This window comes from Nitrospiraceae bacterium (assembly GCA_020632595.1).
Lineage (GTDB): Bacteria > Nitrospirota > Nitrospiria > Nitrospirales > UBA8639 > Nitrospira_E.
On record JACKFF010000010.1, the window covers coordinates 57672 to 115342 of the forward strand.

The window sequence follows — 57671 nt, forward strand, 5'->3', positions numbered from 1 at the left end:
ATCAGCGGCCTCCTGTTCGATCTGCAAGTGAAAGGGCAGGTTCTGCGATTTTTCCACGGTCTGCACAAGGGTGCGCATCTCTTCGACCCATTGCCGTCCATTCATGCATTCCGGTTCAAGACCGCTGATATGCCTGCGCAGGTCTTGAATCACGAATGTGAGTTCCATCAAGACATCGCTGATGCCGGCGAGGGCTTCTTGAGGATTCTGGGGAATGAGCCGCTGGCATCGCTCTAAATTCAGCTTTAAGGCAAAGGTCGATTGAATGACACCGTCATGAAGATCCTGGGCCATCCGCTCCCGGGCTTCCAAGACTGTCCGAAGCTGTTGTTCACTCTGCCGACTGGCTTGTTCAGCCTGTCGGGTTTGGATCAATGATGACCGCAACTCCGAGACGGCAGCCAAATACCCTCGCCCGACATACCCCAGAACGAAGAAATAGGCCACCAACCGGAGCAAATGCCAGAACCACCATCGACTGCCCCAGATCACGGAATAGGTAAACATCAATTCCGCAAATCCGAACATGAAAGCCAATGAGGCAAACAGGACATCTTCCGATCGACCCGAGGTACGATAATCCAAAAAGAAGCGAAGCGATCCGGCAAAAAACAGCATGCTCGCAAAACTTTTGGGGGCAACCGCAGTTGGCGTGAATACCCCTTCACGAACCATCACCGGTACATCTTGCGGAAATCCAATCGTCCATAAGCCAAGGGCAAGGGCTCCACCGGTCATTACCCACGGCATCCATTTCATCGTTGTAGGATGTTTTCCCGTTGCCGAGAGCCACATCAGCCCGAACCCCAAGCCTCCCAACAAGCTGGCAAGGCTCCGCAATAGCACGAATCCATTCCCTGGTACCGATACCGCGTGAACGATTTCAAGGATACCCATCCCGAGAAACCCACCGGCGAGGGGAAGGAATTTCTGCCTGGTAGGGTCAGCGGTTCTTTGAAGTAGCACTATTCCCATGGAAATGGCGGCCAAGCCACCGACAGTTTCCAATGTGGAATGGAGGGGCTCATGGGCCCAACGCCATCCCGGCAACACCTCCGGAAGGACGACGCCCATCATCAACGCGGCCATACCGCATCCACCAATGACCAGATAAATCGAGTATGGCTTCATATGTCCGGTTTCCGCATGTATCTTCCCAGCCACCATGAAGCTTTGTCTAGCCGAGATGGCGCAGGACAATCATGGTCTGTTCAATGAACGGTCACAGGCATGACACGCGTCCCCACATCTCAAATGTGAAGATTGAGCATCGATGTGTGGTAGTGGAATTTTACGATCCTGATGCGTTGGACAGGTCCAAGACGCGTGTCTATTCCAGAAAATAACAGCGCCTGGGGTAAAACATGCCGTTCCCGCCGAATTTCTTGTGCTCCCGGTGGGCCCAGTGAAGTCTAATCATGATGTGAGGGGTAAGGCGTGGTCATTACGCAGAACGACACTCCGACGTTCACCTTGCGTGTTCACCTTCCCTTTACAATCCCCATTTTTTTGATGCGGGCAACCAACGTCGTGGGTTTAATACCAAGTCGTTCGGCCGCGCCGCCTTTTCCATAAATTCTCCATTCCGCCTGTTCAAGGGCCGCCAAGGTATTTTCCCGTTCTCGAAAACGAATTTCTCGTTCCGTCATCACACTCCGTGCCATGAGGGAAGCATGGGACTCCTGAGCCTGCGAAGAAGCTCGTCCTCCTCCCGGCTGAGGGATATCGAATGCCAATCCCTGGCGTTCGGAAAGAATCAGACCCCGCTCGATAACGTTTTGCAACTCCCGAACATTTCCCGGCCAGTTATAACGTTGCAATTGCCCCAGGAGAGCTTTCGTCAGCTTCGGTTGCGCACAGTGGAGCTTCTTTGATGTGACCCCGAGAAGATACTCGGCTAAGAGGGGAATATCTTCCTTCCGTTCGCGAAGCGGGGACATTTCAAGCGGGAAAACATTGAGGCGATAATACAGATCCTGCCGGAAGCGACCGTTTTCCACTTCCTGTTTTAAGTCCTTGTTGGTCGCAGCGATCACTCTGACGTCCACATGACGAGTGCGTTCCTCGCCCACGCGTTCAAATTGCTGCTCCTGCAAGACCCGCAAAAATTTGCTTTGGAGGTCCAGGGGAATTTCGCCGACCTCATCCAGAAACAAAGTTCCCCCATCCGCCGCGCCAAATCGCCCCGCCCGATCTTTGACCGCACCGGTAAAGGCCCCCTTCACGTGGCCGAAAAACTCACTTTCAAACAGGTCCCGCGGTATGGAGGCACAATTCACGCGGATTAACGGCCGGTCTTTCCGTTGACTGCGTTTATGAATTTCCCTGGCAACTAATTCTTTCCCCGTTCCGGATTCACCGAGAATCAGCACGGTAGCCTCCGTGGGTGCCACGAGAGCGATTTGACGGATCACGTTGTGCAGGGCCGGGCTTTGCCCCACGAGATCCCCGAAGGCCCCGGCTTCGAGGACTTCTTCCTGTAAGTACCGGTTTTCCGCTTGCAAGCGGTTTTGCCGTTCCAGGAGGGCTTCTGTCTGTTTTCGTCCGCTAATATCAACCAGAAATCCTTGATACCACTGCACGGCTCCTTCCGCGTTGCGGATTACCCGCGCATTTTCTGAAATCCATATTGGTGTGCCGTCCGCCCGATAAACCTGCGATTCAAAATCCGTGATGACATCCTGGTGCTCCAGCAACCGGCAAAACTCCTCCCGCTTCGTTGGCTCGACATAGAGTTGAGAACCGATATCTTTGACGGTTTCCATCAGGGCTTGGGGGGAGTCGTATCCCAGCAAATGACTCAGGGCCGCATTGGCATTGAGGAAGGCTCCGGCAGGTGTCGCCTGATAGATCCCCTCCACCGCTTGATTAAAAATGGCCCGATATTTTTCTTCCGATCGCTGAAGGGCTTCTTCGGCTTCTTTTCGCTGAGAAATATCTCGAATGATTCCGCTGAAAAAGAGCCGCTCTTCTTCTTTCCAGGCCGAAAGCGTGAGTTCGAGGGGGAATTCTTCTCCGGTTCTTCGCAAACCACTCAGTTCAACGGTCTCTCCCAGAATTCGCGTTTCTCCCCTGGTGCTGTATCGCTCAAGCCCGGCTTGATGCGCCTGTCGGTAGCGATCCGGCATCAGCATGGTGAGGGGCCGACCGACGGTCTCCTCGCTATCATAACCAAAGATGTCTTTGGCCCCCTTATTCCAAAACAGGATGGTCCCTGATTGATCCGCGATAATGATGGCATCGTGCGACGACTGGGCTACAGCCCGAAACCGCATCTCTGCCAGATAACTGTCCTTAGTATTGCTCATCGGCTCGATTATCCCTATGGGGGTGTTGAAAAATTGAAAAACATACAGAATTTTGCGCTCCTCTCACATTAAACAATATTTTGTTGCAATACAGCAAAATATTATTGAAAAACAAAATATTGCTGAAAGCATCTTGAACTAAATTCAATTAGTTATATAAAAATCAATAACTTATACATTGATTATATTTGGCACACTATCTGCTAATAAGGTTGAGCAGGATATGTTGCATCTGTCGGCAAACATAGCCAGGCATCACTCGCATTAATCACATTTATGTTCGTTGGAAAGGATGGAAGAATGAAGAATCGACAATCAGGCCGGATAGGGTTGGGAATTGCGCTGATGGCCATGACCGGAAGTCTTCTCACATTTGCCTCACAAGTCGAGGCTAAAAAGGTGAAGGTGGAACTCACCGCCGTGGAAACGGAAGTCGTCATTGACGGTAAAGGCACCACTTATAAAGCATGGACCTTTAACGGACAGATTCCGGGTCCCGTCGTTCGCGTGACCGAGGGTGACCAGGTGCATTTCATCCTCAAAAACCATGAGAGCAATGGTCGCCCACATTCCATGGACTTCCATGCCGCGGAAACGGATTTCCTCGCCAATTACCGTGACGTGAACCCTGGGGAGTCTTTGGAATACGTCTGGGAAGCGAAACGGCCAGGCGTCTTTGCCTACCACTGCGGCGCGTTTCCCATGATTCAACATATTGCCCGCGGCATGTTCGGGGCCGTGATTGTGGACCCCAAGGATCCCCTGACAATGCCCAAGGCCGACAGGGAATATGTGCTGGTACAATCGGAATTATTCACCTCAGATCCGGACGACGTCTCAGCGATGATGGCAGGGAAAAACGATCATGTGGTGTTTAACGGCGGAATATTTAAATATGACCCTGTTCATGCTTCAAAGGGCGGAGAGTTCCTCACGGCCAAACCAGGGGATCGGGTACGGTTTTATTTTGTCAACATCGGGCCAAATAATTTCTCCTCCCTCCATCCGATTGCCGAAATTTGGGACGAGGTCTGGCCAAGTGGCAATCCCGCCAACCGTTTGCAGGGCATACAAACACAGGTCGTCGGTGTGGCAGATGGTGCCATTCTGGATGTCGTGGTGGAACAAAAAGGCGTCTATCCGATCGTGACCCACTCACTGAAAGATGCCCTCACGGGAGCCATTGCTCTTCTTGAAGTGAGCGATGAAGCCAAGAAGCTTTCTCTGATGCCCTCGGTAGGCCCCAAAGCCATCGATACAGCCAGCAAATAGTCAAGGAGAGCATAACCTCAAATCTCTACTACGACCTCATGCTCCTCTCTTCGTGGGAGGCAGATTCGTCGCCTCCCACGAAGAACCGGGTTCGACCCCACCCCCATTCGCGCTCGTTGAAATTTTCTGACAAAATGGCCGTGGCCTTTATGGTAGCCCTTGAGAACGCTAGTACTCGCCTTTTGGCTCTAGACCAGGACAAGAGAGCACTTGTTACCCTTCTCAGTTCTCCATCATCTCCAGCCTGGTATCAAACTCATGACCGCATTGGATACATCGGATACAATCAGATTCCACCAACGGTTCGTCATCTCGGATCCCCATTCCCCCACAATCAGGGCATCTGGCTAAATGGACTTTTTGATCATGGACGGTTTCGAATTGCGTTCCATGGAGGCAAAACACCGGTTGTCCATCAAGAGCCCATGGCTTTCCGGCCTTGTCAACGACGGGCAGGACTACATAATGCTGTGCCGCATAGGCCTCCTGCTCGGCTCGTGTCGGGAGACCGTCCTGAACCAGCTTTCCGGTTTTGACTTCGTAAAGTGCACCTTCTTTCGGAATGACTTTTGTGGGTCCCATCTTCACCTCCTTTACGTGTGATCATGCCGTTTGGAAATCAGGTTGCCTTTCGTGACGACAACTCGTGTTGTGGTCGTACAGTGCACAGCAAAGTCCTCATTGACAGACCATCAGGCTCATCCCAAATGCCCCTTTCAATTTTTTCCTGAATAAGGCCGATACCATTCACAAGGAATCATAAAAAATTTCGCCAGTCATGACTCATCCCCATTGGGGTTCATAAGCATGTCAGCCTTTCCCGTGCGATTTATTATGCTGCTCATAGGGTGGGTCAGCCTTGCTCTCGGGATTTTGGGGATATTTTTTCCACTCCTGCCCACCATGCCATTTGTCCTGCTTGCCGCCTCATGCTTCTCCAAAAGTTCTCCGCGCCTTCATTCATGGCTGCTCCATCAACCCCTGTTGGGCCCGATGATACAGAATTGGCAGCATGAAGGCAGTATTAATCAGAACACGAAAGTCACGGCAACGGCCTTCATGATTGGACTTTTCGGGTGCTCCTTCCTGTTTTTTCCTTTTTCGGCTCTCCGCACAATTTTTCTTGTCTGCATCAGCACCGGATTTTTACTCTTTATCTGGACTCGTCCCCTGCCGTCAGGCCATCTTAATCAATTCGGCAATCGCCCCACTGACACCGGCAAAAATCTGGTGGGGCCTGGCTGATCCATACATATAGGCGGGCGTGGTGATGACTTTATTGCTGTGATCCACGACATATCGTTCCACCGCGCAATTCTGATGTTTGGCGCCGGTTTTTTCTAATTCAGATGCGGTTCCGGCGTCTTCTCCAATGGTCACATTGACGCCTTTTTTTCCCAAAGCCAAGGCCATGATAGCCGGAGCAATACAAATCGCGGCAATGGGCTTTTGACTGTCAGCAAATTCCTTCACGACCCTGGCCACTTGCGGATCAATTTGGCCACCACTCCCCTTTTCTGCAAAGTTACAAAGGTGCAACGCGGCTCCAAAACCTCCAGGAAAGGCCAGGGCATCGAAATCCTTGGCCTTGAGTTGTTCTAATGGCTGAATCTCACCACGAGCTATCCGGGCCGCCTCCTGTAAGACATTTCGTTTCTGTCCGGTGGGCTTTTGAGTGAGGTGATTGGTTTCCTCAACATCTTTATTCGGGGCAAACACCTCATAGGCAGCTCCGTTTTGGCCAATAGCAATGAGCGTGCTAATGGCTTCGGTAATTTCAGCACCATCTAAAAATCCACAACCTGAAAGAATCACGGCTACTTTTTTCATAATGTCCTCCTTTTTCCTGAAGACCGAAGAAAGGACAGCCGTTCCAACCCGGACTGTCCCGGTATTTCGTCATAAGTGGTACGCTAGTATGACTCCGGGAAGAAGGTCAATCTCTAGATATCCTGAAATTCTCTTCGGATTCCGCTCGCTCCACTTCTTGGGATGCTCTCACAGAGCACATAACGCTTCCCCTCAGCTCTCAACCCACCGGCAGAAAAATCTTATGTGGGAGTGTTGAAAAATGCCGCCACCGGCGTTCTCGCCCCTTGGCCGTGCTCACGTACTCCTTCGTACGCTCCGCTCGCCCAAGCGGCTGCGGCCTTGCTGGACGAGCCTTTTTGAACACTCCACTATTTTTCTCTGGTGAGCCTCGTTGCCTCCTAAGCTGATGAAGCGGCGAAATTTTTACAATATTCAGCAGTCCCTATGTATTTATTTATTCACCAACAAGTCTTCCCATGGTAGGCTGTGGAGAATTCTCCACATTTTTCGTATGAGGGAACTCATGAATCATCAGCGTTTTGATTTTCGCGGAACAGGGTTCAGTTGTTTATGGTTATTTATCTGGACGTGGGTGTTGACCGTGATCACCTTTGGCCTATTTTTTCCGTGGGCCTATTCCGCTCAACAGCGGTGGATTTCAGAACACACCTTCATCGGGAATCGCCAACTCGTCTTTCACGGAACGGGATTAGGATTTTTTGGGACCTGGCTCCTGATCATGGTGCTCACGATCATCACCTTCGGACTCTATATGCCATGGGGCTTTTGCCGGTTGAAACGATGGCAGACAAACAATCTCGCCTTCGCAGACGAGGAATTCCAAGGGTAACTCAGGTCAACTTCAATGACGATTCTTATCCTGGCCGTGGGGAGTTACGGGGATGTCCTGCCCCTGGTGGGAATGGCCAGAGAACTCCAGCAACGCGGGCATAGGGTCACAATCTTCACCAGTGCCCATTTCCAAGAACTGGTTCAGAAAGCGGGAGTCGGGTTTACGCCGTTGGGAACGGCCGATGACTATGACGCGATAGCCAACAACCCTGCTTTGTGGCATCCCCACAAAGGCTGGCGGCTCCTCATGAAACAGATCGTCTCGAGCGCCTTGGGGGAAACCTATACGCTCCTCAAGTCAAAGATCATCCCGGGAAACACCCTGCTGATCAGCTCCACCCTGGGGTTTGCCGCCCGCCTGCTTCAAGAAACCCACCACATTCCTCACGCCACGGTCCATTTTTCCCCAGGTGTCTTCCACTCGGCTCACCAGGCTCCCAAAATTCCCGGCCTGACTCTTCCGGATTGGCTGCCCGTTACAGTCAAGGACGGCATGTGGAAATTTCTGGATCACACCTTTATCGATCCTATCGTGAAACCCCAACTCAATGATTTTCGCCGTCAGCTCGGCCTGCCACCAGTCTCACGGATCTTCCACAACTGGCTGCATTCACCCGATCTGGTTTTGGGTCTGTTTCCTGAGTGGTTTGCCGCTCCCCAACCTGACTGGCCACCGGCAACGCATGTCACCGGCTTTCCCCTCTATGATGAAGCTCCCGACAGTGTGCTTCCCGCAACCGTACAGAATTTTTTGGATGCACACCCCGAACCCCTCATCTATACCCCGGGCTCGGCCAATAAACATGGGCGATCATTTTTCAAGGAGGCAGCCGAAGCCAGCCAGGTACTGGGACGGCCGGCGATTTTTCTGACGCGATACCCGGAACAACTTCCTCCGTTTCTCCCGAAGGGGATCACGCACTTTTCCTATGTGCCCCTCAGCCGGCTCCTTCCGCATGCGGCGGCCCTCATTCACCATGGCGGCATCGGCACCTGTTCCCAGGCCTTTCGAGCAGGCACCCCGCAAGTGATTCAACCCCTGGCGTTTGACCAATTTGATAATGCCGCCCGGGTTGAAAAATTAGGGGTGGGCAGGATCATTCGGAAACGAAGGTTCAAAGCCTCCACCATTGCCACGAGACTCCAGACCCTGCTCCGCTCTTCTGATGTGAACAGGCAGTGCCGGAGCCTCCAGCACGATTTCCTGGGAGAAGATCACCTGAAAAAAAGTTGTCATCTGCTCGAAACGACATTCCGAATGACGTGACGTTTTCACAGCCATACCATGCATGAAGTGCACACATTTTCTCCTGTCAACACATATTTCTGTGTTGCTTCTCCACTCAAATGACCGTGATGCTTGATGAACTTTGCAATCCCTTGGTAAAGTGCCAGAATCGTGACGACACCATCTCCCTTACAATTCAAAAAGAAAAATCCCAAAGCCATTATCTCTACCAAATTCGGGGATATAGAAATCCGATTTTTTACGGACGACGCGCCCCGACATGTGGAAAGCTTTCTCAATCTCGTCAGGCTGAAATTTTATGATGGCACGACATTTCACCGTGTCGTGCCGAAATTTCTGATCCAGGGTGGCGACCCATTGAGCAAACATCCTGACCGGGAACTCCATGGCACCGGGGGACCGGGGTTTAGCCTCCCGACCGAACCGAGTGATCGACCTCACCGTCGCGGGACGGTTGCCATGGCGAAAGTTCCCCGAAATCCGGATGCCACCCGTGATATCTCCGATAGCGGCTCGCAGTTCTATATCATCGTGGAAGACACCAGCAGTCTTGATCGCATGTATACGGTGTTCGGCAGAGTGGTGAAAGGTATGGAAGTGGTGGATCAGATCGCCGCCGTGGCACGCGACAGCCGGGACAATCCGCTGGAACCCGTACCGATGAAGATTAGAGCAGAAGAATAGCCCTTAAGGGGAGTATTGAATAATACTGATCTCCGAGGGCAAAACGTCGCACAGTCATACGGCTTCTTGGAAGATTCGGGTCGGTTCCCAAAAGCATGCACTGAGTCTTCCCGAAGGGTCCGTCCAGTCCTGCCCTGAGTCATGTCGAAGGGAAGGGCACAGCCACTTTTTCGCGTAGAGCGTATGTGTAATGCGTGAGCACGGAAAAATGGGGAGAACGCCGCTGGCGGCTTTTTTTCAACAGACCCGTTAGACAAACACGATACTGGCGTACGTCACCGTTGAATTAAACTGATCGGTAATACCCCGATCATAGCGCAGCACCTGCCCTTTGAAATCCTCCCCATCACGCTTGAGCATCTTCATGAGGGAAAAAATGACCCCAAATCCTAATATGCGCCGCTGGTTCCCCTCTTTTAAGATAAACTCTGCAAACCCTTCCGGGTCCGCTTCTTCCACTTTCTTCAACATTTCCAGATCAATCTGCATACATCGGTGAAATGAAAAATCAGTGGGAGGCGTTTTGTCTCCATAGCGAATCCCGATATGCGCCAAATTGGCGCTGCCAATCACACACACCTGTTGCCCGCTGGCCTGGATCGCACGTTTTGTAATCGTGAGAAATTGATCAATGCGGTGAAAAAGCTGTTGATACTCCCCACCCGTCAATGTCTCAGGAGGAAAATCCACGAGAATCGGTACAATGGAAATCTCCCGCCCTTCACCCAGCGCATGCTTGAGAAACGGCAGTTGCAATTCCAAACTATGTTCTCGAAGATGGGCAATATCTTCCACAAAAAAAGTTTCACCGGTTTCTTTGCGGATTAAGTCGATAATCGCGCGATTGACCGGCACGGTCCCGAACGGCGTTTCAAAATCCTTATCCGTAAAGGCGATGCCTCCTTCGAGACCGGCATGGCACGTGCCGATCAACACCAACACATCCGGGACCTGGCCTTCCCGTAATTCCTGATAGCCCCACGCGTAAATGGGCCCGGCATCTTTTAATTGAAAATTCGGGGCGACAAGACCTTTAATCGTCTGACCGGCACATTCCGCTTTTCCTTTTTCCGGACCCTCTTTGGAGGAATAAAACCCATCAATCTGTGCTCGCAATTTAGCCGGATCGGATTCATATTGCTGTCCGGCGAACGCCATCGGTCTTGAGTCAAGCTTTCGATAGGCCTCACAGGCTTGCGCTTGCACCTGCTTTAATCGATCTCCCTCCAAAAACAATTTCTCATCGAGATCGCTCACCAATTTTGTGAGGCGATCCGGCATCATAAATTCACCATATTTCTTGAGATACTCGGCACCAACCTGTTCCAGGGAATGTTCTCCATCAAAAAACTGAAACAGATAGAAAAAATTCAGCGGCAATACCAGCTTTTCAGAAGACAGACCGGAAGGGTCCCACAACACAATGTATTGCTCCTCCCCCTGCTTCAGGGGGGAATATTGCAAATTCCGGAGAATCGGGTAGTTTTTGGAATTTTTTTCGACGGTCTCGGTACTCATATGGAAGGTCCTATCCTGGCTGAAAAGAAAAGATTGTCTCAAACCTGCATATTATACGGGCGCATGAATCAAGCCCGCAACCAATCAGGACAAGGGTTTTTGATGTGTATCGTGAAAGGGAAAAATGAAAGGGGTTTACAGAGAATTGTGAGATGAGAGCCCCCATGAGCTACGTGCAAAGGTAGCTAAGGGATAACCAGGGATTCCATAGGCTTCATTTGGTGGGAAAATTATAATAGCAAGGCCTAGCACACCCGAGTGGCCCGAAGAAGCTACCATTATGCGATGATCGATAGCTGACAGCAGCCATGTCTCTTGATATCCTTTTTTATATTGTGAGGTATTTACATGAGTAAGGTTGAATCGATTGAACAACAGATAAGGGCTCTCTCGCCCGAGGAACTGGCCAAATTTCGTGCATGGTATGCCTCATTTGATGCCCAGGCCTGGGATGCTCAGTTTACCGCTGATGTCGAGGCGGGAAAACTTGATTCCATCGCTGAACGAAATATTCTCGCCCACAAAGCTGGACAATCGACCAAGTTTTGAATCACTACGCCTCTCCTGAATTTTGTTCTTGCTATCGGTCTCTTCCTTCTCCCATTCAGGTTCTTGCTGATAAGGCCTTTGAGTAGCTAAAGACTAACCCACGTCATCCCTCTCTGCATTTCAAAAAAGTCACTCGTTATTGGTCAGATCGAGTAGGTTTACACTATCGCGCAATTGGCGTTGACGTTTCGGATGGGGTCCTGTGGTTTTGGATCGGAATTCACGCCGACTACGACAAACTCCTTCGTTAGCCCTACAATACTTCAACTTTGAACAAATATATCTCCAATCTCCTCGGAGAGGGCCAGGGTGAGGGAGCATGAACAGTCGAACGTTAAACGACTCGTCAGTGCGTCTTGTAGGGAAACGGTTTGGCGCTCTGATCTTGAGAGGCAGAACATGGCACCCAGCTTGAGTCCCGAAATCAGCTCCGACCACGAACCAAGCCGAATTCTTTTAAAAAATTTTTCTTAGTGCGGCGCTCATAGCAGATCACACCTAAGAATGAATCTCAGATCTTTTGTCCTGCCATCCGTTTGGCCAATCGCTGGGCAACGCGCTTCATGGCGGTGGATCGGTCACGAGGATCAAGCAGGACATTCAGCACATGTACCTGTTTCGGATCATCAACCGCAGCACTCAAAGCGTGAACTAACTCTCCGAACGTGCCCACTCGATGTCCCACGCCTCCGCCCAATACATCACAAATCTTCTCGTACTGCCATTCATGGATGTCATTGAACGGACCTTCGAGAATTTCCCGTTCCGTCCCATAGCCGCGGTTATTCAGCACCACCACAATGGGGGCCTGCCCATTGCGAATGCAGGTGGACAACTCAGTGCCGGTCATTTGGAATGCGCCGTCACCTACTAACACAAGTGGCCTCAGGCCGGGATCAGCAAACCCCGCCCCGAGAGCGGCGGGGACACTAAATCCCATGGAGGTGTAATAGGCCGGCGACAGGAACTCCGCACTTTTTCGTACACGCAGATCTGCAGCAGCAAACAGCGACTCCCCGACATCGGCAATCACCACCGTCTTCTCGTTGAGCAAACCATCCAAATATCCGAACACATTGCGAAGGCTCACTGCCGCTTCCGGACCGGGTGGATCAAACCGGACGCTATCGCGTGGCGGGAGCGCTCGTGACGGAAACGACGGCAAGGGGGACGCCGCCAACGCTCGAACAAAATCTTCAAAGCGGACACCGTCATAGGTGTGATGCTTGATAGCAATGGAGTCCGCCGTCGCATGAATGGTCCGGCCTGCTGCCAGGAGCGTGGCATGCGCTTTGACGTCTTCAACATCAGTAAGCAATGTTCCTAGGGTCAGCAGACAGTCGGCATTTTCCACGAACTCCAGAATTTCTTCCCGCCCCACCAGTCCGCCATACACCCCGATATTCAATGGATGGTCTTCGCGAAGGACGGACTTCCCCAGCAAGGTGGTGGCGATGGGCACATTCATATGTTCGACCAGTTCGGTCAATTGGTCCTGAAGGCCGAATCGATGGATTTCGGCGCCGGCCAGAATAAGCGGACGTTCGGAACCGGACAAAATGCCGCGAACTTCGGCGACGGCTTCTTTGAGTGCCGCTGGATCACTCTGGCAGTCCGTGACTGTCGGTGGTGTTGTTGAGGCCACCTGCACGGGAGTCATCACGAGGTCTCGAGGAATTTCCAAATAGATCGGCCGCTTAAATTGCATTAACGCCTTCAAGGCCCTGTCAATCTCCCGTTCGGCAGTATGAGGGTCGTCCAACACGACGGAAGCCACCGTAATCTTTTCAAAGACATCGCGCTGGGTCGAGAAATCACGGACCATGTGATGCAGGAAGGGATTATTGACTCGTTCCTTCAGCCCGGGTGAGCCGGAGATCAACACCACCGGCGACCGCTCGGCATACGCACAGGCAACGGCATTGACCATATTCAAACCACCCACGCAATAGGTCACACATGCACCGCCAATCCCATGTATACGCGCATAGGCATCCGCCGCAAAGCCCGCGCAATCTTCCCGGGTGGTTCCGATGTGCCGGATAGGTGATTCTTCAATGAGCTTAAAGAGCGTCAGCACATAATCGCCGGGAATGCCAAAAATATGATGCAGACCCAATTTATACAGACGGTCCAGGAGAAGTGTGCCAATGGTGTAAGAGTCATTCATTATTTATCAAACCTCATGGTCATTATATCGGATTAAATCCTAATAAAAAGAAGCGCCCCATTCAATTGAATCCACTTGGACAGATCTCAACGACAAGAAATTCAAGAGGGTACTTGGAAAAAGTAGATTTCCCCTCTCAGGAATCCGACAAAGATTGTCATCCTGAGCTAATAGCGAAGGATCTAGGCCCAGGTGAAATATCCAGGCCTCAGCAAACCTTCTCCTGTCATTCAGAGGCAGTCGAATAATTCAAATATTTTGCATTGTAAAAATGAATGGCCACCCGCTTTCTTTTCCGTGGAAATCCAGATTGATCATCCTCGGTTCTGAGATTGTACCCTGACCCATTCGACAAGGCTCAGGACAAGGCTCCCAGCGAAAGATCTGTGACCAGGAAGAGAAGCCAGGTCTTAACAAGACTCAACATTTAGTATGAGGCATTGCTATCAACGGTTTGCTCACTCCCTTGGGCAGCCTACCCACTGTCACCTTCTGCATCATCTAGACGCTTACAATCATCAGATAAAAGCCGGCACCGCCTCAGTCATTTTCTGGCATACATCGACGGCTAGAAAAATTCAATGGTGAGGAAAAATAATGTTGATTTTATTCACGCAAAGAGCAAAGATTCCTCAACAGCAAAGGTTTCACATTTTTCGGCAAGGAGGCCGCGCACAGTGGAATAAGACGTTCCCACTCGGGAGATCACATGGTGCGGGCACAGAAAACACAGAGGAGCGTGATAGGCGGACACATTCCGTTTATCACGCTTTTTTTGTTCTGGTGAAAAGAAAGGTTGGGCAATGCCAGAGCGTAAGGAAGAAATATAAAACACATCAAAAAACGAGAGTGATATCGCGGCTTCTTACCAACTCGCTTCCACGATGAGCCTTAATAAGGGTAGGGAAAAAGGAGAGCAGCTGATGAACACATTCCAGAACAGTCCCGAGAGGAAGGCCCCGCTCGTGGTTCTAATCTGTGGGCTCATGCTTCTGCTGGGGCCCTGGCTGCCGCCAGAAGCGGATGCGCAAACCACCACACGGGTAAGCGTGAATTCGAATGGTAAAGAAGGTAATGATTCTAGCGGTCTTTTGGATACCTTTTATGCGGTTATCAGTGGGGACGGACGATTTGTAGCCTTTCCATCGAAGGCTACCAATTTGGTGGCAAATGATTCCAATGGTTTCCAGGATATATTTCTTCACGATCGCAATACTGGAGAAACCATTCGTGTAAGTGTTGACTCGAATGGCAATGAAAGCAATGGTAACAGTTCAAATCCTGAGTTAAGTGCTGATGGGCGATTCGTAGGCTTTGAATCAGAGGCCTCAAATTTAGTTCCAGGAGACTCCAATGGAGTGAGTGACACCTTCCTGTATGACCGGCTGACCAAGGAAACCACCCGAATCAGTGTGAACTCCAATGGTGTACAGGGTGATTTAAAGAGTTATACGGGCTATCCAACCCCCGATGGGCGTTTTATTTTGTTCAATTCAGAAGCAACAAATCTGGTAGATGGGGATACCAATGGTGTGTTCGATGTGTTTGTAAGGGATCGGCAAACGGGACAAACCACGCGCGTTAGTGTGAGTTCCACTGGAACACAAGGCAATTCTTTCAGTGGCGCTGGACTTTTCAGCGATGACGGGCGGTTCGTGGCTTTCACTTCCGATGCCGACAATCTGGTCCCAGGCGATACCAACGGATTTTGGGATGCGTTTGTGCATGACCGGCAAACGGGACAAACCACGCGCGTTAGCTTGAATGCCAGTGGAATCCAGGGGAATAATCACACTCTTGCCTCCTTTATTAGCCCGGATGGGCGTTTTGTACCCTTTCTTTCACAAGCCAGTAACCTTGTTCCCGGAGACACCAACGGAGGGCCTTTTGGTTCGAATGTGGACATTTTTGTACATGACCGCCAGACAGGGCAAACGACTCGCGTAAGTGTAGATTCCAACGGCGTACAAGCTGATGGCTCAAGTGGAGGGATTAACATAAGTTCAGACGGCCGATATGTAACGTTTTATTCGGAAGCCACCAACTTAGTGCCCGGGGATACCAACGGCGCCTGGGATGTGTTTGTGCACGACCGCCAGATAAAACAAACCAGCCGAGTGAGTATTAATACGAACGGTGGAGAAGCCAATGGAGATAGTCAATTTGGCGCAGCCAGCAGAGATGGGCGCATCATCGCTTTTGTGTCCGATGCCCCTAATTTAGTATCGGGAGATACAAATAACGTAGAAGACATTTTTGTACATGAACGTGGTTCTTCGATTACAAACACAAAAAAGACGGGCCAGACCGATCTGGATGGCAATGGCACCAGCGATCTGCTGTGGCGAAATACCAGGACTGGCAGCACCGCGATCTGGTTGCTGAATGGAGCCATTATTGGATCGGCCGGCTTCCCGGGCGGCGTGCCGCTAGCCTGGCAGATTGCGGGGATCGGCGATGTGGATGGGGATGGCAAAGCAGATGTCATCTGGCGTCATAGCACGAGCGCCACCGTGGCTATCTGGCTGATGAATGGGGTGACCATTACCTCCGTGGGCTTCCCCGCCAGTGTGCCGACAGCATGGAGCCTGCAAGCCGTGGGAGATTTGAATGGAGATGACAAGGCCGACCTCGTCTGGCGTAATTCCAACGATGGCAACACGGCGATCTGGTTGATGAACGGGACCAGGATTGCCGCCTCGGGATTTTTGGGGAAGGTGTCGCTCGCCTGGCAGCTCGCGGGAGTGGGTGATGTGAACGGCGATGGCAAGGCGGACCTCATCTGGCGCAATGGCACAAGCAACGCGGTGGCCATCTGGGTGATGAACGGATTAACCATGACGTCCTCAGGCTTCCCCGGCAACGTCTCACCGGATTTGCAGATCGCGGGGGTGGGCGATGTCAACGGCGATGGCAAGGCCGACCTCATCTGGCGCAACACCAATAGCGGCGACGTGGCGGTGTGGCTGTTGAACGGCACCTCTATAGCCTCATCAGGCATCGTGGATAGATTGCCGTCGCAATGGCAGATTGCGCAGGTGGGCGATGCCGATGGCGATGGCAAGGCCGATGTGATTTGGTACAACACCACGTCCGGCGCCGTGGTTTGTTGGCTGCTGAATGGTTTGACGATCGCGTCCGAGGCATTCCCGGGAACAGTCTCCACAGATTGGATCATTGCCGGACGGCCGGTATCTTCGCCGCTTCGTATCACCACCGCATCGACCTTGCCCGCAGGAACGGTGAACAAATCCTATAGCATCACGCTCGCAAAATCCGGGGGAACGCCCTCGTTTTCATGGACGGTGTTTTCGGGGTCCTTACCACCAGGACTTACACTCAATCCATCCACCGGACAGATCAGCGGCACCCCAACCACAGCAGGAAAATTCCTCGCGACAATCCGAGTGCAGGATAGTGGAAACCCTTCGCAGTCGGCGCAGGAATTATTCAGCCTAACGATCAATTCACCTTCCCCTCCTCCCACAGGCGGGAATGGAGGAGGGACCTTGACGATTTCCGGTGGGCCCGCTTCCATTGGTGGCACCTTTGTGGCGCGTTCCCCATTTGTCTCAAAGGATACTTCACTCCTTATGGGCGTAGTATCCTGGATTGAAAATGTAACCAAAAACTTTCATCTTGAGGCGCTTACGATAAGTTTCAATTATATAACGGGAGAAATTTTTTCCACTGGTATTCTATTTGTGGCTGGTGATTCCAGTAGTGCAACCGACTGGAGTTGCAGCGGGTCATTTGTGGGACAGGGATTACCCACGGCCCCCGGGACTTGCAGGGGGGTAACCGTAAACCAAGCAGCGGGAACAGTAAGCTTCTCCAATACGGTATTAGACCTTTCGAGCACATCTGCTCCACCAATTACGTTAAACGGGACGCTGACATTTCCCCCGTTTTAGGGTAGGGGCGACACCAGAGTTTTCCGCCACAAAGACTCATATATTTTGTTGATTTTATTACATGCAAAAAATATAGTTGGCCATTGACTTGAGTATCATACGCTCATAACAAATTTTAGTCTAAGGACATCTCATGGAAAAGAGTGGGCCCAGGGAGGGGTGAGAAAAGTTTCTCACCCTTTTTTTTATTGGGTCACAGATTTACAGCAAGCTTTTATTACCAAAGGCATTGACGGTTGAATTTAATTTCCTTGCAATGCGCGGGAAGGTGCCAAAGTCAGCAAGTCTCAGAATTCTGATCACTCTGAAAACGTAAAATACAATAATTCAGTTTGAGATTATTCATCAAACCTGATATTTGAATCCTTCAGGAACAAAATTTGGAATAGGAACTATCAATTTAGGGTTCTCCAAGAACCATCAAATTGGATCGCACAACAACACGATGGGCCTAACAAACAGAGGAGAAATTATGCTTATGACAAAGGCAATCAAACTGCAAATGACCGTTCTTGGGATTTTACTCGTCATGACTGGTTGTGCATCACAAAAACCAATGGGTCAAGAAGCCGAAGGACTGGGAAGAGTGGACACGCCGATTCAAAATGTCGAGGGCTTACCAGAGTGGGTGAGTCAAAAAGGGGCGGCCTTTAGTGGAGAACGCAAAGTCCTTTATGGAGTGGGAAGTGCTTCTGGGGTTCGTAACCCTACCCTAAGACGCCGCGCCGCCGAAGGACAGGCCCGCAATGATTTAGCCGCAACCCTCAACGTGTATGTGGCGGGCCTACAAAAACAATATCTTGCAGAAACAACAGCGGGAGATCTCTCCCAAACCAGTGTCGAACAGCATATACAGGACACAATGAAACAGGTAACAGAAGCCAGTCTCGTTGGTGCTGAGATCGTTGAGTATTGGGAACACCCTCTGCGCAATGAAGCCTATGCGTTGTGCAGACTGGATATCGAAAAAGTCATAGAAGCCATGGATTCCTATGCGGCAGCCGACAGCAAATTCAAGGAATTGGATGCCAAAATGCGGGATTTTGTCCGAAAAAATGCGGATAATGCTCACAAGGAATTGAATGAAGAACTTCAAACGAAAAAATAGTTTGAAAATTGGAAGGCAGGCATTAGAAATCAAAAATGACATCTTTGGGCCCTCTGGATTTTAGCCGGTTGTGTCACAGGGGAATGGAGGGGCTGCCGGTTTCCCCAGTGATGTCATCTTGGAAAATACGCAAGTCCGTGACGAATGGGCTCACACTGGCGACAATAAGCACTATGGGTAGAAAGGCACGGTTTACACGTTAATGTACATGCCTCTTAAGCTTTAAGGGAAAATCTTCGAAGAAGGAGACCTGCCCATGCGGAATTCAATATTCCAAAAGTCCAAGTTTTTTCCCTTCCTCCTGCTCATCATCATGGTGCCCTCCCCCAACAATACTCTGGCAAAAATAGAAATCGATCAGAACGGATGGCTGATAACACCCGAAGAAGCCGCCATGGCCCCGTTACCAGAAGTTTCGGGAGATTCGCCATCCCAAATAGAAGGCGATGAGTTACATTTAGGCCCTCTCATCGAGGTGATTACACCCAAAGAAGGGGATCAGGCAGAAGCACCTATAGAGGTTAATATCAAATTTTCTCCCCAAAACGAGCCTGTGGACATCACCACTTTGAAAGTAAGCGTCGTAAAATTTATTTCGATTGATATCACGGATCGGGTCAGGGACTATAGCTCCCCGCAAGGCATTCACGTAAAGGAAGCGAAGATCCCCAAGGGCAAACACCGAGTCCGTATCAGCATTGCCGATACAGGTGGGATGTACAGTAAAAAGGAAATCACATTCGAAGTAGTCTGAATCATGTCACATCCTTTCTACCCTCTAGCAATGTAAGGTGTAAGCAGAGGAGGCGCGATGAACCTTCATAGGAAATTAAATTCCCGGACTCTGTTGACATGGAAGCAAGCCTTTTTAATATGCGTGGGGGCCATTTTTTGGGGGCCATATATAAATGTGTCCGCCACCGAGCTATCAACTGCTCAGATCTATCAGGCAGCCTCTCCTGCAACGGTACTGGTGATTGCCTTAACGAAAGACTCAGGTGGAACGGGGACGGGGTCCATCATCGATTCCACGGGACACGTCTTAACCAATAATCATGTTATTTTTAACGAAGAGGCCAAGTCTCCCCATCAAATCATCCTGGTCGTCCTTAAACCCGAGAAAGTCGTTGGGGCCATGGATAATAAAAAAAACCTGTCCAATCAGTACAAAGCAAAGATCGTGGCATCCAGCGAAGCCTATGATTTAGCCCTCTTAAAAATCGTTGACCCTCCCTCATCCCTTTCCGTTTTAGCACTCGGTGATCCGGATCACATCACCATTGGGTCTCGGGTAGTGGCCATTGGGCATCCCGAAAGAGGAGGATTATGGAGCCTCACCACCGGAGTCATCAGCGCTGAATGGCAAGATTATGGGGGAATGCCTGGCTGGGACATTTTTCAAACGGAAACGAGCCTTAACCGGGGGAATTCCGGGGGACCGCTTATCGACATGCTGGGAAATCAGATTGGCATTAATAGTTTTATTCAACGAAAGTCTAAAGACGGGTTAGCGATTACCAGCATCAATTTTGCCATAAAATCAAATGTAGCCAAGGATTGGCTTTCAAGGCAGGGGGTTCAGTTGACTTACGCAGGGCAAACCGATCACCCCGGTACGCCCCCTATCACAAATCCAAAAAACCAGGAACCCCCTCCCCCACCAGATGCTCAGAGCCATAAGGTCACAAAATCACAACCCGATCAGATTTTGGTCAACCAACCGGAAGCCCAACCTGAATCAGGACCTGGCCTTCCTCCCTTGCGGCCATTCAGCCTAGACCGGTTAGTCAAAGGATTCGAACGGGTCGAAGAGGATCTGGAATCGCAAATGGAAGACATGGAGGCAGAAATCCGAAAAAGACGAAGATAAACAGACTTTTGCGACATCGATGAGTGTTCCTACTTCAAGCATTCCTTAGTTGGGTGATTCACACAAATAAGGCTAAACCCCTTCTTTAGCAAGTAATTCTTTTACGAGTTTTTCTCCGGCGGATATTCCAGCTTCCCTCAGGGCATTGAGACCGGCTTGAGGACGATCCTGATGGTATCCCTGACTATCAATGGGAATCGTAATGAGTATTTCACCCGTTTGAGTGCTAAAGACTGAAAGCATGCCTTGCGCCTTGTAGAAATGTTTGTTCATCGCAGTACTGCTGAAAATGGTATGCGCCTGGCTTACGATCAAAAACCGGACACCTTGTGCATTGAGTGCCTCAAGCACTTTTTTATCTCGGACCAATGGTTCAGCATCCAGAGTGGAATGCGGAATGGGCTGATCAACCACAGAAAATTCATGTTTGGTGAGAATTGCTTGAAGACTTGCCCCTAAAATCGAGGGGGAATGGACCTGATCCAGATTGGTTTCCTGAACCCACACCACGACACGCCGAAGATTCGCAATTGCATTACGCTCTTCACTTTTGAGCAGACTGGCCAGTTCCCGCGTATTATCCACTTCAGGCTGATCAAGGGAAACGACCGTAGGAATTTGACTGAGGATATCCATCCCCTCATGAAAAAACTGACGCGCTTGACGATAATTGCCCTGAGATTCCTGGACTTTTCCGGATTGATATAAATTAAAGGCCGCCTGTGCTTTATTGCGGGTTTCAGTTTCCCGCCGGACCAATTCTTTTTGGGCTTCTTCCCTAGGATATTTCAACAACAGATACACATCAAACATTTCCTTCTTAAAGTCATGAGTCGTTCGGATAGTTTTTTCATGATAAGAATCCACAATGGTTGCTTGAGATATCAGGGCGTCGGTCTTGGTCTTCAGTTGCTCTTTCACGGATTGATCAGTCTCCGTCATGGTCATATCCAGTTGCGCATTAATATCAATCCCAAGATACTCGGCGACTTTGACCAAGGCGTCTTTTCTGGCCGCACTTTCTCCATCCGCTAAGGTTTTCGCACCTGTATTGGAACCGATGTAGTAAAAAAACGCATCATCCCTGGGCAATTGAGAAAGCCAATCAGGCCTGGTCGGCTGTGAGGTTTCTTTAAGAATTTGCACATTGGTACAGCCTGTTAACACCAGGGAGATAAACAGTCCGATGGTCCATGCACGTTGAGGCATCTCAGCGTCCAATCCGGAATTTTTAAAAAGGCCTGTTCCTAACCGGGGAGTAAGCCCATTTCTCGCCCCCTGAGAAACCTTTCCACTTCTCTTCTGGAGTCCAATGCGAGAGTCTCAACCTCTACTTTGAAACTACTTGCTGTTCACCCATTTTTTTGTATTCATCCTCGTAACATTTGGTCAACTTACGCATTTGTGCCGCAGGGAAGGCTTTGATGGCAAGGTCGTCAACGGTTTCAAACGATTTCACCGCCTCGTCAAATTCTTTTGTATGCAAATAAACCACACCAAGATTAAAGTACGCTCTGGCAAGAGTTTTTTGAGAAATGGCTTTATTGGCTTCGTTGTCGGAAATGGCTTTTAAAAAAACTTCCTTGGCTTTTTCAAGATCGCCCGCTTCGGCATCCACAATACCCCTTTCCAGGGTGGGAATATCCTTGTCGACATAGAAAATTACCTCTTCTTTTGTGCTATAAGGCACAACGGCTTTCGTCATATCAGACACAATTTCTTGAAGATTCTTCTCGTGCATTTCTGTTGGATTCAGCATTTTCCCGAGATTGAATATTTTGTCAGTATCATCCCCCGTTGTTGCCGTGAGATGTTTAACCTGTATCGTCGCGCTCGTATCAACTTCGACTACGTTAATATCCGCAGTCATATTTGCCACACCAACGTCAAATTCCTTGGTGCAGGGATACGGGATTTTAGCGGTATAACAGGTTTCTCTCTTTGTTCTTTTTTCTTTTCTATAATCACCCTCCACTTTCCCCATAACCAACGCAGCCGCAGGCAAAAGCCTCCCCAATTGAGCGCGTTTTTCGGAATCGAAGAGATCCTCTTGGGTCATGCCCAATTCTTGTAAAATCTTGTTTAATTGCGTGCGATCCATCACGGTCAGATTATCCTTGCCGATCATCTGTGACTTAACGGCTGCGGCAAACGATTCACCGTAATTGCCGCCAATTTCGGTAAAGGCCACGGTTTTATATTTGGTTAGGTTAATTTCCGCCGGATGCGGGACTACTATTTCCACCCTTTCCGCATGGGCACACATACCGGTAGTTTTACAAGCCCAATCTGCTGTCATATCCAAATAGACAGTGAAAACCTGTTTTTGGTCGTTTTCACATCTTGCCTTAATAGGATCGACTACTTGACTTCTTCCCTTGTTTGATTTGCCGGTTACGCACCCTGTCAACACCAAAAGAAGACCTGCGAGTATGAGCCACCATAATTTGAACATTTTCCTCCCTCCCAATTTTTTAAATGTGAAATTGAGGATTGGGTCAAGATATATCCTCTAAAGTTCAGCACGCATAATGCCAAAAATCGTAAAGATGATATTCCTGAGTAGGAAAAAGACAAATGTAGTTACCGCACCATCCTTTTGAACCGTTACCCAGCACACCTTCTGTTCAAAATTTTCCGCATACAACTGGGTCGTCTTCTATAAGATCATGACAGGGCATCATGAACTCCACGGTCTTTTTTAACGAGAACGTTGAATAAGATCAAGCCCGTGTTTTGGGAACCCGCGTATCGGGTTCCTGATCCGCCTCCACAATCATTTCGTGGTAACAGGGAGGAAAGCCCAGGGGGCCTGCCCAAAATCAGGTTTCGAAAACCTGCCGTTTGACGAATAGCGTGGTAATTTTTTAAATCTAAAATTACAAAACCGCATGCCCTTGTAGACGTATTACTACCGCTACGGGCTTTTCTCTAAAAAACTCAACCGCAACATCGCGACCCTTTCTGAGGGTTCCAATCCTTCATAGAAAGCCTGGCTCATTCCAGGAGTTTCCGTCTCAATTTGAAGATGATCCCCCCTAAACAAACAGGGAAAAACTGCAATCCACGCAGCAAAACATTCATTCAGGCAGCCAAATTACACGGAGGAAATCATGGTCGAATTCATTATGAATGGGTTAATTTTTTAGGGAGCAATGGACCAATGCGATCTCCCATGGAAGTAATCGCCTTATTGCACTCTAACCAGTGAAAGTAAGAAGCCGTTCATCTCTGGCGCATCATGTATTAGAATACGCCTTTTTAATTCATCAATTCCCTACTTTTCTGAGACTCATACATGAAGGTGGAACACAGTCTTGATTTTATTCAACCAAAGAGTTAAAGACTCTTCAGGCAAGCGATTGGCCCTTCCCCAATGAATGGGGGCGCAATTGAAAAGGGATGTTCGGGTTCTCGATAACACGAGAACAAGAGTCTCATGGATGAGCGTGGGAGAACAGGAGGTTCCTGTTCCCCCACGCTTTTTTTTGGCCGATGGGATCATCCAAATCAACAGGCACTTTCATCATGAAAATTATTAGGCAGAGCCCGTTAGGGTATCATCATATTTTCATTCATAATTTTTCATTATTTTCATGATGGCTTCATCGAACGAAAGGGTACATCGCATGTCACATGCCCCCCACACAAACCAGAAGGCCAGATGTCTTTCATGGATGTATGCTCTCACGCTGATCATGCTGCTATTGAGCATTGGGTTGACGACACTTCCTAATGTGGCGCAGGCAGCCATCGCATTACAGGTAGAGGTAAATCCAAATCCGGCCTTAGCCGGCGAACTCTTGAACGTACAGTTAACCGTGACCAATAACGGCGGGACCGCAAGCGGGAACGTGACGCTTTCTTTTGTTTATCCGGCAGGCCTCAATAGCATTTCTGATCTTTCACAAGAATTCCCAGGAGATTGCATTAGTGTCACATGTGATTCAGGAGAAACAGTTACGTTTACCGTTGGGGCACTGCCAGCCGGAAAAGGAAAAACAATTTCCTTCCGTCCCCGAATTGCGAATAGCATCACATCTGGAACGATTATTAGGTTCAATGTCGATGCTCTCGAGAACTCAGTTATTCAAAAAACTATCAACCGCGCTATTTCTGTAACCGCCAATCGAATTCTAAATCTTGTTGTCGCGGAGAGCCATGACCCAGTTGCCGTTGACGATGCACTCACATTTACGTTGGACTTCGGGGTCTCGGCATCCAGTGCGGGTTCGCCCAATGCTAAAATAAGCTTTCCGTTGCCGCCTGGCACCACATTCCAGTCCGCCACGCAAGGAGGAACCCTCGTGAACAATAACCGAGTGGACTGGTCGCTGGGGAGCTTAAATCCCGGTGAGAGCGGTCAGCGGAGTCTGACAGTGACAGTGAATGCGGGTGTCACCAATGGCACAATTCTGGCCAGTGAATCGGTGATTTCGGATTCTGCCACCCCTGCGAATCAAACAAGCATACTCACCACCACAAAAGTGCAGGCTCCAGCGTTATTGGATTTACGCGTCACTGCAACTCCAAACCCGGTTATGGTCGGCGAGCTTATTGACCTCGAGCTGACCGTGACCAATCTTGATACCGTGAATCGTTCAGGTATCGCCGTGTCGCTTAAATGGCCTGATGAATTCGCCTCCTTAGGGGAGGATTTATTTTCCGGCGATTGCGTCAGCGTTGGTTGCGACCCTGGTGAGGTGGCCATTTTTACCGTGGGCACACTCGCTATTGGCCAAGGTTTGACGTTTTCGGTGCCTCCTCGAGTGGCCTCTGGCATCTCCGATGGCCGACTTGTCAGAATCGAGGCTTCGGCAACGGATGCTTCCGGAGATATGATTGGGGCCTCAACCAGTTTGCGGGTTCGTAACACCCGAGATCGAGATCTGCGCATGGCCGTCGATCGGGATCCGGTCATGCCGGGACAAAATATGACCTACACGATCAGCTACGGAATCCTAAGTAGCGGAGCCGGTTCGCCCAATGCCAAGTTGAGTCTAAAATTACCGGAGGGCACCTCCTTCGTGTCAGCAAGCGACGGTGGCCTGGTCAACAATAGTGCGGTTGAGTGGGCGCTCGGACCGCTTAACCCAGGCGAAGGCGGCTTGCGCACGGCAGTCCTCGTGGCGAGTGGAAGCTTGTTGCCTGGCACGAATATTCTGGCTGAGTCATTGTTCACTGATACGATAAACCCGTCGAACGAAATCCGGGCCAGTAAGGTGACTCAGGTGAAAAATGAGGTCCCGCTTGAACTGGAAATTACCACCAATGCCGACCCGGCCAAACCCGGACAATTACTCGACATCGAAATTATCTTGGCCAATCCAACTGTCCTGAACAGATCCAACGTCTCGGTCACACTTGAATATCCATCAAACCTGGACAGTTTGTCCGAATCCCTAATGGAGGGCGATTGTATTAGTGTTTCATGCGATCCAAGCGAAACCATGACCTTTAACGTCGGTATTCTTGCCGGAGGCAAAGGGAAAAGTTTTTCATTGCCTGTCAGGATAGCCACTCCGACTCTTGCCGGTCGCCTCATCGATTTTCAAGCGGAAATTACCGACAGCACCGGCATACAGATACGCCGGAATGTCGTGGTGCGTGTGGACAGTTCCTCCACCCTGCAATTGGCGCTTGAAGACAATATCGATCCAGCGGTTCCTGGTGAAATAATTGAATACCGTCTTGCGTATGGAGAACTGGATACAGGGGGCAGTGTGCCAAACGCACAGATACAATTGGTGCTTCCTCCTGAAATGACCTTTGTAAGTGCAACAGGAGGGGGAACGGAGAGTGGGGGGACTGTGACCTGGAATCTTGGGGGATTGAACCCGGGCGACGGTGGGCGACAAACCGTGCTGGCCCAAGTTAGTGCGAGTGTTGAGCAAGGAACCATTCTGAATGCCCAAGCCCGTTTTTCAAACGGTGCCACGCCAAACACCATCTTGATAGCCGGTCAAGCGACTCGAGTGGAACCTGCCTCACCGCTTAACCTCCAAGTTGTCGCCAATCCTAACCCGGCCTTACCCGGAGAAATCCTTGACGTAGAAGTTTCGGTGGCCAACCGAAGTGCTTTGAGTCGTTCTGGCGTTGTGCTTCGACTGGAATACGTGGATGGCTTATCAAGCCTGAGCGAATCCCTTATTGAGTTAGGAGACTGTATTAGCATTTCCTGCGATCCGCAGGAACGCATAATATTCAATATCGGCGCCTTGGCGGCCGGTACGGGGAAATCTTTTTCTGTGCCCGCTCAAGTTGTGACGAACAGCGCCAGCGGGAGAGTGCTCGCCTTTCGGGCTGACCTGACCGATAGTACCGGCGATCTCATTCGTAGCGCCGACACGCTGGTCATTGATTCCTCCCGGGAATTGCAATTGGCCCTGAGCGAAAATCACGATCCCGTGGCGCCGGGAGAGACGTTTACCTACACACTCACACTTGCCGCGCTGGAGCCGGGTCTTGGCGCGGCCAACGGAACTCTGCGCCTGCAAGTGCCAGCGAGAGTCACGCTGAACTCAGCCAGCAATGGCGGGACTATCAGCGGAGATACCGTGAGTTGGGCCATCAGCGGTCTGAATGCCGGCGAAGGTGCCATACGCACAGCCACAGTCCAACTGTCCGCCTCCGCTGAGCTGGGTTCATTGCTTCGCGCGAACGCTGAATTGGAAGATGGCGTGACTCCTCCAAGCCCAACCAGAATTTCCTCGGTGGCGCGAGTGCAAAATGCTCTGCCTTTAACCCTGTCGGTCTCGACAAATCCCAATCCCGCTGATCCAGGTGAACTGCTGGATATCGACTTTTCGGTTGGAAATTCAGGGACGTTGAGCCGAACAGGGGTGAAGTTGGTTCTGGAGTATCCGTCAGGGTTGAATTCCCTTTCCACCTCCGGGCTTTCCGGGACTTGTCCGGGCAGCACTTGCGAATCTCCAGAACGACTTATCTTCAGCCTGGGGACCTTAACGGCTGGCCAACATACGACAGTATCCATACCACCGACCGTGGCACGCAACACGCCGAACGGTACCGTCATTAAATTCGATGCGTTTTTGACTGATAGCACTGGTGCTGTGCGGGAAAGCAGCGCAGAAATATTTGTCGGACGGGTCATCGCCAATGATGTCCTTCTGACTGTCACAAAAGCGGGCACGGGAAGTGGCACCGTCACCAGCAGTCCGGCCGGCATTACTTGTGATTCGGACTGCACGGAATTGTATCCCCCAGGGACAGCCGTACTCTTAACGCCAACAGCCGGTGCAGGCTCTATTTTTTCCGGTTGGAGTGGTGGGGGCTGTAGTGGAGCAGGTTCCTGCACTGTCACTCCAACAAGTGATGTGACGGTTGTCGCAACGTTTTCTCTGCTTCCACCACCTCCTCCTGGTCAAGTGACCCTGCAAGTCATCCCCACCGGCAGGGGGAGCGGCACAGTGACCAGCAGACCGGCCGGGATTACTTGCGGAACGGACTGCTCGGAATTTCTTTCCAGTGGCACGGGGGTGACATTGACCGCCGTCGCCAATTCCGGGTCCATCTTTCTTGGCTGGAATGGCGGAGGGTGCAGCGGCACCGATCCTTGCGTCCTCACGCTCACGGCAAATACGACCGTATCGGCGGTCTTTGCCAACCCATCCGTTATGGAGACCAGGAATGATCTGGATGGCGACGGCCGGGCGGATCTCCTCTGGCGCAACACTAAGAATGGTAGCACGGCGATCTGGTTGCTGGATGGGTCGGGTATTGCCGCATCCGGCTTCCCGGGCGGTGTGCCACTCGCGTGGCAAGTCGCGGGAATCGGCGATGTGAATGGTGATGGCAAGGCGGATGTCATCTGGCGTCATAGCACAAGCGCCACCGTGGCCATCTGGCAGATGAATGGGGTAACCATTACTTCCGTGGGTTTTCCTGCCAGTGTGCCCAGGGTTTGGGACCTGCAAGCCATTGGAGATGTCAACGGCGATGGCAAGGCCGACATGATCTGGCGCAATTCGAATGATGGCAACACGGTGATCTGGTTGATGAATGGGACGAGAATTGCCGCTTCAGGATTTTTGGGTAAAGTTTCGCTCACCTGGCAGCTCGCGGGAGCAGGCGATGTAAACGGCGATGGAAAGGCGGATCTCATTTGGCGCAATGGCACGAGCAACGCGGTGGCCGTATGGGTGATGAACGGGTTAATAAGAACGTCCGTGGGCTTTCCAGGCAGCGGTTCGTCAGATTTTCAGGTCGCGGGGGTGGGTGATGTCAACGGCGATGGTAAAGGGGACCTCGTGTGGCGCAATTCCAAAAACGGAGAAGTGTTGGTGTGGTTGCTGAATGGAACCATAATTGCGTCATTGGGCTCTCTTGGTGGATTGCCGTCGGAATGGCAGATTGTGCAAGTGGCCGACACAGATGGCGACGGCATAAATGATGTTTTCTGGCGCAACAACGTCAGTGGGCAAGTGGCGGTATGGAAGATGAATGGGTTGAGTCTTCCCGACACCGTTTTTCCCGGAAAAGCATCGACCGACTGGGAGATTCAATAGATCAGGATGGGTGTTCGGTCCCGGATGTTTCCGCAACGGGACCGAATAGGCGCAAAAGGACTCATTTACGGATAAAGATTTCAGAAGGCCTTGATCTACCCTTTACCAATGGAGAAAGCGAGGTTTTCTGGAAAAATCAACCAGGAGTCCTTGCAAAATCTTTCAATTGAAGAAAAGCGGAGTCAGTATAGCCATGACTCAAAAGCCTCGGTAGTAAGATAATAAAGAAATCTCAGGATGCCTTAACCGATTCCCAAAAATGCTCTGAAGAGATAGTGAGCTCGAGCACTTGCGATCAATTGCAAATTGTAGGGAGGCCGTAATGTATGATGACCCGGTGAGTAAGGCCACACCAAATCATCAAGAGTTCGTTCAATTCCTGGACAGAACAATTGATTGTTTTACAAAACGGGAGGTTTAGTAGACAGGAGCCCGGTTACACCAAAGGTTGAATTAAGGATCCAGGTGGCACCAGACCTGGTGGCCTTTTTCGGGAGGACCGATGTGAGTCAACTGGGTTCTACTGTTTTGCAAACATGCATCACTTCGAGACATCGGCATGTTTTACGGATTGCCTGCCTTGCCTGATTATCCCTTGGTTTGGTATGGCGAAAGCTACCGAACCGCCTTTCTTTGCTGAAGCCATGGCCTACGTGACTAATCTGGACGAGAACTGAGATCTATTTCTTCTGGAGGTCGGAAAGCTGGTGGTATCTGTGAGCAGTGGTACGGCATTTGGACACGACTTGAGAAAATACTATTTGGTTCTTGTTCTATCTGCTATTGTGGTGGCTGCTCTGTGGTGATGTGTCATGGCGTTCCGGTTTACCCAAGCCCCACCCTAGGGATTGTCGTTTAACCCACATCCCAAGGCTTCACCTTTTTCGATGCCAAATCCCGGCTCCCGTGAAGGATAGTCACGATGAAAACCCCGCCCGCCTGGATTCTGTAGATGATCCGATAGCCCTGATAGATCAGCTCTCGCACATCGTCACGACTCTCCGCCTCAGGGACGGGACGGCCAATCTTCGGATAGTCTACCAGCTTTTCGACCGAGGCGATGATCCGCTCGATAAAGCGCCTGGCATAATAGGGTGAGTCCTTAGCGATGTATGCCTTCAGATCCCGGAGATCGGTTCGGGCCCGGAAGGACCACTCAATCACCACGCCCCAGCAGCTCGGCCTTAACTTGGTCATGGGGGACGGTTCGGCCAGCCTCAATATCACCCAACCCTTCCTCCATCTTCTGCTTCACATAGAGTTCATACATAATGTCATCCCAGGTAGCCTGCTCCGGCAGGTGATCGATGATCTTTCGGGCAGCCTCTTTTGCGCTTGGCATTGTTATGCCCTCCATAAGTGTATGAGTTTAATTTCCTCCAGAGATTCAACACTTGGCTTCATGCAGAATGAGCAACCTCAGCGTGACCTTCTTGGCGTAGTAGCTTGAGTCGTGGGCGATAAAGTCATGGATGGCGCGCAGGTCGGCCTTGGCCGGATCCGACCAACTCACCATGCATCGATCTCGCGCGTTAACGCCTCGCTTGTCGTGGCACAGCCCTGATCCACAGCCTCCTGCCCTTTCCTAGTCTTATCCAGCACATAGAGCCGGTACATGATCTCATCCATATCACAGTCATCTGGCAATTTGCCAATGCTCTTCAGGGCCTCCTGTTTGGCGAATTGCATGGTCATAGTCCTCCAAATGGTTAGGCGTTGAGGGCCTTGTTGTCGAGTCCAGTCGGCACCGTCTTCCTAAGCCATGGGACGATATTGGAATCGATCATTCTTAAACCACCAATGACGACAAACCCAATCCCTTCTACCTGAGCGGAATCGACGCGTTGAATTATATCAAAACCCCCTTCATACAACTACGCAAGTTCATGTTGAGAAGGTGGAGCAGTCTATTTTTATGAGTTGAGGTCGAGCGATGATACCAGGCTTGCTCTCAAAAAATCGGCTATCCGAATTGTCCGTGACACCCTGTAAGCCATTCCTTTGACGCATCCCCTTCCCAATGATGGTTATGGTGTGATTGTCAAACATGTGGTTCGTTCCCGCGCATGCTGTCAACCCTCTATCTTTCTCAGGCGGCTACCGGGTTTTTTCTGTAAGGCGGTATCACAAAGCCAGCGATGAGCTTCCTCAGTCCACCTTATTTCTGCCATGTGCGAATACGGCGCTCCATGTCTTCGTTGGATATAACCCGCTCATTGCGAGAATCTACAAGACCGGGCTCGATCGTCCTCCCAAAAGCGAGTTCCCTCATGATTTCCTCACACGTCGCATTTTCAGGTTGAGACTGGAATAATTTGGTCATTTTTTCTTTAACGTTTGACTCCCCTTTAACAGAGGTATAGGCCTCGTGATCATACTGACCGCCATAGCAAACGAACCCTGTCCGCAAACTTCTGCCTGATTGTCGTATTGATTTATAGAATTGTCAACGCTATCCACTACGCAGTGAGCGCATGCTATGCGGACGGTCCCGTTTGGTTATAGCAAAAAGTGATGAATCACTAAGCCAGCGAATAAGTTGGACATCGCATACCTTTTCCCTCACGATTTAAAACAAAAGTAGATGATCCACGCTTGGCCATGGCTATTTAGTCGTCCCTGAAAAAATCAGGATCTTCTGTGTTGTATGGGGTTTTCCTTATGTTGGTTGTGTGGTACAACCACCAGAAATTTCTTGCGGCTCTTCATTTTCTGGAGGATTGTGCATGCAGCCTGTCGACTCTCCGCTCCCCCCGCAGGAAGATCTCTTTCACTAGCAACTGGATAATTTGTTGAATAGTCGTCACGAACTGCTTCGGCTTGCCCAGCAGATTCCCTGGGCGCCATGTGTCGAGCGATTTGGCCCGTTGTATGCGGACCGAGGCCGCCCTGGCTTACCGATTCGCTTGTTGGTGGGACTGCAGTACTTGAAACACCTGTATGTCTTGCCGATTGATCCCTCACAGATGACCCGCTTCCGGCAGCGGATTGGGGAGGGCGGCTGTGAGTGGTTGCTCCAGTTGACGATTGAGGTCGGGCTGGCGACGAAGACGATTCAGACCGCCCATTTGCGCCAGGTCAGTGTGGATACGACGGTCCAGCCCAAGGCCGTCGCGTTTCCCACGGATGCGCGCTTGTACCTGAAAGGTCTCCGCACATTGGTCCGGGAAGCGAAACGCGCCGGGCTCGTGTTGCGCCAGAGCTACACGCGGCTCGCCGCGCAGGCGTTTCTCCAGCATGGGCGCTATGCCAAAGCCAAGCAGATGAAACGGGCGCGCCGCATGCAGAAGAAGCTGAAGGTGTATCTGGGCCGCGTGTATCGGGATGTGAAGCGCAAACTGACCACCCTTCCTGAACTCCAGGCAAATTTCCAGAATCTTCTCTCCCGCCTCGATCGGCTTCTCTCGCAACAACGGCAGGATAAGCAGAAACTCTACAGCGTGCATGCTCCGGAGGTGGAATGTTTGGCCAAAGGCAAAGCGCACAAACCCTATGAGTTTGGAGTGAAAGTGAGTGTCGCCACAACCCAGACCAGGAATTTTATTGTGGGAATGCAGGCGCTGGCTGGCACGCCCTATGATGGCCACACGCTGGTCGGGCAATTGGAGCAAGTTAAGCGCCTGACGGGGCAGATTCCCAGTCGCTGTGTGGTCGATCAAGGCTATCGCGGCCATGGGATCGAGCCGTCTCAGACAGAAATCCTCATCAGTCGACAGCGGCGATCGCTCACGTGGGCACTCAAACGCGTGCTACGCCGGCGCAATGCGATCGAACCCATCATTGGACATATGAAGGAGGATGGGTGGCTCGGACGGAATCATTTGAAAGGGAACCTCGGGGACAAACTGAACGCCCTGCTCTGTGGCGTAGGACAGAACCTGCGAGCCATTCTCAGGCACCTGAGAATTTTTTGGCTTCAGTTTGTGATGAGGCAGGAGACGCTGAGTAGAGTCTCGATGCACATTGTTTTTTATCCTGCCTGAAAAACGACTTTTTCAGGGACGACTATTTAACCTGGGCACAGATCCTTCGCCGGGGGCTCAGGATGACCCGTTGAGTGAGGCCACACCAAATCATCACGGATTCGTCCAATGCCTGAACAGAGAAATTGAATTTTTTACAAAACGGGAGGTTGGTAGATAGGAGTCGGTTGCGCCGGCCTTGATTAAGAATACAAATGGCACCAGACCTGGTGGCCTTTTTCGGGAGGACCGATTTGCGTCAATTTCGGCTCCACTGTTTTGCAGACATCCATCACTTCTGGGCAGCGGGGATGGAACCGGCAGCCGGCGGGAGGATGTAAGGGGGACGGGACATCGCCGGGAAGGATAATGCGTTTGGGTGGGGCTGTCGGATCGGGAACCGGATTGGCGGAGAGCAATGCCTGGGTGTAGGGATGTTTGGGAGTGGCAAAGAGATCTTCCGCAGGGGCAACCTCCGCGAACTTGCCCACATACATGACCGCGATCCGGTCGGCGAGATACTGCACCACATTGAGATCATGCGTGATGAACAAATAGGAGAGGTGAAATTCCTGCTGGAGATCGCGAAGCAGGTTCAGGATTTGCGCTTGAATGGAGACATCCAGTGCTGATACCGCTTCATCGCAGACGATGAATTTTGGATTGAGCGCAAGGGCACGCGCAATGCCGACCCGCTGGCGTTGGCCGCCTGAGAATTCATGCGGATACCGTGACTGATGCTCCGGCCGCAACCCCACACGAATAAACAACTGATTCACTTGATCCTGCAAATCCTGGCCTTTGGCGATGTCGTGAATTTTGAGCGGCTCCGCCACAATGGCTCCGATGGTCATGCGGGGATTGAGTGAGCTGTACGGGTCCTGAAAAATGATTTGCATCCGTCGGCGGGTCTTCCGTAACTCCCGGGGGGTGAGGGTCAACACGTTTTTCCCCTCGAACATTACCTCCCCTGCGGTCGGCTCCATGAGACGGAGAATACTTCGTCCCACCGTGGTTTTGCCGCACCCCGACTCCCCGACCAGGCCCAACGTTTCTCCCTGTTTCAGATGGAAGGTGACATCATCGACCGCCTGGACCCATGCCGACACACGGGAAAAGAGCCCGCTCCGAACGGGGAAATATTTCTTCAATCCTGTGACTTGAAGTAGGGATGTTGTAGATTCAGTCATGGGTAACAACGAAATCTTACAGTGGGATAAAGGATGTTTTCACAACAGAATTGGGCATAAAGATCCATACCCTTATGTCTCTTTTTTGTCATACAACCAGCACACGGTTTCATGCGACTCCCCTATTTGCACCGTGGGTGGGGGTTGAAGAGGACAATGATCCATCACGTCCGGACAGCGTGAAGAAAAATGACACCCCACCGGATACTGTAAAGGGGACGGCACCGTTCCTGGAATCGCTTCCAGCCTGGCCTGACGCTCCCCCGGTCGAGGCAGCGATTTTAGAAGCGCGCTCGTATAGGGATGACTGGGATTCCCAAATAATTCCTTTACGGTTGCCCGTTCGGCAATTTTGCTCGCATACATGACAATGACATCCTGGGCAAATTGTGCAACCACTCCCAAATTGTGAGTAATCAGGAGAATCGCCATACCCATATCCTTTTGGAGCGCGGAGAGCAGATCCAGAATTTGCGCTTGTATGGTCACATCCAGGGCGGTGGTCGGTTCGTCAGCAATCAACAAATCAGGTTGACAGGCAAGGGCCATGGCGATCATCACGCGTTGCTTCATCCCGCCCGACATTTCATGCGGGTATTGATCGAGGCGGCGCTCGGGAGCTGAAATGCGGACTTTATCCAACAGGCTGATCACTTCTTTCCGAATGTCGCGATCCGAGAGGGTGGTATGAATTTTCAGAACCTCACCGATCTGATCGCCGATCGACATCACGGGATTCAGGGAAGTCATGGGTTCCTGAAAGACCATCCCGATGGACTTTCCCCGTATCCGGCGCATGTCCTTTTCCGTTAGATCCAACAGGCTCTGGCCTTTGAAACGAATTGTGCCGCCAATTACCCGCCCGGGAGAAGCGATCAGTCGCATGATCGATAAGGCCGCCACGGATTTTCCGCAACCGGACTCTCCCACTAAGGCCAGCGTCTGCCCGCCCTGAATGGAAAAGCTTACGTCATCGACGGCTTTGATTTCTCCCTTGTCGGTGAAAAAAGAGGTCCGGAGATTGGACACCTGTAAGAGTGGGTGTACGCGAGATTCCATCTACCGGCTTCGCAGTTTCGGATTTAAGGCCTCACGCAGGCCTTCTCCAACAAGGTTAAAGGCCAGCACCACCAGAAAAATTGCCAGGCCCGGGATAAAGAATAACCACGGCGCATCGAACACAAACCCTTTACCATCCGATAAAATATTTCCCCATGTGGCATAAGGCGGAGGCACTCCAAACCCTAAAAAGCTTAACCCTGACTCCGTCAAAATGGCGGAGGCCACCCCAATCGTCGCGGACACAAAGACCGGCGCCAGGGCATTGGGCACCATATGACGGAAAATAATTCGGCCCTCCGGGATCCCTAAGGCTTTAGCTGCAGTCACATAGTCCTGCTCACGGATGGACAAAAACTCCGCCCGCACAAATCGGGCCGTCCCCATCCAGCTAAATAATCCAATAATGATCATGATGGTATAAATGCTCGGCGGGAGCAGAGCCACGGCCGTAAGAATGAGGAAAAATGTCGGGAAGCACATCATGGCATCGGTAAACCGCATGATCAGCGTATCGACCGTGATAAACCATAATTTCACGTGCCCGTAAAAACCGGACAGTCCGCCTAACAAAATGCCGATACCCAGGGAAATTCCGACAGCCACAAATCCAATGGATAAAGACACAAACGAACCCTGGAACATTCGGGCAAACACGTCACGTCCCAATTCATCCGTGCCCATGAGATAGACACCGCCAAACGGCCTGTCCTCCGGAAGGCTATCGGGAGAAGGCACAGACAGCGGGGGAAGGAATTTATCGGTCAGTCGTACAGCTTCGGGATCGAACACCACCCACCATTCGGTCAGCACTTTTCCGGATAACGCCATCAACAGAAGCAGCACGAGGACCCAAAAACCGAAGAGGGCCTGGTAGTCCTTGGTAAAGATGCGAAGAAATTCTTCCCAGGGCGTTTCCTGCGGAGCCAGACCTTCCACATCGAGGGAGGCCAAACCGGCTTTTTGTGGAGTCTCGGCCTGCGCGTGCTTCATGAAGAAATCGTTCCTCCGGTTCTCCTGATCAATCCAGGCGGATCCTGGGATCCACCACCGCATAGAGAATATCCGAAATCAATGTACCCAATAAGGTCAGCACTGCGGCGATAAAGTTGAGCGTCATGATAATAGGAAAGTCCCTTGAAAGAATGGCTTCATAGGCTAACCGTCCCAACCCCGGCCAGGCAAAAATCTGCTCGAAGATCACAGCCCCGCCAATCAACCCGGGGAGCAGAAGGCCGAACATGGTCACAAACGGTAATAGAGCATTCCCCAACGCATGGCCATAAATCACGGTATCTTCCTGAAGGCCTTTTGCCCTGGCGGTCCGGACATAGTCCTGTCCCAACACCTCTAACATCTGAGAGCGGACATAGCGAGACAGCACCGCGATCCCGCCGATCGCGGTCATGACGGATGGAATGACCAAATGCCAGATACGATCCATTAATTGATAGGCGGGCTGCGCATGCTCCATTCCGAAAGTTTTGATACTGATCACCGGAACCCCTAACCATCCTACTACCCACAAAATGGCTAAAAACGACAGAAAAAACCCCGGAACCGAAATAAGCGCATACGACGAAAACACGGTCAGCCGGTCATACAGTCCGCCTCGAAAGACCGCCCCGTAAATCCCGGCCGGGAAGGCCCATGTCCACACCAGAATCGTGGCCAGAATAAATAAAGGCAAGGAATTCAGAAATCGATCCCAAATCTTAGGGAGGACCGGTTGGCTGTCCTTGAACGACTTGAGTTCCCCCGAAGCCAGGTCCCTTATCCAATAAGCATATTGCATGTAGAGCGGGTCATCTAAATGAAAAGCCGCGCGAATCTTGGCGATATCTTCCGGTTTCATCCGTGGATTCATGGGATCCACTTCACTGGGTTCCCCTGGAGCCAGATGAATAAAGGAATGGGCCAGAAAAGAGACAATAACCAACAGAACCAATCGTTGAGCAACATTACGAATAATAAAATTCCACATAGCGATCAGCCGTCAAATTATGTCGTCGTTACCCATCAAGGGAAAATTTCGGCGTGAATTCGAGCTTCCGCCATTTATGGAAATAAAACGTGATATCCCCGCTTTTGGTGGGATAAATCTTTTTGAACTGTTCCTTCCCATCCGGCCCTTTTTCGACCAGCACAATTTTCTTATCCAGGACCCGCGTACTCAACGGGGCATAGAGAAAGGTATAGGGTTGGTCCTCATGAATCAACCGATGAAGCTCGTGCGTTAATTGCTCTTGTCGATCTCTATTGTATTCCTGGCGGATCCGGACAATGAGCGCGTCAGCGCGCGGGTTGTTGTACCCCACAAAATTTAATTGTTGCGGCCCGGCCTGACTGGAATGCCAAATCTGATAGAGATCGGGATCGATGCCCATGCTCCAGCCCAACACAACCGCATCAAAGTCTCCGGTATTCACAAAATCGTTCAAAAACACGGCCCATTCAAAGACCTGTGTATTCACTTTAACACCGATCTTTTTCCAGGCGTTCTGCGCGATGGTCATCAAATTTTTTCTGATAGGGTTCCCGTTATTCGTAATGAGGTTAAACTCAAAAATCTTCCCATCTTTTTCGAGCCACCCGTCCCTATTCATTTTCCATCCGGCATTCTCGAAAATCGCAACGGCTCCTTGAGGGTCGTAAGGAAGAGGTTGGATTGTCTGATCATACCATTCGGTATTTCGGGGATAGGGCCCGGTCGTCCGTTCGCCTTCTCCATACACAAGATAGGTGATGATCTCGTCAACATTAATCGCCATCCCCAGAGCTGTCCTGATCTTCGGATCCGCAAATAACGGTTTTCGGTTGTTATAACCAATATAGGTGTAGGCAAATCCCAGGCTGCTAAACCATTGGTAGCTTGGATCGTTTTTATACCGGTCAACCTGATGAGGCTGAGCCGCATAGAAATCGACCGCGCCCGTACGAAATTCCACTTCTTGTGTGAACAGTTCGGGAATGATGCGCATATAATATTCATGATATTCAGCGGGCCCTTCCCAATAGTCCTCATACCGTCGAAGATGAATAAATTCATCTCCCTGCCATTCGACAAACTCAAAGCGCCCGCTGCCGATGGGGTGTCGATTAAACAGACTCTCTCGCATCCCGAATGTCTTTTGAGCCTCCTCCGACAATCCGCGCTCTTGTTTTTCACGGGCTAAGGCCTCGGCATTGAGAAGATGCTCGGGGAGGATCCCCATCGTCCACGCATTGATGGCCGGGGAATAGAGGCGTTTATAGACAATTTGTATGGTGGAGGGATCCAGAATATTCACGGTTTTAATCGGCTCGAAGTCCGGAGTCCGTGGAGACAAATTTTTTGGATTCATAATGGATTCATAGGTAAACTTCACATCTCCGGCGTCGAGGACATGCCCATCGTGGAACTTCACACCCTGGCGAAGATGGAACAGGATGGTGGGATTATGCTCGCCCACGGGAAGAATATCAGGGAATTTGGCCCGCAGGGGTTCCTCCAACTCCTTGGAAACCGGTTCTTGAGGATGAATGAATGCGTCATAAGGAAAGTGCTCAAAGTACCGCTCCCCGAGAACCGGCGTTAAGCGGTCAAATAAATCCTGGTCCACTTCCGAGAGGGTAAATGCCACTCGTTCCGGTACGTCAATGGTCACGGAGAGCTCTTTGAGCTGAGGTGTGCCTTCCGCATTGGGCACCAAGAGTGAGACGGGTTCCGATCGTTGCCCGGAAGGCAATAATTCAATGGATTGCACCCTCTCCTGCAACCCCTCAATGGTTCCAGCCTTCCAAGCCTCATGAATCTTCCGGAAAAGCTCACTCCCTGTCACTTCCGATCCATCCGGAAAGCGGTGATGCGGGTTAACCAGGAGATAGGCTTGTTCCGTAATCTGCCAATCGGTGGCCAATCGGCCCCGAAGCTTCAAGTCTTCGTCCAAATCCAGCAACCCCTCAAACACGTGGCTCACAATATTGGAGCTGGCAGAATCCGCGTTCAAGATAGGATTGAGAATTTTGGCATCCCCGCTGGACGCCTCAATATAGGTGACCAAACGATCCGGATTACCGGCAGCCTGGTGTTCGTAGGTAGGAACCCAAAAATAGGATTGCAGCAAAAAAAGGACAAGAGTCAACGGGATGAACAGCAAAAGACGTTTGACAAACATAGAGGTCTACATCAACACCACACAGTTAATGCCTCAATGTTATCAAGAACCCCAAGGGGATGCTATGCCTGATTGATTGTCATCAACAAATCATGCCACCGGAGATGAAATATGCTCTCTAAAAGGTAATACGGGGAAGGGAGAAAAACACCGGATGGTAGCCAGGACCGGACATTCGGGTGAACGGTCTGACCGGATCTGACTGAGTTAAGGTGGCATGAAAGATCGCATTGACTCACAAGGGGAATGTTACCCATGACAGAGATGTGGCCCGGACGGGCCTTGCTACAACCGGTCACTCTTCCCCCGTTTGTGATGCAGAATGACCGCTCATGACCACCGTGTCTCAACAAGATGGCCTTTTCTATGCCTGGGACAGATCGACTTTCACTTCTCCATCTTCAACGACGGTCGGGTAGGATCTCACATGACTGGAGGGATTCGTCAGGCAATGTCCGGTTTTCACATTGTACTCCCACCCATGCCAGGGGCAGGACACCGTTTCCCCTTCAACATCGCCCTCACCTAAAGGCCCCCCTCTATGGAGACAGGTGTTATCGATGACATGAAAGGCTCCATCCACTTTAAAAAGGGCCAGACATTTCTCACCGGCTTCCACCACCATTCCTTTTCCTTCTTCCACTTCATCTATTTTCGCGATACGCACTAACTCCGACATAGGTTCTCCTCAACATGAACATGCGTTCATTTAAGATTTCTTCAAGGGATCAGTAATTTTTTTAAGTAAACTGGAAATGGAGGGCGCAGCATCCCCGTTCCCTTTTTCCGCCTGTTCGATATTGGCCGTCAGGGCTTTGGCAATCTGAAGAAAGGCCTGGGCTTGGGGCGACGAGGGATCATTGCTGACAATTGGAGTACCTTTATCTCCCCCCTCCCGGATAGCCGGATCAATCGGAATTCGTCCTAAAAATGGGATCTCAAATTTCTGAGCGGCACGTTCCCCACCACCAGTCGAAAAAATTTCTGTCCGTTCGTGACAATGTCCACAAACAAAATAACTCATATTTTCAATCACCCCGAGCAACGGGACATTCACCTTTTTGAACATCGTCATGCCTTTCCTCACATCCTGCAGAGCCACTTCCTGCGGAGTGGTCACAGTAATCGCTCCGGTCAACGGCACTAATTGCGACAAGGTTAAAGGCACATCTCCAGTCCCAGGAGGCAAATCGATCAGCAAATAATCCAGTTCCCCCCAGACCACATCACGAAAAAATTGCTGGATCGCCGAATGAACCATGGGTCCACGCCACACCACGGGCGTGTCTTCCGGCACGAAAAATCCCATGGAAATCACTTTCACTCCCTGCCCCTCGGCAGGCAGAATTTTGTCCCCATCCTTTCCAGGCTCTTTTGACACCCCGATCATCAGAGGAATATTCGGTCCATACACATCCGCATCCATTAATCCTACCGCATAGCCTTGCTGCTTAAGCGCAACTGCCAGGTTTACGGTAACCGTGGATTTGCCGACTCCGCCTTTGCCACTGCTCACCGCAATGATGTGTTTCACGCCCGGCAATGGATTCCCTCCAGGTTGATTGGGTGGGGTCGCGGGACCGGGCGGGTTTTGTTCATCAGCCATTCAATAATCTCCTTATGTCACAGACACTCATAATAAATTTCACATATGCGACGCAGTAGGTCGCCACCTTTCTCGCCGCCCCATTAGACCATGAATCAAAGAGAACCCGAAACCCTCACAGACTTAAGAGGATTTCGGGTTTCTTACCACACCTGCACAATTGACTAGAGGGATACGAACAAAAAACGACGGGCAAAGACACCTACCCTAGTTGGGTGGCAAACTTTTTACGCGAACGCCCGATGAGGGGTTCATGGTGATGGCGGCGATTTTCAGAAATCACCGGATCCAAAATTTCCCCACAGGTAATACACCGCCAACCCGAAAAATATATGGCCCCGGATTCATCGGCCACATCACCGAACTTATCTTGAATCATTATTCCCTGACAACGCGGACAATCCATAACAAGCACTCCTTCTCACAGGAAAAAGAATAATAAAATCAATGCGCAATTAATCAAGGAGAAAAGCAAACCATGTGCCGTAATATATTCAGCACAAGCATTTGATAAATATAGAATTTATTTAAAACATCTTTCCTGAAATGTTTCATAATGGAACAAATGCAATTAAATCCCATGAATTAAATCTTCATAAATCATTGTAAACATAACACTTTAACACACATGGCACAATTAGGTAACAACATAAACCAAAATGAAACATTTTTACGTTGTTTGAGTTATTCCATATTGTTTGACCTTCCGCCACAAAGTCGATCGCCCAATTCCTAACTGTTGAGAAGCGTCCTTCAGCCGCCAACCTGATTTTTCCAACGCCCGGCAAATGGCTTGTCGCTCCAAGGCTTCCAGTGATTCGGAATCCGTCCATTCCCGATGCTCCCAACAATACCGATGGAGGTCGGCTGGAAGATGCTCAAATTGAATCGTATCCCCTTCGCAGCACACAAAGGCATGCTCGATCATATTCTGCAATTCCCTGATATTGCCGGGAAACGGGTACCGGCTGAGCGCCGTTAAACATTGCGGGGACAAGCTGACAATATGCTTACCCATTTCGCGGTTGAATTTTTCGAGAAAGTGATTCACGAGCAGGGGAATATCCCCCGTTCGCTCGCGTAGGGGGGGCAGCACAATCGGAATCACCCGTATACGAAAATACAAATCCTCCCGAAACCGTCCCTGCTGAACAGCTTCTTCCAGATTCCGATTCGTGGCCGCGATTACTCTCACATCCACCGTGATCGTGTCATTGGATCCAACCCGCTCAAACTGCCCCCTCTCAAGAACTCCCAATAATTTCACTTGGGTGGCGACACTCATCTCCCCGATTTCATCAAGAAAAATCGTGCCACCATTCGCAATTTCAAACCGGCCCGGTTTATCAAAATACGCGTTGGTAAAGGCTCCTTTGACATGACCGAATATTTCACTCTCCAGAATGCCCTCAGATAGACTTGAGCAATTCACCACGACGAAAGGGGCATGCTTTCTCGGACTGTGGGCGTGTAACGCACAGGCAATTAATTCCTTGCCCGTTCCACTTTCTCCGGTGATGAGAACGGAGGATTTCGAAGCGGCGATGATCGGCAATTTGGCCATAATGTCCTGCATGCGAGGACACCGACCAACCATGTTATCCAGCTTGGTCTGCTCTCCCAGCCGATGTTTGAGCTCCGACACCTCTTCCACCTTGGCACTTAACTCGCGAACCAGCGAAATATCACGAATGACTTCGATTAACCCGATCAGCTTGCCTTCCTTATCCAATAAAAAGTCGGTATTAATGCTCACCGGAATATGGACGCCATCACGTCGACGAACCATCGCTTCAAAATTCGACACCCGCTCTCCCTGAAGCGCCCGCTCCAGGACACATTCCTTCGTCGAGCAGATATTACTCTGGATCAGGACATCACAGGCTAGGAGTGTCCCCGCCGCATCGACGTTGTACCCCAGCATCTTCTGCATCGCCCGATTCAAAAAGGTCACACGTTTCTGCAGATCAATCGTAATCACGCCGTCACTAATGCAATCCAGAATGATTTCGGCACCGTTTGAACGAGACGATGATCCCATTTCACCCATGACGTCTACGCCTCTCGTTACAATATCGACTTTCAATTACCGCCAATATCTCTTTTCTTTCATCCGCATTTATGGTAGGTAGATGCTGTGATGTCTTCCAAACCACATGACCCGACCCGTTTCCTGTTAGTGTAAGGCAACCCTATTCTGCTCCACAAACCCTTGCCGATAGCCATTTTGTCACTTTCCAAAAAGAACACAGTTCTCCCATCGGGCTCGCCCCTGGTGATGCAGGTGGTACACCTTCTTCCCATTCGGCGACTCAATGAGGGAGCGCCTTTATATGGAGCACTAACGTCTTCCGGGCACCTCCGTCGTGAGGTAAGGCACGTTACCGGATGATGACCCTCGATCCTGTCTCCATTTTGGCGGACCTTGCGCGGATCCCCTACCCGGACATTGATCCGGTGTTTTTTCGTATCGGGCCCCTGGCTCTTCGATGGTATGGCCTCATGTACCTTCTGGGACTGGCAGGAGCCTATTGGCTCATCAAGTCCAGAGCCGCCACAAAGAATGTCTCTCTCCCACCACAACAATTATCCGATCTTATCGTCTATGCCGCCTTTGGCGTCTTTCTCGGGGGGCGATTGGGATATGTGTTGTTTTATAACCTTCCCTTTTATCTGGACCATCCCCTCAAAATTTTTGCGGTATGGGAAGGGGGAATGTCATTTCACGGCGGGCTGATCGGCACATGTATCGCGATCTGGATCTTTTGCAAAACCCGCGGATTTCCTGTTTGGCCCATCGCCGACTTAGCCGCAGGAGCGGCTCCGATCGGGTTGGGCTTTGGACGGATGGGGAATTTTATCAACGGAGAATTATTCGGGCGGCCGACCGATGTTGAATGGTGCATGGTGTTCCCCCATGGCGGCCCTGAGTGCCGACACCCCTCGCAACTCTATGAGGCAGGCTTGGAAGGCGTTGCACTCTTTGTTCTTTTATGGATCATCAACCGCCGATCCACCCCACCGGGAACCATGTTTTGGACCTTCATCTGCGGATATGGAGTCGCTCGCTTTATTGTAGAATTTTTCCGTGAACCCGATAGTCATTTAGGGTTTATTTTCCAGTGGATCACGATGGGTCAGTTACTCTGCATCCCGATGATTGCGGTCGGCGTCTTCATGATTCTTCGGGGCTACAAACGGGCATAGGCCTCAAATCCTCACGCTTTTTTATCCGATTCCGAGAAATCCACAAGCAGCTCGCTAAAAACCCCTACCCCCGCCGCCTGGAGTCGCTCCCCCGCCGAATCCCGGAATGACCGGAGCCGAGGTAGCCTGCGTAGGGGCATCGGGAACATTGCCATACCGTCGGAGCGGTGGGGAATTCCAAATCACTTTATTACCGGGAGCAAGGTTGGCAGCCTCAATAAAATGTTTCTTTGCGCCGGCTTGATCGCCCATTTTGTCCATGCACAAAGCGAGATTATAGTGTGCTTCCGCCAGATCGGCTTGTTGTTGGACAGCAACTTGAAATTGTTGTCGTGCCGCTTCCCACCGGCCTTCGTCAAAGAGGCGCTTGCCTTCGGTCATAACCTGCAACACTTGGGTATCCACATTTGGAGGAGGGGCCAAGGCTGTCAACGGCGCTGGTTTGTCGGATGCGCACCCTCCTGCCGCCATCATGATGAAATAGACCCCAACGCATACCTGCATCCTCCAATTCCTCATTGCTTCCTCCTTCTTGTCATCTATGGTTCGTGTTGAAACATATTTTCCTCGGTTTCTGCAGTCACCGTGACCACTTCACCGAGCCGAATAAAAAAGAGTTTACACCCTTTGACCGCAGGACCCAAGCATTGGCGAGCGGCCCGCGCATAGGCCTGCCCTTGTTCCCGATAAGTCTCTGCGCGCTGCCCCACCGTGCGAGAGGATACGTGATCCGTTTTATAATCGCCAACCCATATCTCCCCATCGATTTCATAGACCACATCCATCACCCCCTCCATCACCCGAGTCCGTGGCAAGTGCGACTCATGTGGCCCGACAGGCCATGGCACCGCAAACGGAACCTCCCGACCGAGAATAGTCGCCCTCTGCAATTCCCGATACCCCGTTGAACCGAGAAAGTGATCAAAGAGTGCTCCAAGTTCTCTGACCATCTCACGTTTGTCCAACTCCGACTGCCCTGGTAACTGGCGTTCGCAAAAATCGAGGAGCGCACATTGAACCATTTCATGCTCATTCTGAAAATTCCACCGTTGAAGCACCCGATGCATCAAAATCCCGAGACGCTGACCGGTCCCACGTGAACCTTGCCCCCTCTTTCCCCACTCCGGGGCCGATTTCGTCTGATGCAGCATGGAGGGATTGAGGTAGGCCTCAGCCTGACTGGTCTGTTGCCATCTTATTTCACGTGCGTCCCACTGGGGCGTCGCGATCATTACCTCACCGCTACCTTCTGGATCAGCATGGTGCTTTGGGGGGGGCCAGGATTTCAACACCGCGGGCGTCACGACGGTGTGAGGAATGCAGACTCCTCCCACCCGCACAATATCCAACTCCGGATTCCCGACCTCTTCTTCAACAATCCCCTGAATAAGACTTAAAAAACTCTCCCCACCCACTTTCGGAAGTATGCCCCCTGACAAGATTAAGCGCTCCCTGGCCCTGGTCATTCCCACATATAGCAGACGTCGCTGTTCGGCGGCTTCTCGAATCCGTTGCTTTTCCCACAGAGGCACCTGGCCTGCATTCCACACAGGTGGCAGCGTACAACCGTACAATCCGCTAATCCAGTCAAATGTAATCTGTGCCCCGCGCTCCAGTCCTGTGGCCTTCTGATGCAACCCGGGCAATATCACCACGGGGAATTCGAGGCCTTTGGCTTTATGAATCGTTAGGACACGGACCGCGTCCAACGTCTCTTCGGCCAAAGGGGCTTCCGGCTCTGAAGGATGGGTCATGAGGGAGTCGACCAAGCGCTCCACCCAGGCAGAAAACGAGAGAGAAGGCATGGCCGCCTGTTCACTCATAAGGTCACGAAGCTTCCAGACATTCACCACCGCCTGTTCACCATGGTTCGAGGCGGCGGCCAATTCCACAAGAGGAAGTTGTTGAAACAGGTGATCGAGCAATTCCGGAATAGGCAGTCGATGTGCCTGGGCATGAAGCCAGGCCAGTCGCTGGAACAGGCCCTGAATGACTGACTGTTGGGAACTCGCCCATGCACTAAGTTTCTGAGCCTGCCGGATATCCAACGGGCCAAGTTGCATCACATCCATAACCTCCCGATCCGTCAGCCCGCCTAACGAAGACCGGAGAATGCCCACAAGGGCCAGAGCGTCGGTGGGGTCATCCAGGACACGAAGCACATTCACCACATCAATCACTTCCTGACGCCGGTAAAAATGCCGCTCACCATCGGCCATGCAAGGAATGTTGTGGCGCTGCAAGGCTTCAAGATACACCTGCGCATTGGTAAATTTCCTTAACAACACCGCGATATGCCCGGGGCGCAAGGAGGTTCTCACTCCCTTCTCCATAATCCACTGGCTTCCCGGCAGCAATTGTTCTTCAATCCACCCCGCTAACCATTCGGCTTCCACCCGTGTGGCCCGCTCAGCATCCCATTCGTCTTCCCCTTGAGGATTGGCCATGACACAGATCTCCATTCCTGTCGAGCCGGAACCCGGCTCTCGCATCCGTCCAAACGCCATGGGGACATTGGGGGGTTGAACATTGGCTTGAGGAATGAATAACCGGTCAAACACGGCATTGACAGCTTCAAGAATGGCCCCATCACTTCGAAAATTGGTCAGAAGAGTACACACGATCCCTCCATCATGCGTCACTTTGTCCACGACCTGATCAAACGCCTCGATATCAGCTCGCCGAAAAGCATAGATCGATTGTTTGGGATCACCCACAATAAACAGCTTCCCCGGCATAAGCTGGATATCCCGCCAAAACTTCCCGCACTCATTTGGGCGCTCACCTAGATAAAGCAGAATTTCATATTGAACCGGATCCGTATCCTGAAACTCATCAACCATTATGGCCGCATAGCTCCGTTTCAATTGTTCTCTGACCATAGGATGATCCCGCAGAAGATCTCTGACCCGGATCAAGAGCCCATCAAATCGGATCCATCCCTTCGCCGAAAAACCCTGGCGAACTCGTTCGACAAACGGCCCAAGCACATGAAGGACCTTTCCCAACAGAACTTCATTGACCTGCAACAGCTGTTGCGCAGCTTGAACCGCCCGCCTGGCATCTTGAAAATCCGACGCATCCCACTCTACCGGGGCCTTGCCAATGATGGAATCAACCAGGGCTTTCTCCTCATCAGACAAAGGGAGGCTCATGGATGGCTCCCCATAGCCCACCCGATCAAATACGCGTTCAGCAAGAGATAAGAGCTTCTCAATTTTTCGGGGTTTGGCACGATCATATTGCGCCAGCAATGATCGGACCTGATGCTGTTTACGCTGTAGCCACTTCCGAAAGGCCGGAGAGGAACCTTCGGCACACACTTGCTGATCCAATTCAGAAATAGAAATCTGATCCTGACAGAGGGAGAAGGCAAAGGATCGAATCTCTTGCAAACCCATGTGACTGAGCAGGTCCTGCCACTGAGCATGTGCGGAACCTTGCGCACCTAATTCCTGTTCCAACCAGGCGTCCCACGCATCTTGAAAAGCCTCAAGAAATTGAGTCCCTTCATCCTCGTGAAAATGAGGATCGACCCTGGCTTCCAAGGGATACAGACGAAGGACATGAGCGGCAAAACTATGGAGCGTGGCAATTTGCGATTTCTCCAGATCACGCAAGGCGATCCGAACTTTTTCTCTCACATGCTCCGTGGACACCTGATAGCGTTGCTTGAATTCCTCCAGGGCGATGCCACCTGATCCCCCAATTCCAGGGTCCGCCTCACAATCAGCCAGTAGCCCATGCAACCGGTCGCGGAGCCGCGCTTTCATTTCATTAGCAGCTTTATTCGTGAAGGTCAGGGCCAGCATGTCCGTCAAACGTAAGGGGTGTGGCTCCCTCAGAAGCGCATGTATCAGTCGATTCACCAACAACGTCGTTTTGCCCGTCCCGGCTCCGGCCAGCACGACGACATTGCGATCAAACGTGGTTTCCGCCATGAGTCTCGCATCGGCATCGGGAAGAAGCTCGAGATTACTCATGGGTGGCCCGTTGCTTTCGTCCTTGCCGAAATTCTTTCGCCAGGGGAATTCCGTGCGCTCTCACCCACGACGGATGATGCTGCGACCGACAGGCCACCGACCACGGGCAGTCACGACAATAGGAACCGGGTAGAACAAAGAACTGTCCGGCGCGTATGCCTTCGATCCAACGACGAATGGCCCGCAATAATTGTTCACCTGTTGGCGTTATCCAGATCGAACTGTGAAACGATGAAAAGGTGAGAGGTGCAGGATGTAATGGACGGATAAACCGGAATTCCACGGCAAGACTCGCAGAATGTGGCGCCATCATTTCTTTGGAATGCTCTCCAGAATGGCCGGATGGGCTTAAGGAAGACATCAGAGAATATAAAGGAGGTTGTAACCGGCGACCACGCAGGGCTTCATTGACGAGATCGGGCTCATCTGTTCGAGGCGGCAATCCACCCGAAAATTTATAATCCACAATACGAGTCCTCGGGCCATCGGACTGTCGGTCCACGCGATCCACTCGTCCATGAATCTTCAGCACGGTCGAGCCTCCCGGCACCTCGCTGACAATTTCACCCTCGGCTCCGATCTCACAATCCACCGGTACCATGGTCTGATCGACGTACTCCTGTTGATCATGCTCGATCATCGCACATACCACAGCACCTAATTGCGTCTTCATTTTTTCCCACAGGACCACATACCCTTTTCCATAGTGCGTCGCATATGTATCGCACACCTGATCAATAATCGAGACGACCAGAGAAGAGAGATGAACGGGCTCTATTGGGGAGACCGGCCATTTATGATCGATAAGATAGCGATAGACGTGCCGAAGAATGGCATGCCCCAACTCCCCCCAAACCCGACCTGGCATTTCCCGCGAAATGGGCTCTCGTACATTCCGTGTACGCAGAGCATGTTCCATCCAATACCGGAAAGGGCATTGGGCATAGCGTTCCAATGCTGTCGGTGACAACCCCCGGGACAAGAGCTCCTGCCAATGAGCGCCTTCCACGGCCATGATCCCATCAAACGATCCCGCGCCTGTGGACGTTTTTTCAAGAGCAGCCACCGCTTTGAGTCCATGGCGAAACAATTCCCACCAGAACGATGGCTCCCTAGAATCTATTTGGATCGACCGCCCCTGAAGCAGATACCGCAGGCGCGTTTCCTGTCCGGTCTCTTCACCCGGAGAAAAGTATGGAATCCTTACCCGCTCAGCCAGACGCAACGGCACACTGATCTCCGACCCGGAACAGTCCGGCACCTCTTTCATGCATTCCGTGAGGAGAGGAGACGGCAGCAGCGGACGCCCTTTGTGATCAGCACGTTGATAAATAAGATACACCCGGTCACGAGCTGCGTGTCGAAGCAACGCAAATAAGAGAGCTTCTTCATCAAACCCATTCATTTTTTCATCAATTTTATATCCAAGACTTTCCGCCAACACCCTTCGATCCCCGTCACGTAAAAATGCATCCTCCCGAACCACACGTGGAAAAACCCGATCATTCATTCCGAGAATAAACACGGTTCTAAAGGCATGGCCTCGCGCCGCCATCGCATCGAACACCTGCACCCCTAAGAGGCTTTGTCCCGGAATAGGCAGTCTTGTCCCTTCCAAGGCTCCGCGAAACACCTCCACCCATGCCCCCCACGTCACTGGAGTCCCGACCCGATCCAGTTGCTTTAACTGCGTCATGACCTGTTCAAATGCTTGTGCAAGACTTGTCGAATGGGCCTGATCCGGCTCTTCCATTTGAGAAGATGGCTCTTCTTGAAGCAAGGAAAGATGTCTATTCACGAGTGCTTCAAACGCGAGAGTCAGTTCACCAATCGAGCCTGATTCCGGAAGAGCCTGACAATCGGCCACCAGTCGACCCACGACGTCCGCGCACTGTTGTAACGCGACCGACGCCTCTTCCAGCGGCACTCCGACCTTCCGCTGCCAGTCACCAATGGCTTCCGGGTCATTCGCGACGGCTGCAAGACGTCCCCAATCTTCCCGACCTTGCATAACCCGCCAATGACGAATGGCCTGGCTCCAGATGTGCTTGTGTTCATAGGTGGAACGTCCGTTGACCGACAGGCATCGATAATAGGGAGAGGTCACGACATTCAGCAGTGCCTGCCAGGGATACCGCTCTTCTCTCAAGCCGGCAATCTGCCACCAAAGCTTGGCGACCGGCTCTTCCAACAGAGGCAGGGTCCCTGTGGTGCAGAAGGGAATGCGATGCTCCTCAAACACCCGCCGCAGAAATAGCCCATATGGCTCGAGTGTCCTGGCCACCACCCCGATTTCATGAAACGAATGCCCTGTCGTTTCCACCGCATGCAGAATGGCTTTGCAGGTAAACACCAGCTCCCCCTGGCTCCCAATCACATTTACCACCTGCACGGGGGGCGAGGCGCCCGTCCCGGTCATTAAGTCGAACGGTTCGTGCCTAACCTCAAGAGGTTGGTACACCACTCCGGCTTTCAATAAATGTCGATCGAGAAATCGTTGGGCAAATTGATAGGCAGGTTGATCGGTAAGCGGAAAAAACACCTTCACGGAATTCGTGCGTGCCACTTCTTCTAACAGCGAAAGCTGAACTTGCGTGATGTCGTAAAAACCGTAATAAAAAATCTTCGAGAGTCGGGCAACAAACGGCGACATTCCAACCCAGGGAATCACCGAACTGGCCAAATCTTCCGGCAATCCCACCCCTAATTGTCGGCTCAAATTCCCGATGGCCTGCTGTAGGTTCAGTAAGCCAGCGAGGCGAGTGCTCGCGATTTCATCGAACAGACCCTCTTCCACCGCATGGAGAGCCAGGTGTGGCTCAACTTGGGCTTCCAGTAAATCCCGAAGACTCCGCCATACGGCCTTTCTGAGACCTGCTGAACCTTGAAGGCCCGCAAAGGGTCCGACGGTCTGCCCGCTCTTTTCCAAAAGTACGGCTAGAAGATATTCATAGAAAAAGTCGCCGACGAGTTCTAAAGAAGACACCCCGGCTTTCAGCGAATCCAATTCCGCTTGCTCGACATGAAGATGGAGAGCGAACTGGTGGAATGTTAGAACATGGAGATCGAAGAGCGCACAGGAATGCTCGGCGCACAATAACCATTGGAGCCTCCTGCGCAAGGATCCAGAAGGCACAAGAATGGCGAGCGGCGCGCGGGAATCAGCCGATTTGATCTGCTGGACCGTTTCGACAAGAGCTGATTCGAGGTGAGGAAAGAATGGACCGCTGACAAGGGTAAACATCCGGACTTTTAGTTTCGATCGGAGGTAAGGCGAAAAGACCGATCCTGCCGATTGCTAGCCGGTTTCTGGTCCTATGAGTTCCCCATTACAATCAGGGCAACTCCAATCCCCGTCAATCAGGGACATGGGATCCCCACAGAAAGAACATTCCGGTGGAGGACCGGAAGGGACCCTGGGAAGGACGGGCAACTCAATATCTAATTCAATTTCGTCTTCGTCTTCATTAGGCATATGAAAACCCCGTTTATCTTACGCGGTCGTTATCTCCTCAGAATGTGTATGAGGAGTTGTTGTAGAGATGAAATCCTGAGATTAATCCTCAGTTTCCTCTTTTTTAGGTTTTGGCTTCGCCTTCGCTTGCAGCGCTTTCTCCGCGCTCTCCCGGGGTGGAACCCCGATAAAAGTCAACCGCCCATTGATCAGGGTTGCTGGCACGGCACGAATAGCATGTCGCTCCGCGAGTTCTTGACCGGCCTCCGATGTAATATCAATCTCCCGGTAACTAAAACTATATTTGACCCGCATGCCCTTCCACAGCGTTTTTGCATTTGGGCAGGCTGAACAGGATTTTGACACCAACAAGGTCACATTCGCCATTGCATTCACTCCTCCGTAATAAACTTCCCAATATGGTCATGTTAGCACTGACGAAAATAGGCGGGCAAGGTAAACCGAAAAAACCGCAATTCACGTGCCACGAGAGAACAACGTAAAAGAAGACGGCAAGATGGACATGCAGCGCGGCTTACATCTTGCGAGGTTCGAGTTCGATGATGCCTTTGCGAATGGCCAGGATGGCCGCTTGGGTTCGATCAAACACATGCAGTTTATGAAAGATATTGCGGACGTGATTTTTAACGGTCTTTTCACTCAGATCCAGGACGTTCGCAATTTCCTTATTTGTTTTTCCATCCGCCACTAATTGCAACACGGTGATTTCACGGTCGGTGAGATCGTGTTCCAAAATTCCCCGTTTTTTGCCTTTGCCTTCAGACAACAAAGAGAACTCGACCAGAATCTTACTGGCAACCGATGGATGAATAAGAGACTCGCCACGGGCAATAGTCCGGATAGCAGCCACAATTTGCGCGGAATCACTATCTTTGAGTAAATATCCGGTAGCTCCGGCTCGCACCAGATCAAAAATGTATTGCTGTTCTTCGTACATGGTAAGGGCCACCACCCCGATGTGAGGAAATTCCCGTTTAATAATTCGCGTGGCTTCCACCCCCGTCATGCCCGGCATACTAACATCCATGAGAATCACATCAGGCATAAGCAGTCGGGTTTGTTCGACGGCCTCTCCTCCATCTTTCGCTTCCCCTACGACCTGGATATCGTCCTTAGTTTCCAGAATCGCGCATAACCCTTCCCGCACCACACGATGATCATCAACAATGAGGACTTTAGTCGTTTTGGGCATAAGGCACCTTTTCCTTTAATACCAGAGGAATGTAAATTTCAACCTTCGTGCCGGTGCCGGGTTTCGACACCCACTGCACGTTTCCGCCTAACATTCTCGCCCGTTCCGTCATACTTCTTACTCCGAAATGATCCCATTTTTCAGGATTCTGCCCCTCTGCCTTGACGTCAAAACCCTGGCCATTATCTGAGACAGTCGCTTTCAAGACATCTTTCTTGAGTGTGACTTTTACAATCACCTTGGTGGCTCCGGCATGTTTGGCCACATTGCTTAATGCTTCCTGGACCATGCGAAAAACAAAGACTTTCGCTTTCGGATCAAGTTGAGATTCATCCCCACTCCCTTCAAACTCCGTCCGTATCCGGTGCTCCCTTTCATAGGCCTTCAGATAGTTTGACAACGCGGGAATAAAGGCTAAATGATCATATTGCCCAGGGCGAAGGTTATAGACCACCTCCCTGGCCTCTTGAATGGCATGCTTCAATTGCACGGTCGTCTGATTGAGCATCGTCAAACACTTGTGGGGATCCTCAGCCACCAATTCACGAACACGCTCCATCTTCAGGCTTACTCCTACCAGAGTTTGCACCAGACCATCATGGATCTCACAGGCAATGCGCGTGCGCTCCTCATCCACCGCCCCTTCGGCTTCCTCTTTGACATACAAACGAAACAGCGATTGATACCGGGTGAGGGTATTTTCGATTTCGGCAGAGGCCCGGATTCGGGCTTCAATTAATTGCCACATAAACTTGGCGCTCGCGCCTCCCACCAACGCCAAGTGTGGGGCATGCGACTCAAGCAGGGTCTTCTCCACATCCGGATCGCCCGTCACGTCGATCACCAGATCCACATCTTTGATCTTGAGCAAATCCTGATAGCGGCGAAGGACGGGAATCCCGATTTTTTTAGCGAGACGGACGCCCATGGTGTGCGGACGAATTTCACTTAAGCCTACCACGGTAACCAAAGGGTCCTCCGCAAAGATTTCCATAAGCGCGGTCCCGCCATGCCCCCCGCCAATAATCGCCACCCGGCTGGAGGTCACTTTTGACTTTGATCGCCGGGGATTACGTTTGGTGATGCGCGGGGAACGAGGGGAGGGTTTGGGGGATGGCATAGACACCCACTTTCATGATCGGAATAGGTGGAAGATCTTTTCGAAGAGAAGATCCCTACCCTTGTCACGTTATGACGCGGACAAAACTGGGGGACTCGCTAACCGCCACAGACAAATGAGCATGAATCAGGACATCCTGCTGTCTTGGGTTAGTGCCCGGATGGTATCCATAAACTGGTCGATGTCTTTAAATTCACGATACACCGAGGCAAATCGAACATACGCGACGGGATCCAATTCTTTTAAGGCCCGCATGACTTCCTCTCCGACGGTTCGGCTTGGAACTTCTGTTTCTCCAAGGTCCTGAATACGTTTCTCAATCCGATCAACTGCCGCACCTAACGCGCCAATACTGACCGGCCGTTTTTCGCAGGCCTTTTTGAGTCCCGCTAAAATTTTTGCCCGATCAAACGGTTCTCGACGATTGTCCTTTTTGACCACCATCGGCAAATTTTCTTCGATTCGTTCGTAGGTGGTGAACCGCCGCTTACAGCCTAAACATTCGCGACGGCGCCTGATCACTTCCCCTTCACGTGCGGTCCGCGAATCAATGACCTTATCTTCTAATTGGTCGCAAAAAGGACATTTCACGAAAGAGCAGCCCTTACCTTAAGGATGGAAGGCGGTGGAGGAAGGTTAGTATGGATGAAAGATCGGAAATCGTGAGCACAAGTCTTTGACATCCCGCAGAATCCGTTTATGTAGGGACGCTTCCTGAGAATGCTGGATGACCTCATCCATCCAGGAAAGAATCTGCTCCATTTCGGGTTTCTGCATGCCACGGGTTGAAACCGTTGGCGTACCAATACGAATGCCGCTGGCGACAGCCGGTGGCTTTTCATCAAACGGCACCGCATTTTTATTGACCACAATGCCGGAGGCATTGAGAGCGGCTTCAGCTTCTTTCCCTGTCACGCCTTTAGGTGTCAGATTCAAGAGGAACAGATGATTTTCGGTCCCACCAGACACCACCCGATATCCCCGCTTCAAAAAGCCATCAGCCAACTCCTTGGCGTTCGCCAGCACTTGTTGTTGATAGGTCTTAAAACCAGGAGACAGGGCTTCTTTGAAAGCCACCGCTTTGGCTGCAATGACATGCATGAGCGGACCACCCTGCAGTCCAGGGAACACCATTTTGTCAACGGCTTTGGCATGTTCTTCTTTGCACATAATCATGCCGGAGCGTGGGCCACGCAACGTTTTGTGGGTCGTGGTGGTGACAAAGTCAGCATAGGGAACCGGGCTTGGATGCAACCCGACCGCAATCAATCCCGCAATGTGGGCAATATCAACAAGGAGGTAGGCACCAATCGATTTCGCTATCGCCTGAAAACGAGCGAAGTCAATAATTTTGGAATACGCACTGGCACCGACAACAATCATACGAGGGCGTACTTCCTGAGCCTGCCGTTCTACCACATCATAATTGATCTCCTCAGTTTCCCGATCTACTCCATAGGAAAACGCCTGAAACAGTTTTCCTGAAAAACTTACACGGCTGCCGTGAGTAAGATGCCCACCATGGGCCAGATCCATCCCTAAGATGGTGTCTCCTGTTTTTAGGACCGAAAGATACGCGGCCATATTGGCTTGGGAACCAGAGTGTGGCTGGACATTCACATGCTCACACCCAAAAATTTCTTTGGCTCTCGCAATGGCTAAATCCTCAACCGCATCCACATGCTGGCATCCGCCATAATATCTCCGGCCGGAATAACCCTCCGCGTATTTGTTGGTCATCAAACAGCCCTGGGCACCAAGGACCGCGGGACTGGCGTAATTTTCCGACGCGATAAGAACTAAGTTTTCCCGCTGTCTCTTTTCTTCAGCCCGGATAGCCGCATACACTTCATAATCAGTGTCACGGATCGCTTTGAGTGTTCCGACGGAATGTCTCATCGCTTACTCGACAACCGCTTCGTCGGCCTGATCTTTTTCTGATCCCCCTTCAGGGGTAGCCTCTTCTGCAGCTTTCTTCACAAGGGTCACATTAATCTTGGGAACCACATCCCGGTGAAGCTTGATGGCAACCGAAAAGGTCCCTAGCTCCTTGAGAGGCTGTGGCAAGTGAATTTTCCTTCGGTCCACCTCCACGCCTTGAGCCGCCAATCGTTCCGCCACATCTTTGGATGTCACAGACCCGAACAGCTTATCGTCTTTTCCGGTCTGCACTTCAAACGTCAGGGAGATTTTTGACAGGGTTTTTCCGGACTCGCCTAGAACCTCCAATTCTTTTTTGGCCTTTTGGTCAATCTGCCGCTTGATATGCTGCAACAATTTAACCTGTCGCTCTTCAGCTACGACAGCTTTTTTCCTCGGGAGTAAATAGTTCCGTGCATACCCTTTTGTCACCGTCAATACATCTCCCAAATACCCTAAACCTTCTACATTTTCCTGCAAAATAACCTTCATAAAACACGTCTCCTTAGCCTGGCGAATAAGGGAAACATCTTAAGACTGGGTGTAGAAAAAGTCAATGTAATTGCTGCATATATCATAGAATATGCTTCTTTTTCATAATCGGAGGTCAACCTACGGAAATGCTTACAATAACCAGACATTCCATGCAGAATTTTGAAACAACCCCTCTAAAAATATGCTATGCTCCTCCATACTTAATAGACGTTAACACTTAAGCATTAACGCTGTTGTGGAGGCTCAAAGGTTGAGACCATCGACCCTTCACAGCCAAGGCAAACAATAGATGGGTTTTTCATCTACCATACTCCTCTTTAGGTCGGAATAGCACCATTATGAACCAACTCACCCCCCGTCCGTTTCAAACCAACACACTGTCCAATCTTCTCCTTCTCACCCTATTTGCCCTTAGTCTTTTGGCCTTTCCTCAATTTGCTATTGCCGAAGAAGAACTCGCACCCCAACCCTTCTCGGACCTCAACCTTCGCTTTTCCAATCGCCCACTCACCCCACCTGCCTCACTCATTCTCCAAACCATCCCGCTCACCGGACTCTCTGTCGCCCGCCCCTTTGTCGCCCCGAACCCACAAGCGGTAATTTTTGAGGATGATCACCGACAACGGGTCGCCGTCCTCTCGACCGATAGCTCGGGGGCGCTCATACTCTATTTACTTGAGCCTCTCCCACTTGATCCCAAGCTACCGGCCCTGTTTGAATGTGCACACAATCGAGGCTGTGAGGCCGATCGAACCCCACTCACCGGAGGATTGGGATGTCTTGCCCTCTGTATCAAGGAACTCCTGGAACTGTCAGCACTGAATCAATAATTTTCTATGAAACTCTACGATCTTCTCAATTTAGCCACAATCCAACTCAACAGCGAACGGGAAGTCGCCATGAGCCGTGGATTAGACGCACCTTTAGAGATTGCCCAAGCCCGACACCTCCGCACGGTCGGCTCCCTTCACCTCTATAGTTGTGATGTTCCCCCGGGAAGTACATTCCTACCCGACATCCCAGTGACCCTATTGCCGGGCAACGATATGGAACCGACCGAAGGCTATCTCCTGGGGTGGCAAAATGGATCCCTCATACTCCAAACATTTGATCACGTCGGCCAAACCCTTAATCGGTGCACCCTCATTCCCGACACATCGGGTTTCCTCGAAACCGGAGCCACACGGTTGGCCGATATGGCCAGTAAGCCTGATTCCTTTACACTTGGACCTGCCGAACGATTAGTGCCCTGGCTGGATCCTGAACCGCCCTCCAATCAAGAGGCCGCAAGAGACAGCATCCCGACCACAGTGCTGACAACTATCTGGGGAGACACGCGGCAAACACGCTGGACAAAGCTGACGACATTAATCGTCGATCAGGTTCGGAAAAATAAACGAATTCTCCTGGTGGCTCCGGATCATCACACCGTTGATCAATTAACGGGTGCGGTCGCTCACGCCTTAAAAAT

At 51.1% G+C, this 57671-nt stretch carries 43 protein-coding genes and 1 pseudogene (2 of these 44 cut by a window edge); 15 read left to right on the plus strand and 29 right to left on the minus strand.

Annotated elements, in window-relative coordinates:
- Positions 1-1131, minus strand: the 5' portion of a protein-coding gene (locus H6750_16100; GenBank protein MCB9775829.1) for a hypothetical protein. 312 nt of this gene lie to the left of the window's left edge; the window shows 1131 of its 1443 coding nt (coding positions 1-1131); its start codon is at positions 1129-1131; its stop codon lies off the left edge, out of view.
- 350 nt (positions 1132-1481) lie between these two features.
- A complete protein-coding gene (locus H6750_16105) occupies positions 1482-3308 on the minus strand; it encodes a sigma 54-interacting transcriptional regulator (GenBank protein MCB9775830.1) in 1827 nt (608 codons plus the stop codon).
- 300 nt (positions 3309-3608) lie between these two features.
- On the opposite strand from H6750_16105, the gene H6750_16110 reads away from it, so the two are divergent.
- Positions 3609-4580, plus strand: a complete 972-nt coding sequence (locus tag H6750_16110) for a multicopper oxidase domain-containing protein (GenBank protein MCB9775831.1) — start codon at positions 3609-3611, stop codon at positions 4578-4580.
- Between the two features lie 222 nt (positions 4581-4802).
- On the opposite strand, the gene H6750_16115 is transcribed toward H6750_16110, so the two are convergent.
- Positions 4803-5162: a hypothetical protein gene (locus tag H6750_16115; GenBank protein MCB9775832.1), complete on the minus strand. Its 360-nt coding sequence runs from the start codon at positions 5160-5162 to the stop codon at positions 4803-4805.
- A 225-nt stretch (positions 5163-5387) separates the two neighbouring features.
- On the opposite strand from H6750_16115, the gene H6750_16120 reads away from it, so the two are divergent.
- Positions 5388-5825, plus strand: coding sequence for a YbaN family protein (locus tag H6750_16120; GenBank protein ID MCB9775833.1), 438 nt, complete (start codon positions 5388-5390; stop codon positions 5823-5825).
- Here the strand turns inward: H6750_16120 and elbB are convergent.
- Positions 5757-6410, minus strand: coding sequence for an isoprenoid biosynthesis glyoxalase ElbB (gene elbB / locus H6750_16125; protein ID MCB9775834.1), 654 nt, complete (start codon positions 6408-6410; stop codon positions 5757-5759). The two genes, H6750_16120 and elbB, sit on opposite strands and share 69 nt — an antisense overlap.
- Positions 6411-6915: 505 nt before the next feature.
- Between elbB and H6750_16130 the strand changes: the two genes are divergently transcribed.
- The 3 genes from H6750_16130 (at position 6916) to H6750_16140 (ending at position 9177) form a co-directional block, all read left to right on the plus strand.
- Positions 6916-7242: a DUF898 family protein gene (locus H6750_16130; GenBank protein ID MCB9775835.1), complete on the plus strand. Its 327-nt coding sequence runs from the start codon at positions 6916-6918 to the stop codon at positions 7240-7242.
- A 15-nt stretch (positions 7243-7257) separates the two neighbouring features.
- Positions 7258-8511 carry a glycosyltransferase gene (locus tag H6750_16135; GenBank protein MCB9775836.1) on the plus strand — a complete coding sequence of 418 codons (1254 nt, stop codon included), beginning with the start codon at positions 7258-7260 and terminating at the stop codon, positions 8509-8511.
- Between the two features lie 180 nt (positions 8512-8691).
- Positions 8692-9177, plus strand: a complete 486-nt coding sequence (locus tag H6750_16140) for a peptidylprolyl isomerase (protein MCB9775837.1) — start codon at positions 8692-8694, stop codon at positions 9175-9177.
- 249 nt (positions 9178-9426) lie between these two features.
- On the opposite strand, the gene amrB is transcribed toward H6750_16140, so the two are convergent.
- Positions 9427-10695, minus strand: a complete 1269-nt coding sequence (amrB, locus tag H6750_16145; protein MCB9775838.1) for an AmmeMemoRadiSam system protein B — start codon at positions 10693-10695, stop codon at positions 9427-9429.
- 348 nt (positions 10696-11043) lie between these two features.
- Between amrB and H6750_16150 the strand changes: the two genes are divergently transcribed.
- Positions 11044-11244 carry a hypothetical protein gene (locus tag H6750_16150; protein MCB9775839.1) on the plus strand — a complete coding sequence of 67 codons (201 nt, stop codon included), beginning with the start codon at positions 11044-11046 and terminating at the stop codon, positions 11242-11244.
- Positions 11245-11755: 511 nt separating this feature from the next.
- Here H6750_16150 and H6750_16155 read toward each other — a convergent pair.
- Complete coding sequence (locus tag H6750_16155) at positions 11756-13414, minus strand: alpha-keto acid decarboxylase family protein (GenBank protein MCB9775840.1); 1659 nt, start codon at positions 13412-13414, stop codon at positions 11756-11758.
- A 923-nt stretch (positions 13415-14337) separates the two neighbouring features.
- Between H6750_16155 and H6750_16160 the strand changes: the two genes are divergently transcribed.
- The 4 genes from H6750_16160 (at position 14338) to H6750_16175 (ending at position 20306) form a co-directional block, all read left to right on the plus strand.
- Positions 14338-17328, plus strand: coding sequence for an FG-GAP repeat protein (locus tag H6750_16160; GenBank protein MCB9775841.1), 2991 nt, complete (start codon positions 14338-14340; stop codon positions 17326-17328).
- Positions 17329-17800: 472 nt separating this feature from the next.
- Positions 17801-18436, plus strand: coding sequence for an LPP20 family lipoprotein (locus H6750_16165; protein ID MCB9775842.1), 636 nt, complete (start codon positions 17801-17803; stop codon positions 18434-18436).
- A 256-nt stretch (positions 18437-18692) separates the two neighbouring features.
- Positions 18693-19190 carry a hypothetical protein gene (locus tag H6750_16170; protein ID MCB9775843.1) on the plus strand — a complete coding sequence of 166 codons (498 nt, stop codon included), beginning with the start codon at positions 18693-18695 and terminating at the stop codon, positions 19188-19190.
- A 57-nt stretch (positions 19191-19247) separates the two neighbouring features.
- The gene (locus H6750_16175; protein ID MCB9775844.1) at positions 19248-20306 is read left to right on the plus strand and encodes a trypsin-like peptidase domain-containing protein; all 1059 of its coding nucleotides are present in this window, start codon (positions 19248-19250) and stop codon (positions 20304-20306) included.
- A gap of 72 nt (positions 20307-20378) precedes the next feature.
- Here the strand turns inward: H6750_16175 and H6750_16180 are convergent, their stop codons facing one another.
- Entirely contained in the window at positions 20379-21515 is a 1137-nt protein-coding gene (locus H6750_16180; protein ID MCB9775845.1) for a hypothetical protein, read from the minus strand.
- 121 nt (positions 21516-21636) lie between these two features.
- Entirely contained in the window at positions 21637-22761 is a 1125-nt protein-coding gene (locus H6750_16185) for a tetratricopeptide repeat protein (protein ID MCB9775846.1), read from the minus strand.
- 1174 nt (positions 22762-23935) lie between these two features.
- Here H6750_16185 and H6750_16190 point away from each other — a divergent pair.
- A complete protein-coding gene (locus H6750_16190) occupies positions 23936-28834 on the plus strand; it encodes a DUF11 domain-containing protein (GenBank protein MCB9775847.1) in 4899 nt (1632 codons plus the stop codon).
- 855 nt (positions 28835-29689) lie between these two features.
- On the opposite strand, the gene H6750_16195 is transcribed toward H6750_16190, so the two are convergent.
- The 3 genes from H6750_16195 to H6750_16205 all read right to left on the minus strand — a co-directional run bounded on the left by H6750_16195 (position 29690) and on the right by H6750_16205 (position 30523).
- A complete protein-coding gene (locus H6750_16195) occupies positions 29690-30001 on the minus strand; it encodes a type II toxin-antitoxin system RelE/ParE family toxin (GenBank protein ID MCB9775848.1) in 312 nt (103 codons plus the stop codon).
- Positions 29991-30191 (minus strand): hypothetical protein, encoded by a 201-nt coding sequence (locus H6750_16200; protein ID MCB9775849.1) that lies wholly within the window; start codon positions 30189-30191, stop codon positions 29991-29993. Before H6750_16200 ends, H6750_16195 begins: the two co-directional genes overlap by 11 nt.
- Before the next feature lie 152 nt (positions 30192-30343).
- Positions 30344-30523, minus strand: a complete 180-nt coding sequence (locus H6750_16205; protein MCB9775850.1) for a hypothetical protein — start codon at positions 30521-30523, stop codon at positions 30344-30346.
- Between the two features lie 1037 nt (positions 30524-31560).
- Here H6750_16205 and H6750_16210 point away from each other — a divergent pair.
- Positions 31561-32817 (plus strand): annotated as a pseudogene (locus H6750_16210) (IS5 family transposase).
- Positions 32818-32999: 182 nt separating this feature from the next.
- On the opposite strand, the gene H6750_16215 reads toward H6750_16210, so the two are convergent.
- From H6750_16215 to H6750_16255, 9 genes are all read right to left on the minus strand, one after another.
- Complete coding sequence (locus H6750_16215; protein MCB9775851.1) at positions 33000-33986, minus strand: dipeptide ABC transporter ATP-binding protein; 987 nt, start codon at positions 33984-33986, stop codon at positions 33000-33002.
- A gap of 72 nt (positions 33987-34058) precedes the next feature.
- Complete coding sequence (locus tag H6750_16220) at positions 34059-35045, minus strand: ABC transporter ATP-binding protein (protein ID MCB9775852.1); 987 nt, start codon at positions 35043-35045, stop codon at positions 34059-34061.
- Positions 35046-36038 carry an ABC transporter permease gene (locus H6750_16225; GenBank protein MCB9775853.1) on the minus strand — a complete coding sequence of 331 codons (993 nt, stop codon included), beginning with the start codon at positions 36036-36038 and terminating at the stop codon, positions 35046-35048.
- Positions 36039-36066: 28 nt separating this feature from the next.
- The gene (locus H6750_16230; protein ID MCB9775854.1) at positions 36067-37029 is read right to left on the minus strand and encodes an ABC transporter permease; all 963 of its coding nucleotides are present in this window, start codon (positions 37027-37029) and stop codon (positions 36067-36069) included.
- A gap of 28 nt (positions 37030-37057) precedes the next feature.
- On the minus strand, positions 37058-39202 hold the full coding sequence (locus tag H6750_16235; protein MCB9775855.1) for a peptide ABC transporter substrate-binding protein: 2145 nt from the start codon (positions 39200-39202) through the stop codon (positions 37058-37060).
- Between the two features lie 364 nt (positions 39203-39566).
- Positions 39567-39881, minus strand: coding sequence for a Rieske 2Fe-2S domain-containing protein (locus tag H6750_16240; GenBank protein ID MCB9775856.1), 315 nt, complete (start codon positions 39879-39881; stop codon positions 39567-39569).
- 30 nt (positions 39882-39911) lie between these two features.
- The gene (locus H6750_16245; GenBank protein MCB9775857.1) at positions 39912-40808 is read right to left on the minus strand and encodes an Mrp/NBP35 family ATP-binding protein; all 897 of its coding nucleotides are present in this window, start codon (positions 40806-40808) and stop codon (positions 39912-39914) included.
- 202 nt (positions 40809-41010) lie between these two features.
- Positions 41011-41214, minus strand: a complete 204-nt coding sequence (locus H6750_16250) for a hypothetical protein (GenBank protein MCB9775858.1) — start codon at positions 41212-41214, stop codon at positions 41011-41013.
- Positions 41215-41478: 264 nt separating this feature from the next.
- Positions 41479-42858 carry a sigma 54-interacting transcriptional regulator gene (locus tag H6750_16255; GenBank protein MCB9775859.1) on the minus strand — a complete coding sequence of 460 codons (1380 nt, stop codon included), beginning with the start codon at positions 42856-42858 and terminating at the stop codon, positions 41479-41481.
- A 383-nt stretch (positions 42859-43241) separates the two neighbouring features.
- Here H6750_16255 and H6750_16260 point away from each other — a divergent pair, with 383 nt between their 5' ends.
- Entirely contained in the window at positions 43242-44015 is a 774-nt protein-coding gene (locus H6750_16260; protein MCB9775860.1) for a prolipoprotein diacylglyceryl transferase, read from the plus strand.
- A 54-nt stretch (positions 44016-44069) separates the two neighbouring features.
- On the opposite strand, the gene H6750_16265 is transcribed toward H6750_16260, so the two are convergent.
- The 9 genes from H6750_16265 to H6750_16305 all read right to left on the minus strand — a co-directional run bounded on the left by H6750_16265 (position 44070) and on the right by H6750_16305 (position 56197).
- Positions 44070-44519 carry a tetratricopeptide repeat protein gene (locus H6750_16265; protein ID MCB9775861.1) on the minus strand — a complete coding sequence of 150 codons (450 nt, stop codon included), beginning with the start codon at positions 44517-44519 and terminating at the stop codon, positions 44070-44072.
- 35 nt (positions 44520-44554) lie between these two features.
- Positions 44555-47998 (minus strand): UvrD-helicase domain-containing protein, encoded by a 3444-nt coding sequence (locus H6750_16270; protein MCB9775862.1) that lies wholly within the window; start codon positions 47996-47998, stop codon positions 44555-44557.
- The gene (locus H6750_16275) at positions 47991-51242 is read right to left on the minus strand and encodes an exodeoxyribonuclease V subunit gamma (protein ID MCB9775863.1); all 3252 of its coding nucleotides are present in this window, start codon (positions 51240-51242) and stop codon (positions 47991-47993) included. Before H6750_16275 ends, H6750_16270 begins: the two co-directional genes overlap by 8 nt.
- A gap of 312 nt (positions 51243-51554) precedes the next feature.
- Entirely contained in the window at positions 51555-51839 is a 285-nt protein-coding gene (locus tag H6750_16280) for a thioredoxin family protein (protein ID MCB9775864.1), read from the minus strand.
- A gap of 148 nt (positions 51840-51987) precedes the next feature.
- Positions 51988-52665 (minus strand): response regulator transcription factor, encoded by a 678-nt coding sequence (locus tag H6750_16285; GenBank protein MCB9775865.1) that lies wholly within the window; start codon positions 52663-52665, stop codon positions 51988-51990.
- Positions 52649-53785 carry a hypothetical protein gene (locus tag H6750_16290; GenBank protein ID MCB9775866.1) on the minus strand — a complete coding sequence of 379 codons (1137 nt, stop codon included), beginning with the start codon at positions 53783-53785 and terminating at the stop codon, positions 52649-52651. Before H6750_16290 ends, H6750_16285 begins: the two co-directional genes overlap by 17 nt.
- A 126-nt stretch (positions 53786-53911) precedes the next feature.
- A complete protein-coding gene (gene nrdR, locus H6750_16295) occupies positions 53912-54376 on the minus strand; it encodes a transcriptional repressor NrdR (protein ID MCB9775867.1) in 465 nt (154 codons plus the stop codon).
- 45 nt (positions 54377-54421) lie between these two features.
- Complete coding sequence (locus tag H6750_16300) at positions 54422-55684, minus strand: serine hydroxymethyltransferase (GenBank protein MCB9775868.1); 1263 nt, start codon at positions 55682-55684, stop codon at positions 54422-54424.
- A gap of 3 nt (positions 55685-55687) precedes the next feature.
- The gene (locus tag H6750_16305; protein MCB9775869.1) at positions 55688-56197 is read right to left on the minus strand and encodes a 50S ribosomal protein L9; all 510 of its coding nucleotides are present in this window, start codon (positions 56195-56197) and stop codon (positions 55688-55690) included.
- Positions 56198-56538: 341 nt separating this feature from the next.
- On the opposite strand from H6750_16305, the gene H6750_16310 reads away from it, so the two are divergent.
- Both H6750_16310 and H6750_16315 read left to right on the plus strand, forming a co-directional pair.
- Positions 56539-57030 (plus strand): hypothetical protein, encoded by a 492-nt coding sequence (locus tag H6750_16310; GenBank protein ID MCB9775870.1) that lies wholly within the window; start codon positions 56539-56541, stop codon positions 57028-57030.
- Between the two features lie 6 nt (positions 57031-57036).
- On the plus strand, positions 57037-57671 hold the beginning of the coding sequence (locus H6750_16315) for a hypothetical protein (protein ID MCB9775871.1). It continues 877 nt past the right edge of the window; only the first 635 of its 1512 coding nucleotides appear in the window; the start codon lies at positions 57037-57039; its stop codon lies off the right edge, out of view.

Bases quoted from the DNA above. Each gene is read 5' to 3' on its own strand.
- H6750_16285 (MCB9775865.1), bottom strand. From the start codon at position 52,665: ATGCCCAAAACGACTAAAGTCCTCATTGTTGATGATCATCGTGTGGTG.
- H6750_16175 (MCB9775844.1), top strand. From the start codon at position 19,248: ATGAACCTTCATAGGAAATTAAATTCCCGGACTCTGTTGACATGGAAG.
- H6750_16165 (MCB9775842.1), top strand. From the start codon at position 17,801: ATGCTTATGACAAAGGCAATCAAACTGCAAATGACCGTTCTTGGGATT.
- H6750_16185 (MCB9775846.1), bottom strand. From the start codon at position 22,761: ATGTTCAAATTATGGTGGCTCATACTCGCAGGTCTTCTTTTGGTGTTG.
- H6750_16245 (MCB9775857.1), bottom strand. From the start codon at position 40,808: ATGGCTGATGAACAAAACCCGCCCGGTCCCGCGACCCCACCCAATCAA.
- H6750_16265 (MCB9775861.1), bottom strand. From the start codon at position 44,519: ATGCAGGTATGCGTTGGGGTCTATTTCATCATGATGGCGGCAGGAGGG.
- H6750_16105 (MCB9775830.1), bottom strand. From the start codon at position 3,308: ATGAGCAATACTAAGGACAGTTATCTGGCAGAGATGCGGTTTCGGGCT.
- amrB (MCB9775838.1), bottom strand. From the start codon at position 10,695: ATGAGTACCGAGACCGTCGAAAAAAATTCCAAAAACTACCCGATTCTC.
- H6750_16110 (MCB9775831.1), top strand. From the start codon at position 3,609: ATGAAGAATCGACAATCAGGCCGGATAGGGTTGGGAATTGCGCTGATG.
- elbB (MCB9775834.1), bottom strand. From the start codon at position 6,410: ATGAAAAAAGTAGCCGTGATTCTTTCAGGTTGTGGATTTTTAGATGGT.
- H6750_16280 (MCB9775864.1), bottom strand. From the start codon at position 51,839: ATGGCGAATGTGACCTTGTTGGTGTCAAAATCCTGTTCAGCCTGCCCA.
- H6750_16120 (MCB9775833.1), top strand. From the start codon at position 5,388: ATGTCAGCCTTTCCCGTGCGATTTATTATGCTGCTCATAGGGTGGGTC.
- H6750_16130 (MCB9775835.1), top strand. From the start codon at position 6,916: ATGAATCATCAGCGTTTTGATTTTCGCGGAACAGGGTTCAGTTGTTTA.
- H6750_16150 (MCB9775839.1), top strand. From the start codon at position 11,044: ATGAGTAAGGTTGAATCGATTGAACAACAGATAAGGGCTCTCTCGCCC.
- H6750_16250 (MCB9775858.1), bottom strand. From the start codon at position 41,214: ATGGATTGTCCGCGTTGTCAGGGAATAATGATTCAAGATAAGTTCGGT.
- H6750_16255 (MCB9775859.1), bottom strand. From the start codon at position 42,858: ATGGGTGAAATGGGATCATCGTCTCGTTCAAACGGTGCCGAAATCATT.
- H6750_16200 (MCB9775849.1), bottom strand. From the start codon at position 30,191: ATGGAGGGCATAACAATGCCAAGCGCAAAAGAGGCTGCCCGAAAGATC.
- H6750_16205 (MCB9775850.1), bottom strand. From the start codon at position 30,523: ATGCAATTCGCCAAACAGGAGGCCCTGAAGAGCATTGGCAAATTGCCA.
- H6750_16215 (MCB9775851.1), bottom strand. From the start codon at position 33,986: ATGACTGAATCTACAACATCCCTACTTCAAGTCACAGGATTGAAGAAA.
- H6750_16180 (MCB9775845.1), bottom strand. From the start codon at position 21,515: ATGCCTCAACGTGCATGGACCATCGGACTGTTTATCTCCCTGGTGTTA.
- H6750_16155 (MCB9775840.1), bottom strand. From the start codon at position 13,414: ATGAATGACTCTTACACCATTGGCACACTTCTCCTGGACCGTCTGTAT.
- H6750_16305 (MCB9775869.1), bottom strand. From the start codon at position 56,197: ATGAAGGTTATTTTGCAGGAAAATGTAGAAGGTTTAGGGTATTTGGGA.
- H6750_16300 (MCB9775868.1), bottom strand. From the start codon at position 55,684: ATGAGACATTCCGTCGGAACACTCAAAGCGATCCGTGACACTGATTAT.
- H6750_16190 (MCB9775847.1), top strand. From the start codon at position 23,936: ATGTCACATGCCCCCCACACAAACCAGAAGGCCAGATGTCTTTCATGG.
- H6750_16170 (MCB9775843.1), top strand. From the start codon at position 18,693: ATGCGGAATTCAATATTCCAAAAGTCCAAGTTTTTTCCCTTCCTCCTG.
- H6750_16310 (MCB9775870.1), top strand. From the start codon at position 56,539: ATGAACCAACTCACCCCCCGTCCGTTTCAAACCAACACACTGTCCAAT.
- H6750_16270 (MCB9775862.1), bottom strand. From the start codon at position 47,998: ATGAGTAATCTCGAGCTTCTTCCCGATGCCGATGCGAGACTCATGGCG.
- H6750_16160 (MCB9775841.1), top strand. From the start codon at position 14,338: ATGAACACATTCCAGAACAGTCCCGAGAGGAAGGCCCCGCTCGTGGTT.
- H6750_16220 (MCB9775852.1), bottom strand. From the start codon at position 35,045: ATGGAATCTCGCGTACACCCACTCTTACAGGTGTCCAATCTCCGGACC.
- H6750_16115 (MCB9775832.1), bottom strand. From the start codon at position 5,162: ATGGGACCCACAAAAGTCATTCCGAAAGAAGGTGCACTTTACGAAGTC.
- H6750_16275 (MCB9775863.1), bottom strand. From the start codon at position 51,242: ATGTTTACCCTTGTCAGCGGTCCATTCTTTCCTCACCTCGAATCAGCT.
- H6750_16230 (MCB9775854.1), bottom strand. From the start codon at position 37,029: ATGTGGAATTTTATTATTCGTAATGTTGCTCAACGATTGGTTCTGTTG.
- H6750_16225 (MCB9775853.1), bottom strand. From the start codon at position 36,038: ATGAAGCACGCGCAGGCCGAGACTCCACAAAAAGCCGGTTTGGCCTCC.
- H6750_16240 (MCB9775856.1), bottom strand. From the start codon at position 39,881: ATGTCGGAGTTAGTGCGTATCGCGAAAATAGATGAAGTGGAAGAAGGA.
- H6750_16235 (MCB9775855.1), bottom strand. From the start codon at position 39,202: ATGTTTGTCAAACGTCTTTTGCTGTTCATCCCGTTGACTCTTGTCCTT.
- H6750_16135 (MCB9775836.1), top strand. From the start codon at position 7,258: ATGACGATTCTTATCCTGGCCGTGGGGAGTTACGGGGATGTCCTGCCC.
- H6750_16290 (MCB9775866.1), bottom strand. From the start codon at position 53,785: ATGCCATCCCCCAAACCCTCCCCTCGTTCCCCGCGCATCACCAAACGT.